This window comes from Aestuariimicrobium ganziense, assembly GCF_015352975.1.
Taxonomy (GTDB): Bacteria; Actinomycetota; Actinomycetes; order Propionibacteriales; family Propionibacteriaceae; genus Aestuariimicrobium; species Aestuariimicrobium ganziense.
Genome location: NZ_JACYIZ010000006.1, coordinates 171123 through 216751, shown reverse-complemented (window position 1 = coordinate 216751; position 45629 = coordinate 171123). Strand labels below are relative to the sequence as shown.

Annotated in this window: 37 protein-coding genes and 2 pseudogenes (1 of these 39 only partly in view); 26 read left to right on the top strand and 13 right to left on the bottom strand. The window is 69.9% G+C overall.

What is annotated here, in order from left to right:
* The 3 genes from IE660_RS12895 to IE660_RS12885 all read left to right on the top strand — a co-directional run.
* On the top strand, positions 1-1621 hold a 1621-nt coding region (locus tag IE660_RS12895), incomplete at its 5' end, for a condensation domain-containing protein (protein ID WP_203568776.1).
* Positions 1618-4557 (top strand): non-ribosomal peptide synthetase, encoded by a 2940-nt coding sequence (locus IE660_RS16450; protein WP_203568775.1) that lies wholly within the window; start codon positions 1618-1620, stop codon positions 4555-4557. The genes IE660_RS12895 and IE660_RS16450, both read left to right, overlap by 4 nt.
* Complete coding sequence (locus IE660_RS12885) at positions 4554-9971, top strand: non-ribosomal peptide synthetase/MFS transporter (protein ID WP_203568774.1); 5418 nt, start codon at positions 4554-4556, stop codon at positions 9969-9971. The genes IE660_RS16450 and IE660_RS12885 overlap by 4 nt, the downstream gene beginning before the upstream one ends.
* Here IE660_RS12885 and IE660_RS12880 read toward each other — a convergent pair.
* The 3 genes from IE660_RS12880 to IE660_RS12870 all read right to left on the bottom strand — a co-directional run bounded on the left by IE660_RS12880 (position 9893) and on the right by IE660_RS12870 (position 12074).
* The gene (locus tag IE660_RS12880; RefSeq protein ID WP_203568773.1) at positions 9893-10546 is read right to left on the bottom strand and encodes a 4'-phosphopantetheinyl transferase family protein; all 654 of its coding nucleotides are present in this window, start codon (positions 10544-10546) and stop codon (positions 9893-9895) included. The genes IE660_RS12885 and IE660_RS12880 overlap by 79 nt on opposite strands.
* Positions 10547-10632: 86 nt before the next feature.
* The gene (locus tag IE660_RS12875) at positions 10633-11220 is read right to left on the bottom strand and encodes a class I SAM-dependent methyltransferase (RefSeq protein ID WP_203568772.1); all 588 of its coding nucleotides are present in this window, start codon (positions 11218-11220) and stop codon (positions 10633-10635) included.
* Positions 11217-12074 carry an NAD(P)-dependent oxidoreductase gene (locus tag IE660_RS12870; protein ID WP_203568771.1) on the bottom strand — a complete coding sequence of 286 codons (858 nt, stop codon included), beginning with the start codon at positions 12072-12074 and terminating at the stop codon, positions 11217-11219. Before IE660_RS12870 ends, IE660_RS12875 begins: the two co-directional genes overlap by 4 nt.
* Positions 12075-12089: 15 nt before the next feature.
* On the opposite strand from IE660_RS12870, the gene IE660_RS12865 reads away from it, so the two are divergent.
* Positions 12090-13508 (top strand): lactate racemase domain-containing protein, encoded by a 1419-nt coding sequence (locus IE660_RS12865; protein ID WP_203568770.1) that lies wholly within the window; start codon positions 12090-12092, stop codon positions 13506-13508.
* Positions 13509-13520: 12 nt separating this feature from the next.
* Here IE660_RS12865 and IE660_RS12860 read toward each other — a convergent pair whose 3' ends face one another.
* Complete coding sequence (locus IE660_RS12860; RefSeq protein WP_235998063.1) at positions 13521-13724, bottom strand: hypothetical protein; 204 nt, start codon at positions 13722-13724, stop codon at positions 13521-13523.
* A gap of 45 nt (positions 13725-13769) precedes the next feature.
* Between IE660_RS12860 and IE660_RS12855 the strand changes: the two genes are divergently transcribed.
* From IE660_RS12855 to IE660_RS12835, 5 genes are all read left to right on the top strand, one after another.
* The gene (locus IE660_RS12855) at positions 13770-14339 is read left to right on the top strand and encodes a TetR/AcrR family transcriptional regulator (protein WP_203568769.1); all 570 of its coding nucleotides are present in this window, start codon (positions 13770-13772) and stop codon (positions 14337-14339) included.
* Positions 14340-14411: 72 nt separating this feature from the next.
* Positions 14412-15659: a phosphoribosylamine--glycine ligase gene (gene purD, locus IE660_RS12850; RefSeq protein WP_203568787.1), complete on the top strand. Its 1248-nt coding sequence runs from the start codon at positions 14412-14414 to the stop codon at positions 15657-15659.
* Complete coding sequence (gene purB / locus IE660_RS12845) at positions 15656-17089, top strand: adenylosuccinate lyase (RefSeq protein WP_203568768.1); 1434 nt, start codon at positions 15656-15658, stop codon at positions 17087-17089. Before purD ends, purB begins: the two co-directional genes overlap by 4 nt.
* Before the next feature lie 162 nt (positions 17090-17251).
* Positions 17252-18373, top strand: a complete 1122-nt coding sequence (locus tag IE660_RS12840; protein ID WP_203568767.1) for a S1C family serine protease — start codon at positions 17252-17254, stop codon at positions 18371-18373.
* Between the two features lie 10 nt (positions 18374-18383).
* A complete protein-coding gene (locus tag IE660_RS12835; protein ID WP_203568766.1) occupies positions 18384-18767 on the top strand; it encodes an MmcQ/YjbR family DNA-binding protein in 384 nt (127 codons plus the stop codon).
* A gap of 15 nt (positions 18768-18782) precedes the next feature.
* Here the strand turns inward: IE660_RS12835 and IE660_RS12830 are convergent, their stop codons facing one another.
* Both IE660_RS12830 and IE660_RS12825 read right to left on the bottom strand, forming a co-directional pair.
* Positions 18783-19793: an aldo/keto reductase family protein gene (locus IE660_RS12830; protein WP_203568765.1), complete on the bottom strand. Its 1011-nt coding sequence runs from the start codon at positions 19791-19793 to the stop codon at positions 18783-18785.
* 50 nt (positions 19794-19843) lie between these two features.
* Positions 19844-20383, bottom strand: a complete 540-nt coding sequence (locus tag IE660_RS12825; RefSeq protein WP_203568764.1) for a sulfatase-like hydrolase/transferase — start codon at positions 20381-20383, stop codon at positions 19844-19846.
* 139 nt (positions 20384-20522) lie between these two features.
* Between IE660_RS12825 and IE660_RS12820 the strand changes: the two genes are divergently transcribed.
* Together IE660_RS12820 and IE660_RS12815 are read left to right on the top strand one after the other, a co-directional pair.
* Complete coding sequence (locus IE660_RS12820; RefSeq protein ID WP_235998036.1) at positions 20523-21755, top strand: anaerobic sulfatase maturase; 1233 nt, start codon at positions 20523-20525, stop codon at positions 21753-21755.
* An 11-nt stretch (positions 21756-21766) separates the two neighbouring features.
* A complete protein-coding gene (locus IE660_RS12815) occupies positions 21767-22804 on the top strand; it encodes an alcohol dehydrogenase catalytic domain-containing protein (RefSeq protein ID WP_203568763.1) in 1038 nt (345 codons plus the stop codon).
* Here the strand turns inward: IE660_RS12815 and IE660_RS12810 are convergent.
* Positions 22795-23700, bottom strand: a complete 906-nt coding sequence (locus IE660_RS12810; protein ID WP_203568762.1) for a VanW family protein — start codon at positions 23698-23700, stop codon at positions 22795-22797. The two genes, IE660_RS12815 and IE660_RS12810, sit on opposite strands and share 10 nt — an antisense overlap.
* Positions 23701-23960: 260 nt before the next feature.
* Here IE660_RS12810 and IE660_RS12805 point away from each other — a divergent pair, with 260 nt between their 5' ends.
* Complete coding sequence (locus IE660_RS12805) at positions 23961-25103, top strand: VanZ family protein (protein ID WP_203568761.1); 1143 nt, start codon at positions 23961-23963, stop codon at positions 25101-25103.
* Positions 25104-25512: 409 nt separating this feature from the next.
* Here the strand turns inward: IE660_RS12805 and IE660_RS12800 are convergent, their stop codons facing one another.
* The 4 genes from IE660_RS12800 to IE660_RS12785 all read right to left on the bottom strand — a co-directional run bounded on the left by IE660_RS12800 (position 25513) and on the right by IE660_RS12785 (position 30136).
* A complete protein-coding gene (locus tag IE660_RS12800; protein ID WP_203568760.1) occupies positions 25513-27651 on the bottom strand; it encodes a RecQ family ATP-dependent DNA helicase in 2139 nt (712 codons plus the stop codon).
* A gap of 37 nt (positions 27652-27688) precedes the next feature.
* On the bottom strand, positions 27689-28501 hold the full coding sequence (locus IE660_RS12795; RefSeq protein WP_203568759.1) for a sugar phosphate isomerase/epimerase family protein: 813 nt from the start codon (positions 28499-28501) through the stop codon (positions 27689-27691).
* The gene (locus IE660_RS12790; protein ID WP_203568758.1) at positions 28501-29340 is read right to left on the bottom strand and encodes a phosphogluconate dehydrogenase C-terminal domain-containing protein; all 840 of its coding nucleotides are present in this window, start codon (positions 29338-29340) and stop codon (positions 28501-28503) included. The genes IE660_RS12795 and IE660_RS12790 overlap by 1 nt, the downstream gene beginning before the upstream one ends.
* Positions 29341-29425: 85 nt before the next feature.
* The gene (locus tag IE660_RS12785; RefSeq protein ID WP_203568757.1) at positions 29426-30136 is read right to left on the bottom strand and encodes an SDR family NAD(P)-dependent oxidoreductase; all 711 of its coding nucleotides are present in this window, start codon (positions 30134-30136) and stop codon (positions 29426-29428) included.
* A 62-nt stretch (positions 30137-30198) separates the two neighbouring features.
* Between IE660_RS12785 and IE660_RS12780 the strand changes: the two genes are divergently transcribed.
* From IE660_RS12780 to purQ, 14 genes and pseudogenes are all read left to right on the top strand, one after another.
* The gene (locus tag IE660_RS12780) at positions 30199-31476 is read left to right on the top strand and encodes an apiosidase-like domain-containing protein (RefSeq protein ID WP_203568756.1); all 1278 of its coding nucleotides are present in this window, start codon (positions 30199-30201) and stop codon (positions 31474-31476) included.
* Complete coding sequence (locus IE660_RS12775; protein ID WP_203568755.1) at positions 31473-31757, top strand: MDR/zinc-dependent alcohol dehydrogenase-like family protein; 285 nt, start codon at positions 31473-31475, stop codon at positions 31755-31757. Before IE660_RS12780 ends, IE660_RS12775 begins: the two co-directional genes overlap by 4 nt.
* A complete protein-coding gene (locus IE660_RS12770; RefSeq protein ID WP_203568754.1) occupies positions 31754-33178 on the top strand; it encodes a hypothetical protein in 1425 nt (474 codons plus the stop codon). Before IE660_RS12775 ends, IE660_RS12770 begins: the two co-directional genes overlap by 4 nt.
* Positions 33175-33885: a FadR/GntR family transcriptional regulator gene (locus IE660_RS12765; RefSeq protein ID WP_203568753.1), complete on the top strand. Its 711-nt coding sequence runs from the start codon at positions 33175-33177 to the stop codon at positions 33883-33885. Before IE660_RS12770 ends, IE660_RS12765 begins: the two co-directional genes overlap by 4 nt.
* 84 nt (positions 33886-33969) lie before the next feature.
* The gene (locus IE660_RS12760; protein WP_328701951.1) at positions 33970-36879 is read left to right on the top strand and encodes a Na+/H+ antiporter subunit A; all 2910 of its coding nucleotides are present in this window, start codon (positions 33970-33972) and stop codon (positions 36877-36879) included.
* The gene (locus tag IE660_RS12755) at positions 36876-37304 is read left to right on the top strand and encodes a Na(+)/H(+) antiporter subunit C (protein WP_203568752.1); all 429 of its coding nucleotides are present in this window, start codon (positions 36876-36878) and stop codon (positions 37302-37304) included. Before IE660_RS12760 ends, IE660_RS12755 begins: the two co-directional genes overlap by 4 nt.
* The gene (locus IE660_RS12750; RefSeq protein WP_203568751.1) at positions 37301-38836 is read left to right on the top strand and encodes a Na+/H+ antiporter subunit D; all 1536 of its coding nucleotides are present in this window, start codon (positions 37301-37303) and stop codon (positions 38834-38836) included. The genes IE660_RS12755 and IE660_RS12750 overlap by 4 nt, the downstream gene beginning before the upstream one ends.
* Positions 38833-39459: a Na+/H+ antiporter subunit E gene (locus IE660_RS12745; RefSeq protein ID WP_203568750.1), complete on the top strand. Its 627-nt coding sequence runs from the start codon at positions 38833-38835 to the stop codon at positions 39457-39459. Before IE660_RS12750 ends, IE660_RS12745 begins: the two co-directional genes overlap by 4 nt.
* The gene (locus tag IE660_RS12740; protein WP_203568749.1) at positions 39456-39827 is read left to right on the top strand and encodes a monovalent cation/H+ antiporter complex subunit F; all 372 of its coding nucleotides are present in this window, start codon (positions 39456-39458) and stop codon (positions 39825-39827) included. Before IE660_RS12745 ends, IE660_RS12740 begins: the two co-directional genes overlap by 4 nt.
* Complete coding sequence (mnhG, locus tag IE660_RS12735; protein WP_203568748.1) at positions 39824-40210, top strand: monovalent cation/H(+) antiporter subunit G; 387 nt, start codon at positions 39824-39826, stop codon at positions 40208-40210. The genes IE660_RS12740 and mnhG overlap by 4 nt, the downstream gene beginning before the upstream one ends.
* Before the next feature lie 35 nt (positions 40211-40245).
* A pseudogene (locus IE660_RS12730) lies at positions 40246-41124 on the top strand (phosphoribosylaminoimidazolesuccinocarboxamide synthase); the annotation flags it as partial.
* Between the two features lie 11 nt (positions 41125-41135).
* On the top strand, positions 41136-42044 hold the full coding sequence (locus IE660_RS12725) for an aminoglycoside phosphotransferase family protein (RefSeq protein ID WP_203568746.1): 909 nt from the start codon (positions 41136-41138) through the stop codon (positions 42042-42044).
* Between the two features lie 57 nt (positions 42045-42101).
* Positions 42102-42347, top strand: a pseudogene (gene purS / locus IE660_RS12720) (phosphoribosylformylglycinamidine synthase subunit PurS); the annotation flags it as partial.
* Positions 42347-43027 (top strand): phosphoribosylformylglycinamidine synthase subunit PurQ, encoded by a 681-nt coding sequence (purQ, locus tag IE660_RS12715; protein WP_203568744.1) that lies wholly within the window; start codon positions 42347-42349, stop codon positions 43025-43027. The pseudogene purS and the gene purQ, both read left to right, overlap by 1 nt.
* 258 nt (positions 43028-43285) lie before the next feature.
* On the opposite strand, the gene IE660_RS12710 is transcribed toward purQ, so the two are convergent.
* A complete protein-coding gene (locus IE660_RS12710; RefSeq protein ID WP_203568743.1) occupies positions 43286-44218 on the bottom strand; it encodes an N-acetylglucosamine kinase in 933 nt (310 codons plus the stop codon).
* Positions 44211-45629, bottom strand: partial view of a glycoside hydrolase family 2 protein gene (locus tag IE660_RS12705; RefSeq protein ID WP_203568742.1) — the 3' portion only. The gene runs 1083 nt beyond the window's last position; 1419 of the gene's 2502 nt are visible here — the last part of the coding sequence; its start codon lies off the right edge, out of view; the stop codon is at positions 44211-44213. The genes IE660_RS12710 and IE660_RS12705 overlap by 8 nt, the downstream gene beginning before the upstream one ends.

Here is a 45629-nt window from a genome sequence, read left to right as displayed (position 1 = left end):
GCGACTGTTGGCCTCGGAGTTCGCCCGGCGAACCCTGCTGACGGGGGCGCCCCCGACCTCTGCGCTCGAGCTGGCGCTGGCCACCATCTGGAGAGATGTACTGGGCACCGAACCCGAAGACACCTCAGCCCACTTCCAGGTGCTCGGCGGCGACTCCTTGGCCGCAGCTCACCTGGCCAGCGAGCTGCGCGCCTGTCTCGGGGTGAGTGTGCCTGCGGCCTTCGTCCTCGACCACCCGACGCTTGCCGCCCAGGCCCACCAGTTGCACCTGCTGGGCGCTGACCCCGAGATCGAGCGCGACGACGAGGGATCGTCCGGTCACCGGGAGCGCCCCAACCAGGCCCCTGCGTGGCCCTTGCAGGAGTACTTCCACGCCTGGTCGCAGGCGATCGACCCGGTACGGGTGGTGCTGCCGGTCACCGCCGCGCTGCGCGTGCGGGATTCCGTCGACGTGATGGCTCTGGCTGACGCCGTCGCGGCGGTGGTCGCCCGCCACGACGCACTGCGCACTGGGCTGCAGGTCGTCGATGGCCAACTGCAGCAGATGGTCGCTGGCCGTGCCCGGATGCCCGTCAACGTGGTCGAGGTGCCCGACGTCGGCGATCAGCAGGCCCGCGAGCAGTGGGTGCGTGACGACTTCAACCTGCTCACCCGCCGGCCGTTCGACATCGCTGCGCCCGTGTTGGGGCGGGTGGTGCTCTATCGGTTGGGGCCCAGCGACAGCGTGCTGCTGGTCACCATCAGCCACATGGTGATCGACGGGGCCAGCCTCGGCATCGTCCTGCGCGATCTGGGCATCGCCTATGCCGCGGCCCTGGCAGGACGACCGGTGCAGTGGCCCCTGCCGGCACCCTCGGCCGCACTTCTTGCCCATGACGAGGCCGCCGACCACGAGCGCACCGTGGCCTACTGGCGCCAGCAACTGGCCGACGTGCCCGCTCACCCGGGGGCACCAACCGGCCTCGCCCACAGCGCGGTGAGAGTGCCCGAGTTCCACGAGGACGAGATCCCGGTCGAGTTGGCGGCCCGGCTCGACGGGGCAGCCCGCAGGCTGGGCGCGACGCCGTTCATGCTGCTGCTGGCGGCCTGGACCAGCGTGCTGCCACCGCTGGCCGGTGTGGACGACGTGGTGGTCGCCTCACCGGTGGCCGCCCGCGGTGACCGGGTGCACGCCGACACTGTCGGTTGCCTGGCCCGCAACACCCTGCTGCGGGTGAGGCTGCACACTGCCCGCACCTTCGCCGACGTGGTGACCCAGGTGCGTGACGCCGTCTTCGGGGCGGTCGAGCACCAACGCCACCCGCTCGAGCAGTGCCGGCAGTGGGTGCCCCACGTGTCGAGGGTCAATGTCGAAGACATCGCTGCACCCCAGGTGCTGCCCGGCATCTCGTCCGAACGCTTCGACCAGGGCCACGGCGAACCGATGCTGTTCGTGCCCGACGACGGCATCGACCTGCGCGTCCCCGACCTGCTGGTGCGGGTGGCCGAGGGGCCATGGCAGGTGACCCTGATGCACGACCCCGACTGGGTCACCCATCCGGCTCAGATCTGCACCGACTTCATCGAGGCCCTCCGTGACGGCGTCGATGACCCCCACCGACCACGAAAGGGTCAGCAGTGAGCACCCCGTCGCCTCGTCCCCTCACCGCCATCCCGGCCGGCATCTGGCTGGCTGAGCAGTCCGGCAACGCCGGCACCAGCTACCTGATGCCGCTCGCGATCCGCCTGCGCGGCCCGCTGAACCTGCCGGCCCTCGAGGCCGCGTTGGCCGCAGTCGTGGCCAGGCACCCGGTGCTCGCGGCGCGGGTGGTCGAACACCAGGGCATCCCCGTGTTCGAGCCCGCCCCGGAGCCAGTGCGGCTGCAGCACCGGGCAGGGCTGGACGACGAGCAGGTGCGTCAGGAGTGCCGTCGACCGATCGAGGTGGCCACCGGCCCGATGCTGCGAGCCAGCCTGTGGCAGCAGGACCCTGAGCGGCACCTCCTGCTGCTGGTCGTCCATCACCTCGCCTTCGACGGTCACTCCAAGAACGTGCTCGTCGCCGACCTGGCGGCCTCTCTGGCCGGTGAGGTCCTTTCCGCGGCCGGGGAGTACCCCCTCGCGGCCGACCCGGACGAGGACGAGCTGATCGCAGCCCAGACCCACTGGCAGCAGGCTTGGCGTGAACCGCAGCCGCTTCAACTGCCGCACGCAGCGCCCCCCAACCAGGATGATCCGACCGTGGTGGTGGCGCTGGACTGGGCCGCGGTGGTGGCCGCCGCCGATCGGTTGGGTGCCTCGCGCTTCGAGGTGTTGACCGCTGGGTTCGTCGCCCTGCTGGGACGACTGGGCACTCCCGAACCCACTGTCGCGCTCGACCTCGGCACCCGCCACGGTCACCAGCAGCGCGAGGTGGGTGTCTTCGTCACCGAACTCCCGCTCACCCTCGCCGTGGACGAGACCCTGACCGGTGCCCAGTGGGTGGCACGGGTGCGCGCGGGCATCCGCGAACTCAACCCGCACCGCAGGGTGCCGCTGGCCCGCGCCCTGCCGGGCAGGGGGCAGCGACCGGCCCCCGCGTCAGTGTCGTACCGGCGCCGCGAGGCCACCCCGGCCTTCGGCGGGCTCGAGGCCGAGGTGACGTGGGCGATGCCAGTGGACGCCCCACGCACCGGGCTGCGGCTGCAGGTGGTCGAGGGTCCCGACGGGCACGAGGCGCTGCTCTCGGCACAACCCGAGGTGCTCAGCCAGCCCGACCTGGCAGCGCTGGCCGACCAGTTCGTAGTACTGATGGCCGGCCTCTGCGTGGCCTCCGATCAACCCTTGGCGCAGTTGCCGCTGCTCAGCGAGCACGACGTGCGCATTCAGGACGACATGGGTGACGGCGGCCCTGCGCCCCAGACAGAGCACGACACCCTGCCAGCGGCGGTGGCGGCCCAAGCTGCGCGCACTCCCGAGGCCGTCGCGGTCGAGGCTGATGGCGAGACGATCAGCTACGCCGACCTGCAGCAGCGGATCGCGCTGCTCGCCGACGAACTCACTGGTGCCGGCGTACGCCCGGGCGACGTGGTCGGGGTACGAATCCCGCGCGACGCCGAACTGATCACGACCCTGCTGGCCGTGCAGGCCACCGGAGCTGCCTACCTGCCGCTCGACCCCGACTGGCCCACCGAACGGCAGCGGATCCTGCTGCAGGAGGCTGGAGCCCGGGCCGTCGTCGTCGCCGGGGGCGCGACCACCGTGTTCGAGGCAGCCGATGCCTGCGTACCTGATCGCACCGCCTATGTGATGTTCACCTCCGGCTCGACCGGTCGCCCCAAGGGCGTCATGGTGCCGCACCGCGCGGTGCTCGAGTTCCTGGCCGGCATGCAAGAGGTGCTGCCGGGCACCGATCGTCCACAACGCTGGCTGGCCTCGACCGGACCCACCTTCGACATCTCGGTGCTCGAGCTGTTCGGTCCGCTGGTGGTCGGCGGCACGGTCGTGGTGCTGACCGCTTCGGCCAGCGTCGCCGCCCTCGTCGACCAGGTCACCCACGTGCAGGCCACCCCCTCAGGGTGGCGACACTGGCTTGATGGCGGGCTCCGGGCACCGCACGTGCATGCCCTGTGTGGCGGCGAGGCGCTGCCCGAGGAACTTGCCGAGCGGCTGCGCGGGCAGGTGACCAGCCTCACCAACGTCTACGGACCCACCGAGACCACGATCTGGTCGACCTGGGCGCCCGTGGACGGGCCGCCAGTGCACCTGGGCCGGGCCCTGCCCGGCGAGAGGGTGCGGTTGGTCGACAGCCAGAGTCGTCGCGTGCCACTCGGTCTGCCCGGTGAGCTGTGGATCGGCGGGGCCGGCCTTGCCTCGGGCTATCTGGCCAGTCCCGAGACCACCCGGGCGCGGTTCGTCCAGGCCGACGGGTCGCGTTGGTACCGCACCGGCGACCTGGTCGTCATGGACGAAGCTGGGCGACTGCACTGCCGGGGCCGGTTGGACGACCAGGTCAAGATCCGTGGCCACCGGGTCGAGCCCGGAGAGGTCGAGTCGGAACTCAAGGCCCTCGACGGGGTCGCTGCGTCGATGGCGGCTGCCCGCAACGACGCCGGCGGAGGGCGTCTGGTGGCCTGGGTGGTGGCTGAGCCGGGCGTCACCCTGGACCCGCGTGACCTGATCGACCGGCTCGGTGCCAAGGTGCCCGCGCACCTGGTGCCCTCACTGCTCGGCGTGGTCGACGCGCTGCCGCTGACCGCCAACGGCAAGCTCGACCGGCGGGCGCTGCCCGACCCGGCGCCGCTGCCAGCGGTGCAGCCAGAAGTCGAGAGCACGGGCACTGACGCCGCGGTCGGCACCCCCGACGCACCCGATGAAGCGCTGGGTGTGGTGCTCGAGGTCTGGAACGAGGTGTTCGGGGTCGACGGTGTGACCGCCGACTCCGACCTGTTCGACCTGGGCGGGCACTCCCTCACGATCACCGCGATCCTGGCCCGCATCCGGGAGCGCACCGGGGTCGACATCCCCCTCGACCTTGCCTACGACGAGCCCACCCCGGCCGCGATGGCCGCCGCCGTGGGCGGGGAGGGTAGCCGATGAGCACCCCGACCAGCATCGCCCTGTCATACGCGCAGGAGCGGCTGTGGTTCCTGGAGGAGTTCCAGCCCGGGACGGCTGCCTACACGATCCCGGCCGCGTTCCGGATCCGTGGCGAGCTCGACACCGACCGGCTGCAACGGGCCCTCGACACCGTCGTCGCCCGACACCTGCCGCTGCGCACTCGTTTCGGTGAGGACGGTGACGGGCGCCCCACCGCCGAGGTCGTCGACGACGTCGGTGTCGACCTGCGGGTGGTCGAGGCGAGCCTGGACGAGGCTGCCGAGATTGCCTCCCGCGAGGCTGAACGCGGCTTCGACCTGACCCAGGTGCCGCTGATCCGCTCCGTGCTCGCCCGGGTCGGTCCCGACGACGCGGTGCTGGTACTGACCGTGCACCACATCGCCGCCGATGGCTGGTCGATGGACCTGATCGCCCGCGAACTGGCAGCCGCCTACGACGGCGAACCTCTCGGTGATCTGCCCACTAGCTACGCCGACCACGCCGCCAGCCAACGTGCCGCCGAGGATTCCGCTGCCCTGGCCCACTGGACCCAACAGCTGGACGGGGTCGCTCCGCTGGAACTGCCGACCCGTCCTCGTCCCGCCGTGGCCACGAGCAACGGTGAGGCGGTGCAGGTCGAACTGGACCCTGAGCTGGTCAAGCGCCTCGGGACGTTCGCCGCGCGGCAACGTTCGACGCTCTACATGGTGGTGCTGGCCGCGCTCGAGGTGGTGCTGTCGAGGTTCAGCGGCCAGGACGACTTCGCCGTCGGCTCGCCCGTGGCCGGACGTGCCAGCAGCGACCTCGAACAGCTGGTCGGCATGTTCGCCAACACGGTGGTGCAGCGTGCCGACCTGAGTGGTGACCCGAGTTTCGCCGACCTGCTCAAGCGGGTGCGACGCACCGCCATCTCGTCCTACGCCCACCAGGACGTGCCCTTCGAACGCATCGTCTCCGAACTTGGTGTGCCTCGCGACCTGAGCCGCACCCCGGTGTTCACGGTCACCTTTGCGATGCAGAACTACCTGCAGACCGTCGCCGGCAACAACGGCCTGGCGATGGAACGCTTCCTGCACGACCTGCGGGTGACTCGCTACGACCTCGAGCTGTACCTGTTCGTGGACGAACACGGCGTCAACGGGCACCTGATGTACAACACCGACCTGTTCGAGCGAGGGCTGGCCGAACGGCTCCGCGATGCTCTGCTCTGCGTGCTCGAGGCCGTGCCCGACCAGCCCGACACCCTGGTGTCGAGGCTGCCGCTGCTGCCCGCGGCACAGCTCACCGACGTGCTGGCTGCCGGTGTGGGCCCGGCCGTCGAACCCACCGACGACACCCTGGTCGACCTGCTGGCCCGTCAGGCGGCTGCCACTCCCGATGCGGTGGCAGTGACCTGCGACGGGGCGAGCCTCACCCACGCTGAACTCGTCGAACGCTCCTTCCACGTGGCGCAGGCGCTGAACAGCCGCGGCGTCGGCCGCGACGATGTCGTCGGGCTGTGCGCCCAACGTTCGCTGGCCCAGGTGGTCGGGTTGGTCGGCATCCTGCGGGCTGGTGCCGCCTATCTGCCCCTGGATCCCGACCTGCCCCCGGCGCGTCGGGAGTTCCTGGTCACCGACGCCGGTGCCGTGGCCGTGTTGGCCTCGGCGCCGGGGCTGCAGGACGGCGCGCTGCTGGTCGACGATCTCGTCGCCCGGGCTGCGAGCACCTCGGCCAACGACTCAGCCGGGTCGGTGGCGGTCGGGCCACGTGATGCCGTCTACGTCATCTACACCTCCGGCTCCACCGGGCAGCCCAAGGGCGTGCTCACCGAGCATCGCGCCATCGTCAACCGGATCAACTGGATGCAGCGGCTCTATCGGCTGGGGGCAGGTGACGCGGTCCTGCACAAGACCCCGGTCGGCTTCGACGTGTCGGTCTGGGAGCTGCTGTGGCCCCTGGTCAGCGGAGCCCGACTGGTGCTCGCTGTGCCGGGTGGGCACCGCGACACCGCCTACCTGCGAGATGTCATCCGCGAGCAGCAGGTGACCACGGTGCACTTCGTCCCCTCGATGCTCAGCCTGTTCCTGTCAGAGGAGGGCGTCGACCAGCTCAGCTGCCTGCGCTGGCTGTTCAGTGGTGGTGAGCGCTTGGCGCCCGACCTGGCCCGACGGGCCGCCGAGGTCACCGGCGCACAGGTGCACAACTTCTACGGCCCGGCCGAGTGTGCCATCGAGGTCTGCGAATGGCCGGTGGCCAAGGTGGACCCCGACGCCACCACCGTGCCGCTCGGCCCACCGATGGGCGGGGTCGACGTCCGGATCCTCGATGCCGGGTTGGCCCCGGTGCCGTTCGGTGTGGTCGGCGAGCTCTGCATCGGTGGCATCGGACCGGCGCGCGGCTACCTGAATCGCCCGGAGCTGACCGCCGCGTCGTTCGTGGACGACCCGTTCACCCCCGGGGGCAGGCTGTACCGGTCCGGCGACCTCGGCCGGCAGCGCCCAGACGGAGTGATCGAGTTCGTCGGACGGCGTGACGCCCAGGTCAAGCTACGCGGACAGCGCCTCGAACTCGGCGAGATCGAGGCTGCTCTGCGCACCGTGCCCGGGGTGGTGGCGGCCGCCGCCGACGTGCGCGGTGACCTGCTGGTCGGCTACGCCGTGCCCGGCTCCGGGGCCGACCTCGAGGCCGACGAACTGCGCGCCGGAGTGGCGTTGCAGCTGCCCGAGACCATGGTGCCTGGCGCCTTCGTCGTGCTGGACGAGTTGCCACTCGGCCCGACCGGCAAGTTGGACCGGGCCCGCCTCCCCGAGCCTGAAGTCGTCCGGGTGCAGGCCGCCGAACGCATCCCACCGAGCACCCCGGTGGAGAAGGCCATCGCCTCGGCCTGGCAGCAGGTGCTCGAGGTGGACGAAGTGGTTCTCGACGACGACTTCTTCCACCTGGGTGGCCACTCGCTGGTGGCGATCCAAGTGGTGGCCAAGCTGCGCTCCACGTTGCCCGAAGGGGCGCGCGGGCTCAGCGTGATGGACCTGTTCAGGCTGCGCACCGTGCGCAGGATGGCCGAGTTCGCGGTCTCGGACGAGGTGGGCGAGCAGCACTTGCTGCACGAGCTCACTGCCGAGGTGGCGCGTCCGCTGTTGACGGTGGTGTGTGTGCCGCACGGTGGTGGTTCCGCGGTGATCTACCAGGGCATGGCCGACGAACTGCCCCGCGACGTGGCGTTGTACGCGCTGGCGATCCCCGGTCATGACGTCGGTGTCACTGAAGAGGCGCTGCCGTTCAAGGAACTGGCCGCCCGGGTCTGCGACGAGGTGGTCGAGCGGATCGAGGGCCCGGTGGTGCTCTACGGACACTGCGGTGTGGGCAGCGCAGTGATCGTCGAGTTGGCGCTGTTGCTGCAGCAGGCCGGACGAGCCGCCGACGCGGTCTACATCGGTGCCTCGTTCCCGTTCGCACGCCCCACTGGCTTGTTCGGACGACTGGTCGGCCTGGTCTCGTCCGAACGACTCACCGGCGACCGGTCGTACGAGAACTGGATGCGTGCCCTGGGGGCTGACCTGTCCGACCTGGACCCCGAGCAGGCCCGGTTCATCATCCACAATGTGCGCAAGGACAGCCAGACCGCCGAGCGCTACTTCACCGACCTGTTCGAGACTCAACTCGGTCGGCTGGAGGCACCCGTGGTCTCGGTGGTCGGTGAGCACGATCCGGCGACCGACTACGCCACCGAGCGATACCGCGAGTACCACCGACTGTCGCCGGTGACGGCGCTGGTCGAACTGCCGGCCGCCGGACACTACTTCGTCAAGTACCGCCCCGGTGACCTGGCCGAGATCGTCACCCAGGTGCACCCGGCCCTGGCCCGGGGAGGCAGCGACGTCGGTTCGTCCAGTTGGACGCTGTCGCAGGTCTCGCGCGAGGACGAGGCCCCCGTGCTCGCTGGGATCGAGGCCGCGGATGCCCGTCCGGGCCTCTCGGCCGGTCCTGTCAGGAAGGCGGCTGTCGGTGGGCAGCCGGGCGAGGGCCGGGGGACGGCGCGACCCAGCATGGGGCGGTTCGCGATCATCGCCGGCTCGCAGTTGGTGTCGAACCTCGGGTCGGCCCTGACCGACTTCGCGCTGCCACTGTGGGTGTTCCTGCAGACCCAGTCGGTGACCCAGTACGCCATCCTGTTCACCCTGGCCATGGTGCCCGGCCTGCTGGTGGCTCCCCTGGCCGGGGCCATCGTCGACCGGCACCGCCGCAAGGTGGTCATGCTGGTCTCGGACACGGTCGCCGGGGTGCTCGAGGCCGGGTTGGCCGTGCTCTACTTCACCGGCAACCTGTCGGTCTGGCACGTGTACCTGCTGGTGGCGTCGATGTCGATGGCGCTGACCTTCCACCGGTTGGCCTACCAGTCAGCGATCCCGCAACTGGTACCCAAGCGCTACCTGGGTCACGCCAACGGCCTGTCGCAGATGTTCGGGGGCATGGCCCAGTTGGCGGTGCCGCTGGTCGCAGCCGGCGTGATGGCCGCAGCCGGACTGGGAGGCATCATCACGATCGACATCTCGACCTTCCTGTTTGCCTTCGTGATCCTGGTGCTGGTCCGCTTCCCGATGACGATGCCGTTCAGCCGCAAGGAGACCCTGCTGCACGAGATGAAGCTCGGCTTCCAGCACGCCACTCGCACCAGCGGGTTCCGCGCGATGCTGGCGTGGTTCGCGCTGCTCAACATCTTCCTGTCGCCGATGGTGTTGCTGCTGTCACCGTTGGTGCTCGGCTTCAGCGACCTGCGTGGGGTCGGCATCGTGTCGGCCGCCGGCGGTGCCGGCGCCTTCGTCGGTGGCCTGGTCCTGGGCATCTGGGGCGGGCCGAGGGAGCGCAAGATGCGCGGGGTGCTGGTCAGCGCCGTGGCGATCGCCTGCTTCGCCTTCCTGGCCGGCACGACCCCGAGGGTGAGTGTCGTGGCGTTGGCGTTCGCCGGGCTCTACTTCAGCCTGTCGGTGATGAACGGCATCTACGCCACCATCGTTCAGACCAAGGTGGCGCCACGCTTCCATGGACGAGTGTTCGCCGTGCAGACCTTGGCCGCCTGGTCGACCTTGCCGCTGGCGTTCCTGGTGGTCGCCCCGGGTCTCGCTGCCTGGTTCGAGCCACTGATGTTGCCCGGTGGTGTGCTGGCCGACAGCGTGGGCCGAGTGATCGGTGTCGGGCCGGGCCGCGGAGTTGGGCTGCTCTACCTGGTGCTGAGCGTGGTCATCGCGGTGCTGTCACTGGTGTCGCTGGCCAATCCCCGGCTGGCCAACCTCGACGTGGAGATGCCTGACGCGGTGCCCGACGACGTGATCGGCCTTGCCGAACTCGAGGCGGCTCACGGTGGCCCGACCTCACCGGTCTCACCCGACGGCACCTCGACGGCGGCGGCAGCGAGGTCACGCGCCACCGTGTGACGCCCCCACCAGAGCTGCCCGTCCACCGTGGTGGCGGCGAACCGATCTGGCTCGAACCGCACCGACACGTCGGTGAACTCGAGCAAGGCGCCGGTGAGCGGGTTGGCCGCCTTGTGCACGGCCTCCTTGGCGCAGAACAGCAGCGTGGGCCAGTGAATGCCCGGGTGTCGGCGGGCCAGGTCGGCCAAGTGGTCGCGCTCCCCGGGGGTGGTGATGAACTCGTCCACCCCGTCGGGCAGTGGGCGATGCGGTTCGACGTCGAGCCCCACCGAGGCGACGAGCTCTCTGCGGGCCACCGCCACCCCTCGGTAGCCGCGGCAGTGGGTGATTGTCCCGACCGTGCCGGTCGGCCACTGCACGCGGCGGTCCGCCCCCGGCACCAGCGACGCTGCAGGCACCGACAGCCTGGCCAGTGCCCGGCGGGCGAGCGCGCGCGAGGTGGTGAACTCGGCGCGGCGCTCGGCGCCGGCCCCGGCCAGGTAGGCCAGTTCGTCCGCGAACAGCGCCATCTCGATCTCGGTGAACGACTCGGCGACCACGACAGCCGGACTGAACAGTGTCGTGGCGAGTCCCATGCCGACGATTGTCCCGCTCAGGTGGGGCTCGGCGTGGGGGTGTGGACGCGGCTGCCGGACTTCGGGGTCAAGCAGCCCCACCCCGCTCAGTCCCAGCGGATCGTCCCGGAGATGAATCGTGAGGTCGGACGCCTCGTCCACCTCGCTCCCGCGTCGGCGATGATCGCCTCGATGTCGCGGTCGACGTGGCACCCGCCCGCGAGGCGCCCCCAGACCGGCTGCACCGCCTTGGCCAGGCCCACGCCGAACGCGGTGTCGGGGATGGTGTGCTCGACCACCTGCATCGCCCCTCCCGGTCGGAGCACCCGCCGGGCCTGGTCGAGTGCCGCTGGCAGGTCACCGATCGTGCACAACGTCCACGTGCTGACCACCGTGTCAATCGAAGCGTCGTCCAGGTCGAGTGCGGCAGCATCGTCCCCGACCAAGGTGACCGGACGACCGAACTGCGCCCGCGCCTGGGACGAGCGCTGCCACGCGACGCGCGACGGCTCGACCGCGAGCACCTCACTGACCGCATCGGGGTAGTGGACGAGGTTGGCGCCAGCGCCGAACCCGAACTCGACGACGCGTCCGACAGCCTCTGCGCAGACCGGGCGACGCCACCTGGCGGTCACGCTGTCGCGCATCAACCACTCGGCGGCCACTGGCACCAGGTGCTCGCCCCAGACGGTCACTGGCTGCCCCCAGGGCTGCGCGACCACAAGGTCTTGACCACGGCGATCGAGTCCTCAGCACCCAGTCCGGCTGCGACGGCATCGTCATTGAGGGATTGGCTCGCCTCGACCACCCGCAGCGGAACCCCCACCTCGGCGGCCAGGTCGAGTGCGAGTTGGGCATCCTTGCGCATCAGCGCCGTGCCGAACACCGGGGCGAAGTCACCAGACACCGCCCGCGGTGCCACGTCACGGAACAGGCCCGAGACGCTGGCCGCCCCGGAGTCGATCACCACGTCGACGAAGGTCCCGGCGTCCAGTCCGGCTGCTTCGGCGAGGGCGAGTGCCTCGGCGGTGACCGCATTGATCGCCGACAGCATCAGGTTGTTGCACACCTTGACCGTCGCGCCTGACCCGGACGCACCCACCCGCACCACCCGTGCCGCCAGTGGGGCCAACACCTCGGCCACCAGGGGCTCGAGCGACTCGTCGCACCCGACCGGCATGGTCCAGCGGCCGACGGCGGCTGGTCGTCCCAACACCGGGGCATCGACGAACCGGCCTTGCGCGGCCAAGGTCCTCGACGTCAACGGGTCGGTGGTCGAGGTGTCGACCACCACCAGACCGGGGGAGTGGTGCCACAACTGCTCGGTCACCTCGACCACCACTGCCGGCGTGGGCAGCGACAGCAGCACCATCTCGGCGTGCTCGGCCACCTCGGCCAGCGACTCTGTCACCGCCACTCCGGCTTCCTCCGCCGTTGCCCGAAGGTCGGCCACCACGTCGGTGGCCAGCAGGTCGGCGCCAGCCGCCACCAGGGCTGCCGCCATCGGGCCACCCATCGTCCCCAACCCGACCAGCCCCACGCGTGTCATGTGCGAGAGTCAAGCATGCGGACACCCATCCAGTACGGCGATGGCGAGATCGAGGTCGAGCTGCCCGACAGTGCACTCGTCCTGACCGCCGACCTGGCCCACGAACCCACCCCGCTCGACGACCCGGCCGCGGCCACTCGCGAAGCGCTTGCCGCCCCGCAGGGCATGGCCCCGATCGGTGACCTGGTCGGCCCAGGCTCGACGGTGACGATCAGCTTCCCCGACCGGGTCAAGGGCGGCACCCAACCCACCTCGCACCGACGGACCACCATCGCGATCCTGCTGGACCAACTCGCCCGCGCCGGGGTCAGGGACTGCGACATCACCTTGGTCTGTGCCATCGGCCTGCACCGCAAGAACCGCCCTGACGAGATCGGGGAGCTGCTCGGACCCGAGGTCACCGCCCGGCTGGCCGGCATCCGCGTGGTCAACCACGACGCCGAGGACCCCGACGGGATGGTCGATCTGGGCACCAGCGCGCTCGGAGACCCAGTCGAGGTCAACCGGCACGCCATCCAGGCCGACCTGTCGATCCTGATCGGGCACGCGGCCGGCAACCCCTACGGTGGCTACTCCGGCGGCTGGAAGATGCCCGCCACCGGACTGACCTCGTGGCGCTCGATCGCCGCCCACCACGCCCCGCGGACGATGTTGCGGCCCGACTTCGTGCCTGCCACGCCCCACGGACGCTTTCGCGAGCAACTGCGTGCGATCGGCCAGCGGATGGAGCAGGCGATGGGTCGTGCGTTCCTGGCCGTCGACGCGGTGCTCGACTCGCAGTCACGCCAGTTGGCGGTCCGGGCCGGGGCGATCGACGAGGTGGAGAAGACCAGTTGGCCGCTGGCGGCGCAGCGCACCGACCTCGACCTCGAGGGCGAGCCGTACGACGTGCTGCTGCTCGGCATGCCACGCACCTTCCACTACGGCCCGGGCATGGGGTCGAACCCGATCCTGATGATGCAGGCCGCCGGCGCCGGCATCGTCCGGGCCAAGCAGGCCTTGGTGCGCAAACCGGTGGTGATCGCGGCGTCGATCTGCGACGGCTGGTTCAACGACGATGACTTCCCCAGCTACCGGCCGGCCTTCGGCCTGCTGCAGAGCGTCGACCACCCCCGCGACATGACGCGCTTCCACGACGACCTCTCGACCGATCCCGACCTGGTCGCCAAGTACCGCCACGACTTCGCCTACCACCCCTTCCACGCGTTCTCGATGATCTACATGGGTGGGGTGGCGCTCGACCAGAGCGCGGCCGTGATCGTGGCCGGTGCCCAGCAGCCCGGGCTGGCGCGGGCGATGGGGGCCCGCACCTCGCCCAGCGTCGAGGACGCCCTGCGGGTGGCGGCCGACCTGGTCGGACGAGAGCCGCGGGTGCTGGTCGTCCCGAAGCTCACCGCGCCAGCGTTCCACCCCCGGATGGCCAGCCGAGGGTGAGCGGGATCGGCGTCACGCGATCCTGCGTGCGACGTACTCCTCGACCACCACGCCCGAGCTGAACGGGCGGGCCTTGACCAGGTCGAACCGGCGCGGCTCGTAGGGTGCGCTGCCGAACATGGGGATGCCGGTGCCGAAGACGAACGGGTTGCGCTTCAGCACGAGTCGGTCGATCTCGGGCAGCAGCGCGCCCGCGAGCTCACCGCCTCCGCACAGCCAGATGTCCAGGCCTGGCTGCTGCTTGAGCTCCTGGATGGAGGCATGGCCCGTAACGAGGAACGCCGCTCAGTGCTTGCAGATGCAGGCATCCGGGTGCTGGCCGAAGAGGGCGCCCGTGGACTCACCCACCGTGCCGTCGACGCTGCGGCCGGCGTCCCGCGTGGTACGGCCTCGAACTACTTCCCGACCAGGGACGACCTGATCGCCGCACTGGTCGACCGCATCGGGGTGCGGCTGACGCCTGACCCCGACGCCATCGCCTCGGTCGAGTCGCGCTCGCCCGACCGGTCGCGGTTCGCCGACTACCTGCGCGATGTGGTGAGGCGGCTCAGTGCAGACCCGCACGTGTCGCTCGCGCTGTTCGAACTGCGGCTCGAGTCCGCTCGACGGCCTGCGGTCGCGAGGACGCTGGGAGCCTGGCGGCAACGAGCCTTCGACGACGACGTCGAGTTCAACGACCGCGCCGGGCTGCCCGGCGGACGCACAGAGATCGCCCTGTTGCACCACGCCATCGACGGACTCATGCTCGACCGGCTCACCGTTCCGCTCGACACCGGTCTGACGACCGATGACGCTGTCACCGCGCTGGTCGAGCGGATCCTGCCGCGGTGATCGGCTCGGGCGAGGGCTGGTCGCGGTGTCGACCGTCGCCCGAACCCGATTAGGCTTCGAGGCGTGACTGGGCTGACCGTGCTTGTCGTCGGTTCGGGGGGACGCGAACATGCGCTCGCCCGGGCCATCAACGCCGACCCCGCCGTGACGACCGTGCACGTCGCCCCGGGCAACCCGGGCACGGCCACTTTCGCCACCAACCACGCCATCGACCCGCTCGACGGTGATGCTGTCGCCGCGTTGGCGGTCGAACTCGGCGCCGACCTGGTGGTGGTCGGTCCCGAGGCCCCGCTGGTGGCCGGTGTCGCCGACGCCGTCCGTGCCGCGGGCATCGCCTGCTTCGGTCCCTCGCGTGAAGCCGCCCAGCTGGAGGGGTCGAAGGCCTTCGCCAAGCAGGTGATGGACGAGGCCGGGGTGCCGACCGCGGCCTCACGGGTCTGCCGCACTCCCGACGAGGCCGCTGCCGCTCTCGACGAGTTCGCCGCCCCGCACGTGGTCAAGGACGACGGTCTGGCCGCCGGCAAGGGGGTCGTGCTCACCCTCGAGCGCGAGGTCGCCCTGGCCCATGCCGCCGGCTGCGACCAGGTGGTGATCGAGGAGTTCCTCGACGGGCCCGAGGTGAGCCTGTTCGTCATCACCGACGGAACCACCGCCCTGGCGATGCAGCCGGCCCAGGACTTCAAGCGGGTCGGCGACGGCGACCTGGGCCCCAACACCGGCGGCATGGGCGCCTACTCACCCCTGCCGTGGGCACCCGACGACATCGCCGACCAGGTGCTGAACACCGTGGCCCTGCCCACCCTGCAGCGGATGGCCGAGCGCGGCACCCCGTTCGCCGGCCTGCTCTACTGCGGCCTGGCCCTCACCTCGAAGGGCCTGCGGGTGATCGAGTTCAACGCCCGGTTCGGTGACCCCGAGACCCAGGTGCTGCTGGCCCTGCTCGACAGCCCACTGGGCCAGGTGCTGCACGCGGCCGCCACCGGACGCCTGGCTGAGATCGGCGACCTGCGCTGGCGCGACGGCGCGGCCGTTGGCGTCGTGGTCGCTGCCGAGGGCTACCCCGACAAGCCGACCAACGGCGCATCGATCGTCCTGCCCGAGGACACCGACCGGGCCTGGACGATCCACGCCGGCACCGCAGTGGCCGACCAGACGCTGGTGGCCGCCGGTGGGCGGGTGCTCACCGTCGTCGGACGAGGCGACTCGCTCGCTGGTGCCCGGGCCGCGGCCTACGCCCACCTCGAGCGGATCGAGTTCCCCAGCGGCTTCCACCGCCGCGACATCGCCGCAGTCGCGGCCGAGCAGGAGAGCAACCGATGAGCGTCCCCAACGTGCTGGCCACCCGCTACGCCTCCGCGGCGATGCGCGACATCTGGAGTCCCGAGCACAAGGTGGTCGCAGAGCGGCAGCTGTGGCTCGCGGTCATCGAGGCCCAGCGTGACCTCGGCGTCGACTTCGGCGGGGACGACCCCGACCAAGTGCTCGCCGACTACCGCGCAGTGATCGACACCGTCGACCTCGACTCGATCAACGCCCGAGAACGGGTCACCAAGCACGACGTCAAGGCCCGCATCGAGGAGTTCAACGACCTCGCCGGCCACGAGCACGTGCACAAGGGCATGACCAGCCGCGACCTCACCGAGAACGTCGAGCAGTTGCAGGTTCTGCGCTCGCTGCAACTCGTCCGCTCGCGAATCGTCGCGGCCCTGGCGATGCTCACTGACCTGGCCGTCCGGTATGCCGGGCAGCCGATCGCCGGCCGCTCCCACAACGTCGCCGCCCAGGTCACCACCTTGGGCAAGCGGTTCGCCACCGCGGCCGACGAACTGCTGATCGCCCACGCCCGGATCGATGAGTTGATCGAGCGCTATCCGGCCCGCGGCATCAAGGGCCCGGTCGGCACCAGCCAGGACATGCTCGACCTGCTCGGTGGCGACGAGGCGCGTCTGGCCGACCTCGAGCAGCGGATCGCCACCCACCTCGGCTTCGCGCAGGTGCTCACCTCGACCGGTCAGGTCTACCCCCGCAGCCTCGACTACGACGTGGTCACCGCGCTCGCCCAGGTCGCAGCCGCCCCGAGCAATGTCGCCACCTCGATCCGATTGATGGCCGGCCACGAACTGGTCACCGAGGGCTTCAAACCCGGCCAGGTCGGCTCGTCCGCGATGCCGCACAAGATGAACACCCGTTCGTGCGAGCGGGTCAACGGGCTGGCGGTCATCGTCCGCGGCTACACCTCGATGGTCGGCGAACTGGCCGGCGACCAGTGGAACGAGGGCGACGTGTCGTGCTCGGTGGTGCGCCGGGTCGCGCTGCCCGACGCCTTCTACGCCCTCGACGGGCTGTTCGAGACCTTCCTCACCGTGCTCGGCGACTTCGGTGCCTTCCCCGCGGTGATCGAGGCCGAACTGGCCCGCTACCTGCCCTTCCTGACCACCACCAAGGTGCTGATGACGGCGGTGCGCAGCGGGGTCGGACGCGAGCAGGCCCATGAGGCGATCAAGGAGCACGCCGTCGCGGTGGCGTTGGGCATGCGCGAGACCGGTGCGCGTGAGAACGACCTGCTCGACCGGCTCGCCGCCGATGCCCGTCTGGGGCTGTCGCGCGGGGCGCTGGACGAGGCCCTCGCCGACCCGCTGTCGCTGACCGGCTCGGCCCGCAGCCAGGTCGCAGCGCTGGCCACCCGTGTGGGTGAGTTGGTCGACGCCGACCCCGAGGCGGCCGCCTACCGTCCCGGCTCCGTCCTCTGAGCTCGACCACCACCGTGGCACCATGGGTGGTGCGGCACGGGAGCGTGAGGAGGGACGATGAGCTTGTGGCCACCGCCTGGCGCTGACCAACGTCCTGCCCACGTGCCCACCCCACCCTCCCCGCAACGGGGCGGCCCCGGGAACGCCGGCTGGGCTGGAGCGATGCTGCTGGTCGTGATGGCTGTCCTGCTCAACGCCGGAATCGCCTGGCAGCAGCAACCGTCGGCACCGGTGGTGACCGGTCCTCCGATCAGCCCCACGGCCACGAGCCCTGCCCCGACCCCTCCCCGCACCGCCCCCTCCAGTCCGACCACCACGTCGTCCAGCCCCACCCCGGCCTCGCCGACCCCCAATGCGGCCACCACTCCTCGTCCCAGTGTCACTCCCACCCTCGAGACCCTGAGCCGCGGCATCGTCCTGATCAAGGGTGAGGTCGGCAACGGCATCTCCACCGGCACCGGGATGATCGTCGACGCCTCCGGGTTGGTCGTCACCAACTACCACGTGGTCGAGGGCACCCAGAAGGTCTTCGTCAAGGTCGCCACCACCAAGGACGAGTACGAGGCCAAGGTGCTCGGCTCCGACCCGACCCGCGACGTCGCCCTGCTGCAGTTGCAGGGCGCCGGCGGCCTCGACGTCGTCCAGTTCGACCCCGACCCGCTCGCCGTCGGCGACCCGCTGATCCAGGTCGGCAACTCCGGGGGCCAGGGCTACCTCGACATCGCCAAGGGCGTCGTCGTCGACCTCAACACCTCGGTCACCGTCAAGGACGAACTGTCGCCGACCGGCCGCTCGACCCTGTACGGGGTGGTCGAGAGCGACACCGCCGCGGTGCCCGGTGACTCGGGCGGACCGATGTACGACGCCGAGGGCCAGGTCGTCGGGATGACCACCGCCGGCAACCAGGACAACGCCACCACCAAGGGCGCGACCATCACCTACCACCTGCCCTGGCCGGTGGTGCTCACCATCGCCGACTCGGTCAGCGACGGCAACGGACGAGGCACGCTGCGGGTCGGCGGGCGTGCCTACCTCGGCGTCACCCTGTCGGGGACGAGCCTCAAGGTCGCCACGGTCGAGGACGGCGGGCCTGCCGACAAGGCTGGCCTGAGCGTCGGTGCCGTCATCTCCGCCATCAACGGCGACGCCGTCAAGACTCGCGCCGAGCTCTACACCGTGCTGTCGGAACTGCGCCCCGGCGCCAAGGTGACGGTGGTCTGGACCGATGCACAGGGTGGGCAGCGCACCAGCCAGGTCACCCTGGGCACCAGCCCCACCAACTGAGTCACCGCCGATGGCCCAGCGCATCCCGCTCACCCCGGACCTGATCGCCCGCGTCGCGGCGATCATGGCGCCGCTGCCCGAGACCTACGAGGAGGACGCCTGGGTGGGCGTGCGCTGGCGGGTCGGGCACGCGACGATCGTCCACCTGTTCGGTGGTGAGGACCAGCAGTACCGGATCATCTTTCGCGGTGAACCCGACGAGGTGCTCGCCTTCGAGCACATGGGCGATCCCTACTTCCGTACCGGTTGGGGCACCAACGTGATCGGGATGATCATCGACGACGACACCGACTGGGACGACGTTGCCGAACTGCTCGCCTCTTCCTACCTGATTCAAGCACCGAAACGGCTGGCCGCAAGGGTGGTCATCCCCCAGGGCCAGCCGCGACGGTGAACTGAACCGGCTCGATCAGGTCTCGCGCTGCGACGGCGAACGGGTCGCGGTGATCGAGGCGTCGCGCTCGACCACGTCACCGACCACCCCGTCGATGCGCGCCATCAGTTCCTCGGGGATCTCCACACCCGAGGCTGCGGCGTTGTCAGCCACCTGCTCGGGACGAGAGGCTCCGACGATGGCGCAGCCGATGTTGTCGTTCTGAAGCACCCAGGCCACCGCCAACTGCGCCATGCTCAGGCCCAACTCGTCCGCGATCGGCTTGAGGTTCTGCACCCGGGTGAGCACGTCGTCGGTCAGCCAGCGCTTGATCGCACCGGCGCCACCCTTCTCGTCCGTGGCGCGCGAACCCTCGGGCAGCGGCTGGCCGGGCAGGTACTTGCCGGTCAACGCACCCTGGGCGATCGGGCTCCAGACCACCTGCGAGACGCCCAGTTCCTTCGAGGCTGGGACGACCTCTTCCTCGATCACGCGGAACAGCATCGAGTACTCGGGCTGGTTCGAGATCAGCTGCACGCCCAGATCCTTGGCCAGTTCATGTCCCGCCCTGATCTGGTCAGCGGTCCACTCCGATACCCCGATGTAGAGCACCTTGCCCTGCCGCACGCAGTCGGCGAAGGCCTGCATGGTCTCTTCGAGCGGGGTGAAGTGGTCGTAGCGGTGGGCCTGGTAGAGGTCGACGTAGTCGGTGTGCAGCCGCTTCAGTGAACCGTTGATCGACTCCATGATGTGCTTGCGGCTGAGCCCGGCGTCGTTGGGGCCCTTGGGTCCGGTGGGGCCGAACACCTTGGTGAAGATCTCGAGCGACTCACGCCGCTGGCCCTTCAACGCCTCGCCGAGCACGGTCTCGGCCATGGTGTTGGCGTAGACGTCGGCGGTGTCGAAGCTGGTGATGCCGGCATCGAGCGCAGCCTTCACGCAGGCAGTGGCGGTGTCGTTCTCGACCTGGCTGCCGTGGGTGAGCCAGTTGCCGTAGCAGACCTCGGAGATCTTCAGGCCGGAGCGGCCCAGGAACCTGTGCTTCATCGGGGCACCTTTCGTGCAGGTGAATGGGGAGGGGGAACACCTCAATCCTTTCACCGCACCCACCGGTGGCGTGCCGACATCACAGAAGGCGGCACCGGCATGACAGGGCCGGACAGACCCGTGGTCTCCCCGGCCCTGTTCGAAGGGCTCGCCGCGATCCAGCTCAGCCGATGATGAACACCTGGGTGGTCGTTGTTGGTGGTGTAGTAGCCGGCCCACCGCAGGTACTCCGGGAAGCCCCGGAAGTCAGTGGGCATGTTGGCGATCGCGCGCATGTTGTGCGCCGGGCCGCAGGTCTCGGCCGGAACGCCGGTGAGGTAGCTGAAACGCGACGGGGCGCAGACCGGGGCGGGGGAGTAGGCAACCTCGTACAGAGCCCCCTGGGCCGCCAGGCGGTCGAGCACCGGGGTGTTGGCGACCTCGTCGCCATAGGCACCGATGCAGGGATTGTTGTCCTCGGTGAGCAACCAGACGATGTTGGGCCGGGTGAGCGGATCCGCGTGGCCGGGTGCGGCCGAGGTGCCCGCGACGGCGATGGCAGCACCTGAGGCCTGAATGAGGTTTCGACGTGACAGCCGTGGATGGGTCATGACTCTCCTTTGAGTCGGGCATACCGCTGAGGTCACGCTAAGTCGACTGCTGGGCTTAGTCAACGGCCCTCCACCTGCTCGGGTGACTGCATCTCGACCATGGTTGCCTCTGGCCCCATGGTCGGCGAGGATCGAGTCCATGCCCCGCATGCTGCCGTTCTCCGTGGTGTCCAAGCCCACGGGTGCGGCCTGCAACCTCGACTGCAGCTACTGCTTCTTCCTGTCCAAGGAGGCGCTGTGGGGGCGTGACCAGGCGATGGACGACGCCACGCTCGAGCGCTACGTGCAGAACTACCTCGACGCCCAACCTGACGGCCCCGTCAGCTTCGTCTGGCAGGGCGGTGAGCCCACCCTGCGGGGGGTCGACTTCTTCCGCCGGGCGATCGCGTTGGGTGAGCAGCTGCGTCGTCCCCGTCAGCAGGTCAGCCACGCCCTGCAGACCAATGGCACCCTGCTCGACGACGCGTGGGGCGAACTGCTCGCCGAGCACCAGGTGCTGGTCGGCCTCAGCGTCGATGGACCCGCCCACCTGCACGACCACCACCGGGTCAACAAGGCCGGCCGTGGCACCCACGAGCAGGTGATGCGTGGCTGGCAGGTGCTGCAACGCCACGGCGTCGAGACCAACGTGCTGTGCACGGTCAACTCCGCCAACGCGGCCCACCCGCTCGAGGTGTACCGGTTCTTCCGCGACCAGATGCAGGCCCGGTTCCTGCAGTTCATCCCGATCGTCGAGCGGGTCGCCCCCGGCGAGCAGGACGCCGCCGAGGCCGGTTGGCGCGACGCCGACGGCGACTGGGTGCTCTACCGCCAGGACGGCGACCAGGTCACCTCACGCTCGGTACCCCCGGCCGCATGGGGTGAATTCCTGTGCAGCGTCTTCGACGAATGGGTGGCCCGCGACGTCGGCACCGTGTTCGTCCAGCACTTCGACGTGATGCTGGCCGCCCGGTTCGGCCAGTACTCACTGTGCGTCCACGCCCCCGAGTGCGGCAACGCGCTCGCGCTGGAGCACAACGGTGACGTCTACGCCTGCGACCACTACGTCGAGCCCGGCTACAAGTTGGGCAATGTGCACACCGACGCCTTCGCCGACATGCTCGCCAGCCCCGATCAGGTCGAGTTCGGACGATCCAAGCGCACGGCCCTGCCCGGCCAGTGCCAGCGCTGCCCGGTCAGGTGGGTCTGCCATGGCGGCTGCCCCAAGGATCGCTTCGCGACCACCGCTGACGGCGAGCCCGGTCTCAACCACCTGTGTGAGGGCTACTACCGGTTCTTCACCCACGCCACGCCGGCGATCGTCACCATGGAGCAGCTGTATCGGCAGGGACGAGCCCCCGCCGAGATCATGACCCTGAACCGGGAGGCCTGATGCGTGCGGTGGTGACCACCGGCCCCCGCCGGATGGAACTGCGCGAGGTCGACGAGCCGGCGCCTCGTCCTGGCTGGGCGGTCGTCGAGGTCGAGGCGGTCGGGCTGTGCGGCTCGGACTTCCACATCGTCGACGGCACCCACTTCGCGTTGCACTACCCGCGCGTGCAGGGCCATGAGGCGATCGGACGCATCGCCGCGCTTCCCGACGACGCTCCGACCAGTCTGGCCGTCGGTGACAGGGTCGCCGTCGAGCCACTGCAGTCGTGCGGAGTCTGCTACGCCTGCCGGCGCGGCCGGACGAATGTCTGTGCCGACCTCGACGTGCTCGGCGTGCACTCCGACGGTGCCCTGCAGGAGCGCTACCTCGTCCCGGTCGGCAAGCTGCACCCGATCGGCGATCTGGCCTGGCCGGCGGCGGTGCTGGTCGAGCCGGTGACGATCGCGTTGAACGCACTGGGACGAGTCCGCGCCGGCATCGGTGCCGACGACCGGGTGCTGGTGCTGGGTGCGGGTCCGATCGGACTGGTGACCGCCATCGCCTGCCTCGAAGCTGGAGCCGAGGTCTTCGTGGTGGACCGCGAGCCGATGCGCCTGCAGTTGGCACGCGAGGTCGGGGTCGTCCGCGTCGCGGACTCGTCGGTGGTCGACGTCTCGGCCTGGGTGCGTGAGCTCACCGACGGTGAGGGGCCGGGGGTGGTGGTCGAGGCCACCGGCGTGGCCGACCTGCTGCGTGGCGCGATCGATCTGGTGGCGCCCTCGGGTACCGTGCTGGTGGTCGGGATGAGCGACCAGGAGCTGACCGTGCCGCTGACCTGGTTCTCGCGCAAGGAGGTCGACCTGCTCGGAGCCCGCACCAGCGTCGACATGTTCCCCAGCGCCGTGGCGCTCGCGCGTCGTCAGGCAGATCGGCTGGCGAGGTTGGTGACCCACACGTGGCCGCTGGAGCAGGCCGGCGAGGCCGTTCGGTACGCGATGGCGCACCCGGACGAGGTCTGCAAGGCCGTGGTGCGGGTCAGCGCCGAGGGCGCCGGGACGAGTCAGGCCTGAGCGTCGAGGTCGATGACCTCGACCCCGGTGGGCAGGTACTTCACCAGCGCGCAGTTGCGCTTGACAAGTTCGTCACCGACCCGCTGACCGGTGCGCCGGTCGACCAGGTCGCGCCAGATCTCGTTGCGCCGGAAGTACTCCCCGCCCTTGTGCAGGAACTGTTCGTCGCGGGCCGCGACCTTGTAGCTGAACTCCATCTCACGGTCGGCGCGCAGTTCGCCCTCGAGGTAGCGGCTGCCCACGCCGGTGAAGATCTGGAAGGTGGCGTCGGTGTCGTTGCGGACGACCAGGTCGACGTAGTTGTAGGCGATCGAACAGCCCACACCCCACGGCAGCACGCGTCCGTTGTCGGGGAACGGGTCGAACGAATGCTCTGAGCGTTCGACCACGGTCAGCGGCGAGTGCAGGAACATCCAGTGCAGCAGGTTGGCCAGCTGGCAGATGCCGCCACCGACACCGGGATGCGCGTCGCCATTGCTCAACCGCATGCCCTCGACGAAGCCCCGTGCCTTGGTGCAGTTGCCGACCACCTTGTTGAACGAGAACGACTCGCCGGGGCGGATCAGGATGCCGTCGACCTCGGCCGCGGCCAGTCGCAGGTTGGTCACCTTGTTGTGCTGCAACCACATCTCCGACTCACCCATCTGGCGGATCAGCAGCGACTTGTGCTGCTTCACCCGATGGGCCAACGGTTCAGCCTGGTGCTCGTGGGCCCAGCGCTCGCTCCCGAACTGCCAGTGCAGCCAGCGACGCACCTGGTGGGCCTTGACCGCGATCGGGTAGATCCACGGGTGGCGCTCCGACAGCGGCGCGCCGGCCTGCAGCCGGGTGGGGAGTTCGAAGGTGGTGCCAGTGGGCTGCGTCGCCTCGGCTGCCTGCGCGGTGCTCGTGCTCATGACCTCAGTACGCCACAACGGGTGTGCCGGTTCCGCGCTGGACTCGGTCATTTCAGCCGGATGTCAGCCACCTCACCTCGGCGGCTGATCGGGCCCTCCCGCCAACCCATTGCGCGCCTCTTCTACGACCCGGGACACCCTGGTGCACCTGGCACAGGTTTCATCGTGTGCTCGGTGAACCAAGCTGTGCCGGGTCGTGCGGCGTAGGCGAACCCTGCCGTCACTACGCTCTTCCGGCGGGGGCAACCGGTGAGGAGAAGATGTCCATCTGGATCGCACAGGGCCAGTCGGCCCTGGTCAACGCCCTGATCGTGTTCGTGGTCACCTTCCTGCCGGTGGTGGCGTGGCAGTACCGCCGCTACGGCAGCCCCAACCTTGCTCGGCTGCTGGGTGCCTTCGGGCTGTCGTCCTACACCACCGCGCTGCTGACCTACACCTGGCTGCCGCTGCCCGACCGCGACACCCTCGACTGCACCCGGGCCCGACGCGGGCAGTTTCGTCCCTTCGGCATGGTGGACGACCTGGGGCGTGCGTTCGAGCGCAGCGGATTCCCGGAAGGGTTGTGGTCGTTCACGGTGCTGCAGATCGTGTTCAACGTGCTGCTGTTCGTACCCTGGGGCTTGGTGGTGCGGCAGTTCCTGCACCGTGGGCTGCTCACGGCGACGCTCAGCGCGCTGGTGGCCTCGACTGTGATCGAGGTGGCGCAGCTCACCGGGCTGTACGGCATCTATCCCTGCGCCTACCGCACCTTCGACGTGGACGACCTGCTGACCAACACCCTGGGTGGGTTGGTCGGGGCGCTGGTGGCACCGCTGCTGCTCGGCTGGATGCCGCGGGCCCGTGAGCTGTCGACGCAGCGCACCAGGCCTCGTCCGGTGACCATGGTGCGACGGTGGCTGGGGATGGCTGCCGACGGGTTCGCCTTCATGGTGCTGTCGGCGGTGATGTCGGTGGTGACCTTGGTCGGGGCGTTGGTGCTGGGCTTCGACACCACTTCGGGCATCGTCGGACTGGGCTGGGCCGGGTTCGTGTTCACCGTCGTGGTGCCCTGGATCGTCTGCTTCGTCGTTCCGCCCTGGGGTGGCTACGCGGCCTCGGGTGCGCAGTTCGCGGTCTGGCTCACCCCGATGTGGCGTGACTCGTCCGGGGCGCTGACCCATGGGACCCTCGCTCAGAGGTTGGTGCGAGCCCATGTGGTGCCCGGCCCGATGCTGCTCACCTTGGTGCTGGACGAAGCCCTCAAGATGGGCCCGGCGGCGAGCGTTGCGTGGGTGCTGGTGGTGATCGCTGCCGTGGTTGCCGTGCCGTTCACCCGGACGCGGCGATCGCTCAGCGGCGTGTTCACCCGTGCCGAGATGGTCGACATCAGGGCGATCGAGGAGGCCGACGCCGAGCGGCGGTGAACGAGTGGCCCCCGGCGGCGGGGCCCAGGTCACACGGCATTGCGAGCTCGGGTTGTTGGAGATCGCTGCCTCCACCCAGCAGTTCCTCACCAACGGACTCGGGAGAGTTTCGGCAATTGCCGGGCTGTCGCGGCCATCGCCGAAAGCATGATGGGACGCAGGAGGGCGGTCTCGACACGTCCGCTCGTTCCTCGCGGACTACTCGACCAGCCAGAAGACGCGGCGCCTGGGCTCGACACGTCCGCTCGTTCCTCGCGGACTACGCGACCAGCCAGAAGACGCGGCGCCTGGTCTCGACACGGCCGCTCGTTCCTCGCGGACTACTCGACCAGCCAGCAGACGCGGCGCCTGGTCTCGACACGTCCGCTCGGTCCTCGCGGACTACTCGACCAGCCAGAAGACGCGGCGGTCACCCCACCGAGGCGAGTGCGAACGGCATCACCGAATCGGCACCGGCCAGTCGCAGCAGGCGTCCGGCCACGGTCATCGTCCAGCGGGAGTCGACCAGGTCGTCCACGAGCAGCACCGGCCCGTCGAGTCGGGCCAGCTCGTCGGCGAGGCCAGCAGGGACGACGAATCGTTCCCACAGGTCGCGCACCCGGAACGCCGAGTTGGTCGGCCCGGAGAGCTCCGGGGCGCCCGGGGAGAGCCCGAGCGACCCAAGGTCGCGGAGGCGCCCCGCAGCAGCGATCCCACCAGCCAGACTGTCGACCAACTCAGGCCGGGACAGGCTCGGCACCCGCACCACCGCGACGGGCCGCTCGTCCCACGCCCACTCCTTGAGCACCCGCAGGCACGTGGTCGCCAACTCGGGCGGCACGGGCTGGTCGACGGGTCGTCCATCACGGTCGGCGGCGAACAGCTCACGCAACCGGCCGCCCCAACCCAGGTCGGTGAGTCGGGCCACGACCCGACCCTCGGCGCACTGCTCCTCTGCGGAGATCTTGCCCTTCGGCCCCTGCGACAGCCCGGTTGGCCACAGCGCTCGGGGGTCGACAGGCACGCCCACGTGGTCGAGTTGCTGCCTGGCCTGCTGCCCGAGCGCCACGTCGACGTCGACCGGGTACCAAGGCTCGGCGCAGACATCGCACCGCCCGCAAGGAGCGGAGGTCGGGTCGTCCAGCGCACTGGTCAGGAACTCCATGCGACACTGCTCGCCGCGCTCGTAGGCCAGCATCGCCTGCTGCTCGGCCACGCGGGCCTCGGCGATGCGCTGGTAGCGCGGCTCGTCGTAGGTCCACGGCACACCGGTCGAGACCCAACCACCCTTGACCATCTCGACCGCACCATCGACCGCGAGCACCTTGAGCAGCAGTTCGAGCGGACCACGCCGGATCTCGACCCGGGTCTCGAGCGCTGCGACTGACAGCGGCCCGGTGGCCTCGGCCAGTGCGGTCAGCACCGCATCGGCGCGGGCCTGGGTGGGCATCGCGTTGGTGGCGAAGAAGTGCCAGATCTCGCGGTCCTCGGTGCCCGGCAGCAGCAGCACGTCGGCGCTGGCGGTGGCGCGCCCGGCTCGTCCGACCTGCTGGTAGTAGGCCACCGGCGAACTCGGGGCACCGAGGTGGACGACGAAGCCCAGGTCGGGCTTGTCGAACCCCATGCCCAGCGCCGAGGTGGCCACCAGCGCCTTCACCCGGTTGGCCTTGAGCGCCTCCTCGGCCTCGAGCCGCTCGGACGGGTCGGTGCGCCCGGTGTAGGGCAGCACCTCGTGGCCGGCCTGGTGCAGCGCGGCAGCGGTGTCATGGGCGGCAGCCACGGTCAGGGTGTAGATGATGCCCGAGCCCGGAAGCTCGGCCAGGTGCTGGGTGAGCCAGGCCAGCCGCCGCCACGGCGTTCCCAGCTCGAGCACGCCCAGCCGCAGCGAGTCACGAGCCAGTGCGCCGCGCAACGTGAACACCTCGTGGTCACCGATCGCCAACTGCTCGGTGACATCGTCGACCACCCGCTGGTTGGCAGTCGCGGTGGTGGCCAGCACCGGGACGTCGGGCGGCAGGTCGGCGATCAGGTCACGGATCCGCCGGTAGTCGGGGCGGAAGTCGTGGCCCCAGTCGCTGATGCAGTGGGCCTCGTCGATCACGAGCAGCCCGGTCGCGCTCACCAGCCTGGGCAACTGCTCGGCCCGGAACCGCGGGTTGACCAGGCGTTCGGGTGAGACGAACAGCACGTCGACCTGGTCGGCACCGAGCATCGCCTCGACCTCGTCCCACTCGGTGACGTTGGCCGAGTTGATCGCGACTGCCCGCACTCCGGCGCGGGTGGCGGCCTCGACCTGGTCGCGCATCAGGGCCAGCAGCGGCGACACGATCAGTGCCGGTCCGGCGCCGGCCTGACGGCGCAGCAGGGCAGCGATGAAGTAGACCGCCGACTTGCCCCAGCCGGTGCGTTGCACCACCAGCGCCCGCCGCCGGTGCGCCACCAACGCCTCGATCGCCTCCCACTGCCCGGCATGGAACTCGGCGTCGGCGCGTCCGGTCAGGTCGCGCAGGATCGCCAGCGCCCGCTCGTGCAGGTCGGGCTGGTCGGTGTCTGGTGCGGGTTGGCTCACCTGCCCGAGTCTGGCACGGGCCCCTGACAGGTTCGCGTCAGCGTTGCAGACCCGGCAGCGTGAGCAGGTGCTCGACGCTCGAGCGGGCCCAGTCCGCCTCCTGGCTGACCGTGGACGACAAGTCGTCGCCCAGCGGCGTCCACAACTCAAGGATCGCGGTGTGGCAGCGGCCGGTCGAGCCGACCGTCTCGACGATCGAGGCCAGGTCGAGCATGCCGGACCCGGCCGGGGTGCCCGTCACCGAGAAGCCCAGGTGGCTCGGGTGACGGCCGATGGTGACGTCCTTGATGTGCAGGTTCACCGTGAGCGGCGACAGCGCTTCGACCACGCGCGGCGGGTCCTCGAGTGCGCCGAGTGAGTTCACGGTGTCGAGGCAGACCGCACCCCACCCCTCGAGCCGCTCGACCAGCCAACACAGTTCGGCGACGGTGAAGTCGTCGTGATTCTCGATGGCCAGCACGATCCCGGCATCGCGGAACGCCTGGGCGTACGGGGCAAGTCGGTCCAGGGCCTCCTGCGGTCCGGGCCGGTCGTCACCCTGACTGACCACCACGCGGACGAAGCTGGCCCCGACGTCGACCGCCATGGCCAGGTGGGTGGCCAACTGCGCACCGATCCCTCGGGTTCCCACCTCGAGGGTGACCGCGCTCTGGCGGGCATGGTCGACCACCTCGTCCCACTGCGAGGACGACAACTCCTCCAGGTGCACGTTGTCGGCCAACTGCAGCAGGCCCAAGCCGGCAGCGGTGGTCGCCTCGATCAGGTCGTGGGCGTCCCAAGGCTGTTCGGGTTGGTGGCCGGGGATGCCGACGGCCCAGGGATAGGTGAAGCTCGACAGCCCCAGGCGCACTAGTCGCCGCCGGTGATCTGGCGCAGGCTGGCCTGCACCCGCTCGTGCTCGAAGATCGCGTGCCAGTCGTCGCGGAACAGCGCCTGGCGCGACTGCTCGAGGGCCATCTGGGCGCCTTCGGAGAGCTTCCAGTCGAGCTGGTCGAAGATCAGCGCGATGCCGATCTGGAAGTGACCCATCAGGAAGTCGGTCGCCGCCTCGCGGGGGACGCCGAGGTCGATGACCCGCTCGAGTCCCTCCTTGATGATGGCGACGCAGCCGTTGGTGAGCGTCTCGGTCAGGGCTGGCTCGAGCAGCGCCATCTGGTCGACGGTGATCCGGTGGCTGCGGCTGATCGGGGCGAACATGTCGACGCAGAGCGCCTCGACTCGTTCGGCGAGGGCCTCCTCGCCCCAGGCCAGCGAGAAGACCAGGGCCTGGTGGGCAAGGCCGCCACCCCAGTAGTCGCGCCGTGCCTCGGGCGACTCCTCGTCCATCAGCCCGTAGAGCGGGGGATGGGTGGGGTGCACGACGCAGCAGGTGATGTCTTCGCGGTGGGGGATGCGTCCGGCGGCCACGGCAGCGGGGTCGAGGAACAGGATCGCGGTGCGGGGCGCCAACTTCGGGACGATGTCGGCGGCCACCTGGCGCACGATGCGGTCGGGGACGGCGAAGACCACGACGTCGGTGCCGTCGAGCGCCTGCTCGAGGTCGATCGGGGTGCGGCACTCGGCCGCCATCTTCTCCTGGCCGATGGCGCCCGGCTCGACCAGGCGCAACTCGTGGTGGGGGAGCTGTTCGAGACTGCGTGAGACGCGTCGGCCCATGTTGCCGCCGGCTCCCAGGATCGTGACCTTCATCGGCGGCTCCTTTGGTGGTGGCTGGTCTGAGCCATCATATGGTCTGACCGAATGCCATGGCTTGTCAACACTCTCATCACCGCTTTCAGCGGGCCGTCAGGCCGCCGTCGACGGCGTACGAGGCGCCCGTGGCGAACCTCGACTCGGACGACAGCAGCCACGCCACCAGGCCGACCAGGTCGTCGGGCTCGCCGAGGCGACCGACCGGTGTGCCAGCCAACAGGTTGGCCCTGGTCGTCTCGTCGGCCAGCAGGGGCTCGATCAGGGGAGTGCGCATCGTGCCCGGCACCACGACATTGGCGCGAAGCCCCTCGGCGGCGTGGTCGGCGGCCATCACCCGGGCCAGTGCCATCATTCCGGCCTTCGACGCGGCATAGGCGGCATAGCCCGCCCCGCACATCGTCACTGCGGTCGGTGACCCGATCAGGACGACCGACGAGGTTTCGCGCGTGAGCAGGTGGGGGACCGCGGCCTTCAGGCAGAGCCACGCGCCGGTGAGGTTCACGTCGATGGTGCGCTGCCAGGTCTCGAGGCTGACCTCGGCGACCGGGCCGTCGTCGCCGTGCATCTGCACACCGGCCGAGACCACGATGCCGTCGAGCGGATCGCCGATCGTCTCGAACGCCGCCGCAACGGCATCGGGATCGGTGACGTCGACGACCTGCCGCTGGGCCGGGCCGGCATTGGTGCGGTCGAGTCCGACGACGTCGAGTCCGCGTGCCTCCAACCCCAGGGCGATCGCGGCGCCCAGCCCGCTGGCCGACCCGGTGACGACGATGCGAGGTGGACGATCCATGGTGACTCCTGACGTCTGGTATGCCATCCTACGAAAGGCATCGTGCCACACGAGGAGACACCATGAGCCGCTTCGCCGTCGACCCGACGGGCACGCACCTGACCCGTGACGGGGTCCCCTGGCCACTGGTGGCCGACACCGTGTGGGGGGCCTTCGCCGACGTTCAGCCCCAGGAGTGGCGCGACCACCTCGAACTGCGCCGCCACCAGGGCTTCACCGCGATCGCGGTCAGCGCACTGCCGATCCTGCACGACCGCTCGATCTGGGACGGCGCCCTGAACCCCTTCGCCGCGCGCGAGGCCGGCACCTGGGACCTGGATCGTCCCGAGCAGGCCTACTACGACCGGGTGCGCGAGTACGCCCAGGTGGCCACCGAGCTGGGGATGGCGCTGGTCGTGATCGCGCAGTGGTGCACCTACGGCACCGACACCTGGGCGTCGAAGATCGTCTCGTGGGGTGTGCTGGACGAGGGCCAGCGCCGCGCCCACGTCACCCGTCTGCTCGCCGCTGTCGAGGGCTGCGACGTGATCATGTCGGTCACCGGTGACGACCGCTACGACGGGCCGGCCCAGGCGGAGTGGCTCGACCTCGCCCGCCAACTGCGCGCCGAGGCCCCTGACCTGGTGCTCACCACCCACCTGACGCCTGAGGTCATGCCGGCCGAGGAGTTGCTCGAACAGCTGGACTTCTTCACCTACCAGTCCGGCCACGACCGTGCCCACCCCGAACTGGCCCACACCCTGGCCGAGCCCTTCCTGGCCAGGTCGAAGCCTGCCCCGGTGGTCAACCTCGAGCCCTGCTACGAGTTTCACGGATTCGGGCACGTGCGCACCGGCCGGTTCAGCGCCCACGACGTGCGCACCGCCGCCTGGGCCTCACTGCTCGGTGGGGCGGCCGCCGGCATCGGCTACGGCGCTCACGGTGTGTGGCAGTGGCACCGCCGCGAGGGGCGGTTCCTGAGCTCTGAGTGGTCGATGGAGCCGCTGCCCTGGTCGGTCGCCGCCCGGCTGCCCGGCGCCGACGGCATGGGTCTGCTGGGCAGGCTGTGGCTGGAGCACCGGATGTGGCGGCTGCTGCCAGCCCAGCACCTGGTCACCGACGACCACGGCAGCCTGCGGGTGGGTGCCTCCAACGACCAGTCACTGGTCGCGGTCCACCTTCCGGCGGCGCGTCCGGTCGAGATCGAGGCCGACCTCGCAGGGCACCGGGTCAGGGCCTGGGACTGCGCGACCGGCGCCGAGTTCACCCCCACCGTCGAGGTCGTCGACCAGCGCACCCTGATCAGCCAACCGGAAGTGTTCTCCGACTGCCTGGTGGTGTTCACCGCGGAGACGACGTGACGCACCGGGCGGCCACCACCGTCCGGCCCGGACAGGTTGGCTTGGTCGAGCGCGACGACCTGCATCCCGGCCCGGGCGAGGTGGTGCTGCAGGTCGAGGCGGCAGGACTCTGTGGCTCCGACCACGCCCTGCACGCCGGCACCCACCTCGACGGCGGGTTGGCCCAGCAGGTGCTCGTCCCCGCCAGTGCGCTGCACGCTCGGGACGACCTCGACGCCGAACTCGGCGCGCTGGTCGAGCCTCTCGCCGTCGCCTGGGGCAAGGCGGTGGTGCTGCCATGAACGCACCCTTCAGGAGCCCGCTCCCGGGCCACACCATCAGTCACGCCGGCTTCGTCGCCCGCACCGGCCCCGGCGCCAGCCTGCGCGAACTGCGACACCACGGGCTCCTGCTGCTCGACGGCATCGAACTGACCATCCGCGACGACCACTGGGGCACCATCGACCACGAAGCCACACCGGTCGAGCCGGCCGCCGGCGAACTCGTCCGCTGGCGGATCGGGGGAGGCAACGCCTCCGGTCACGTCGTGGTGCGTGGGTTGGACGGCGGACTGGCGGTCGAGGTCGACCTGGTGGCCGAGCGCCACCTCGTCACCTGCCGCGTCGGGCTGGTCGTCCTGCACCCCCTCGACCAGGTGGGGCAGCCGGTCCGGTGGTGGCAGGGACCCTCGTCCGACCTGGTCACCTGGCCGGCGCGGGTCAGCCCATGGCCAGTATTCAGCGAGATCGACGCCGTTGACGTCGGCCAGGGCGACAGCACCGTACGCCTGGCGTTCGGTGGCGAACGGTTCGAGACCGAGGACCACCGCAACTGGTGCGACGCCGGCTGGAAGTCCTATGCACCGCCTCTGGCTCGCTCCCAGCAGGCCCCCTGGCCGGCCGGCACGGCCCGTCGCGCCGAGGTCACCGTGCAACGCGTGGACGAGGTGCTCCAGCGCCACGAGCAGGCAGACATCAACCCGGGCACAGGGGTCCCGGCCACCTGGTGGGTGGTCGGGCCGGGCACCGCCGACGCCCTGGCATCGATCGGCGCTGGCGACCTGTTCGTCGAGGTGCTCGACACCGCCGCTGGTCGGCAGCGGTTCGAGCAGGCGGCCGACCTCGCCGAGGCGAGCGGACGCCGACTGTGGTGCACCTTGGCCCTGGATGCCCCCAGCCAGGCCTGGCGAGACCTGCTGTCTTCTCGTGCGAGCGTCCTGGCCGGGGTGTGCGTCGTCGACCGGCCCACCCATGGCACCACGCCCGTACTGCTGCAGTGGGCTCGTGACACCGCCCAGCAGCGCTGGCTCACCGGCTCGGGCACCCGCGGCTACCTGGCCGAGTTGGGTCGCTCGTCCATGCCCCACCGCGAGGCTGACTACGTGCAGCTCAGCGTGGCCGCGCAGGTGCACCACACCGACCCCGAACGTGTGCTCGACACCCTGCGGGCGCTGCCCCACGTGGTCGCCACTGCACGGAGCATCGCGGGCGGGCGTCCCGTGGTGCTGGCGCCGGTCAGCGTGCCCCAACGACTCAGCGTCCATGTCGAACCGGACGACCACTACGCATCGTGGTGCGAACCCGTCGCGCCCCACCCGGACCCTGCCCTCCAGCGCGCCTGGCTCACCGACGTGGTGGGCGCCAGCACCGGCGCCTGGGCGGTGGCACTCGACCCGACCTCACTCGATGCGGCGCCGCGAGGGGACAGAATGGAGCAACCATGACCGAGGCACTCAAGCTCTCCACCGTCGACCGGGCCCCCACCCTCGTCGAGACCGTGAGCGAGCGGCTCACCCAGGCGGTGACCGCGACCGGGCTCGAAGCGGGAGCCCGGCTCCCCTCCGAACGTGAACTCGCCGAGCAACTGGGGGTGTCGCGCACCGTCATCCGTGAGGCGATCCGGCACCTGGCCGCCAAGGGCGTGCTCGAGGTGCGGTCGGGGTCGGGCGTGCGGGTGGCTGCGGCGAATCCCGAGGCGGTCTCGCAGTCGATCGGGCTGTTCGTCAGCCGCAACCACGACCTGAGTCCGATGCACATCCACCAGGTGCGCAGCACCCTCGAACTCGCCACCGCCGAACTGGCCGCCCGCAACGCCACCCCCGAGGAACTGGACGCCATCGACGCCGAGATCCAGACCATGGCCGCCCTGACCGACGACCCCGAGGCCGCCTCGCAGTCCGACGTGGCGTTCCACCGGCTGATCGCCAGGGCCACCCACAACCCGCTGTTCCTGGTGCTGGTCGACTCGATGTCTGACGTGCTGCTCGAGATCCGACGCGCCACGTTGACCGAGCCGGGTCGCGTCACCGACACCATTGCCGCCCACCAGGCCATCGCTGACGCCATTCGCTCCGGCGAGTCCGAGGCAGCCACTGCGGCCATGGAGGCCCACCTGGTCGACTCGCTGGAGATCCTGTCGCGGCACTGGTGATCGCGGTGGTCGTCGCCACCAGCCCTGCCGCGGGCTTGGTAGGCTCAACCAACCCCACCCCCGGCTACCAGGAAGGGCCCCCGCGTGCTGCTGACGCTGATCATCGCCCTGTTCGTGGTGGCGACGATGGCGCAGGTCTGGACCCGGTGGTTGGGACGCAACTCCTTCGCGCTGGTGGCCCTCGCCCCCGCTGTCGCGTTCGGCTGGGCGCTGACGCTGGCGCCGAAGATCTCGCGCGGTGAGCACCACACAGAGACCTACCCATGGATCCCCACGCTGGGGGTCAAGTTGTCATTCCACATCGGTTTGGTGCAGTGGCTGCTGATGCTCGTCGTCACCGGCATCGGGGCGCTGATCCTGCTCTACTGCCGCTGGTACTTCGCCAACATCCAGACCCGCACGCTCGGGCTGCTGGTCGCCTTCGCCGGGGCCATGGTGGGCCTGGTGACCGCGGACGACCTGGTCGTCCTCTACGTCTTCTGGGAGTTGACCACGGTCTTCTCCTACCTGTTGATCGGCCACGACTCCTCGCGCCGGGCCAACCGCGCCGCTGCGATGACCGCCCTGATCGTCACCACCTTCGGCGGTCTGGCGATGCTGGTCGGCATCGTCACCCTCGGCCTTCACGCCGACACCTTCAGCCTGCAGACCATCCTCAGCCACCCGCCGACCGGTGCCGCGGTCACCGTCGGAGCACTGTTGATGCTGGTCGGCGCACTCAGCAAGTCGGCCCTGGTCCCGTTCCACTTCTGGCTGCCCGGCGCCATGGCTGCCCCCACCCCGGTCTCGGCCTACCTGCACGCCGCCACCATGGTCAAGGCCGGTGTCTTCCTGGTCGCCATGCTCGCCCCCACCTTCGCCGGTGTGCCCGGCTGGCGGGTCGCGGTCACCCTGCTCGGCGCCACCACGATGATCATGGGCGGCTGGCGAGCCCTGCGCCAGAACGACCTCAAGCTGCTGCTGGCCTACGGCACGGTCAGCCAACTCGGTTTCATCACCATGCTGGTCGGGCTCGGCACCAAGGCCGGTGCCCAGGCCGGCATCGCCATGCTGCTGGCCCACGCGCTGTTCAAGGGCACCCTGTTCCTGGCCCTCGGCGTGGTCGACCACTCCACCGGCACCCGTGACCTGACCAAACTGTCAGGGGTCGGACGACAACTGCCCGTGCTGGCGGTGCTCACCGGCTTGGCCGCGGCCTCGATGGCCGGCCTGCCACCGCTGTTCGGCTTCGTCGCCAAGGAAGGCGCGCTCGACGCGCTGGTCAAGCTCACCGGCGGCGACGGTACGGGTGCGCTGCCCGCCCCCACGGTGCTGCTGCTCGCCGCCGTGGTGCTCGGTTCGGCGCTGACCATGGCCTACTCGCTGCGCTTCTGGTGGGGTGCCTTCGCCCCCAAGCCCCAGGTGGCCACCACCCCGGTCACCCATCGTCCCGAAATCGGTTTCCAGATCGCCCCGTGGCTGCTCGGCCTGGCCTCGCTGGTCCTCGGCTTCCTCGGCGGCCCGCTGACCCGGCTGCTGTCGGGCTACGTCGACGCCGTGCCCACCGGTAAGCAGCCGCACTCGCTGGCCCTGTGGTACGGGTTCACGTGGCCGCTGATGCTCTCGCTGGTCGCGCTCGGTCTGGGCGTGCTGCTGTTCTGGTTCCGCAGCGAGGTCAGCCAGATCCAGAGCACCTTCCCCGAGGTCGCCGCTGCCGACGAGATCTACCGCCGGGTGATGCGGATGATCGACGGCATCGCCGTCGAGACCACCGCCCGCACCCAACGAGGGTCGCTGGCCAGCACCCTGTCGATCATCCTCAGCGTGTTCGTCCTCGGTGTGGCCGGAGCCCTGGTCACCCGCCGCAACTGGCCGGACGAACTGCTGGTCGCCGACTCCTGGGCGCAGGCCGCCGTGGCACTGCTCACCTGCGTCGCCGCGCTCAACCTGATGTGGGTGCGCGGACGCGTTCGGGCCGTGCTGACCGTCGGTGCCACCGGCTACGGCACCGCCCTGCTGTTCCTGCTGCACGGCGCCCCCGACCTGGCCCTGACCCAGGTGCTGGTCGAGACCGCCAGCGTGCTGATCTTCCTGCTGGTGATGCGCAGCCTGCCCAAGTACTTCACCGACCGGCCCTTGCACTCGTCGCGCTGGTGGCGGCTGCTGCTGGCGGTGGCCGTCGGCGCGACGGTGACCACCGCGATCATGGTCGCCGCGTCGTCGCGCACCCACGACCCGGTCTCGAAGGGGCTCGAGACCGTCGCCTACGAGTTCGGCTACGGCAAGAACATCGTCAACGTCATCCTGGTCGACACCCGAGCCTGGGACACTCTGGGTGAGCTCACCGTGCTGGTCGCCGCCGCCACCGGTGTTGCCGCGCTGATCTTCCTGCGCGCGCGGGTGACCGAACGCCGCCACGGCGGTCGCCGACGCGTCGGGCGTGACTCGACCGGTGGGTGGCTGCGCGGCACCGTCAGCCTCAACCCCGGCTCGCGGTCGCTGATCTTCGAGGTCACCACCCGGTTGCTGTTCGGCATCATGATGATCGCCTCGATCCACCTGTTGATCGCCGGCCACAACAGTCCCGGCGGCGGCTTCGCCGGCGGACTGGTGGCCGGGCTGGCCCTGGTGGTGCGCTACCTGGCCGCTGGGGCGGCAGAACTCGAGGAGGCCGCCCCTATCGACGCCGGCCGCCTGCTGGGTGCCGGGTTGCTCGTCGCCATCGCCACCGCGCTGGTGCCGGCCTTCTTCGGTGGCCGGATCTTCCAGAGCTACCACATCACCATCGGTTGGCCCGACGTGCCCAGGGTCGGCTCGCTGCACCTGGTCTCGTCCACCGCCTTCGACATCGGTGTCTACCTGATCGTCGTCGGCATGGTGCTCGACGTGGTCCGCAGCCTCGGCGCCGGCATCGACCAGCAGGCCTCTGACCAGAAGACGCCACTGCCACTGCCCGACTCGACCACCGCGGTGCCCGCCTCGGCGCGCGCAGACTCGACAGGAGGCTCACGATGACCAGCAGCCTCGCCCTCGCCGTCACCGCCGGAGTGCTGATCGCCGCCGGTGTCTACCTGCTCACCGAACGTTCCCTGACCCGCATCCTGATGGGGGTGCTGGTGATGAGCAACGGGGTGAACCTGCTCTTCCTGGTGGCGATGGGACGAGCCGGGAGGCCCGCGATCATCGGCTCGACCGATCCCGAGGCGATGAGCGATCCGTTGCCCCAGGCCATGGTGCTCACCGCGATCGTGATCACCATGGCGGTGTCGGCCTTCGTGGTGACCATGGCCTACCGAAGCTTCCAGCTCAACGGCAACGACGAGGTCTCCGACGACGTCGAGGACGCCCGCATCCGGGCGCTCGCCGAACGCGACGACGTGTCGGACTCCTACGAGGACATCAAGTTCTCCGACACCGGTGAGGACGTGGTGAGCGAGTGAACAACCTGCTGACCATCCCCGTGCTGCTGCCGATGCTGGGCGCTGCGCTCACCCTGATGCTGGGCCCTCGTCCCCGGGCGCAGCGCTTCGTGTCGGTGGCCGTGCTGGTGGGCGTCGTCGCTGCCGCAGCCACGCTGGCCGTCCAGGCCCACACCATCGGGGTCCAGACCCTGTGGGTGGGGGCCTGGCCACGGGGTTTCGGCATCTCGCTGGTCGCCGACCGCTTGGCCGGCATCATGCTCACCGTCGCCAGCCTGGTCACCTTGGCGGTGCTGGTCTACTCCACCGGCCAGGACGAGGCGGAGTTGCGCCAGGAGACCCCGGTCTCGATCTTCCACCCCACGTTCCTGGTCATGTGTGCCGGCGTCTCGGCAGCCTTCCTGGCCGGTGACCTGTTCAACATGTTCGTCGGCTTCGAGATCCTGTTGTTCGCCTCGTACGTGCTGCTGACGATGAGCGGCACGAGGCCCCGGATGCGAGCCGGGTCGACCTACGTGGTGGTCAACCTGCTCAGCGCCAGCCTGTTCCTGACCGCACTGGCCACGGTGTACGCAGCCACCGGCACGGTCAACCTGGCCCAGTTGGCGATGCGGCTGCCCGAGATCGACCCCGGCACGCAGGCGATGATCCAGTTCATGCTGCTGCTGGTGTTCGGCATCAAGGCCGCGGTGTTCCCGCTGTCGGCCTGGCTTCCCGACTCCTACCCGACCGCGCCGGCCCCGGTCACCGCAGTGTTCGCGGGCCTGCTCACCAAGGTCGGTGTGTACGCCATCCTGCGCACCCAGACCCTGCTGTTCCCGCACCGCCCACTCACCGACCTGCTGCTGTGGGTGGGTCTGGCGACCATGATCGTCGGAATCCTCGGCGCGGTCGCGCAGTCGGAGATGAAGCGACTGCTGTCGTTCACTCTGGTCAGCCACATCGGCTACATGGTGATGGGCATCGGTCTGGCCACCGACGCCGGGCTGGCGGCCGCGATCTACTACACCGCCCACCACATCACCATCCAGGCCACGTTGTTCCTGGTCGCGGGGCTGATGCAACGCGTCGGCGGCAGCACCTCGTGCGACCGCGTCAACGGTCTGGCCACGATCTCACCCTTGTTGGGGGCGCTGTTCATCGTCCCTGCGATGAACCTGTCCGGCATCCCACCGTTCTCGGGGTTCATCGGCAAACTCGGCCTGCTGAACGCCGGCATCGCTGTCGGCACACCACTGGCCTGGGCGGTCGTGGTGGCGGCGGTGTCGACCAGCCTGCTCACCCTGTACACCATGGCCAAGGCCTGGAACCGTGCCTTCTGGGGCAAGCCGATGACGGCCTCGCAGATGCCCGACACCCTCGAGGAGGACGACGACGTGCACGAGGGTCGTCCGATGCCCGGCGTGATGGTCGGCTCGACCCTGGCGCTGATCGCCTTCAGCCTGGTGCTGACCGTGGCTGCCGGGCCGCTGTACGACTACACCTACCAGGCCGCCATGACCCTGCGCGGCGGCGACTACGTCCGCGCCGTGCTGGCGGTGGTGGAGCCATGACCCCGCAGGTCGGACCCGCGGTCAAGCCCCCTTCACGCTGGCGCGTGCAGTGGCGGCAGGTGGTCGCGCTGGTCGCCGTCTGGCTGGTGCTGGTCGGCAACGTCACCGTGGTCACCGTGGTTGGTGGCTTCCTGCTGGCCTGGCTGGTGACCGTGATCTTCCCGCTGCCGCCGGTGCCCTACAAGGGACGACTGAACCCGTGGGGCGTGATCAAGCTGCTGGTGATCCTGGTCCGCGACCTGGCCGTGGCCTCGTTCTCGCTGGCGCTGTTCGCCTTCGGACGCAAGATGCCGCCCACCGCGATCGTCCGGGTGCAGCTGAGGTCGGACTCCGACGTCTACCAGGTGATGGTCGCCCAGCTGAACACGATCGTGCCCGGCACCATCGTCCTCGACGCCCGCCAACGCACCCGGATGCTCTACCTGCACGTCTTCGACGGCTCCGACCCGACCAGGCTCGAGGCCGAGGTGGCCGACGCCCTGGGCATCGAGCGCCGCGTGGTGAACGCGATGGGCTCGAAGCAGGAGCGCCTCGACCTGGCCGAGAAGTCCAGGCATCCCTCGGTGGAGGACCGCGTCACGCCCAGCGAACAGCGGGCAGCCCTGGCCGAGGAGGACATGTGACGCCCGCCCAGATCCTGCTCGTCATCTCCGGGGTGATGCTCGCGGTTGCGACCGGCTTGGCCCTCTACCGGCTGGCCAAGGGGCCCTCGAGCCTTGACCGCGGTGTCGCCTCAGACGTCGTCCTGGCCATCGTGGCTGTGGGAGTCGCCCAGTACGCGGCCTGGACCCACCAGCCGATGGTGCTGGTGATCAGCCTGGTGTTGTCGCTGCTGGGCTTCACCAGCGCAGTCGGCCTGGCCCGTCTGATCACCGGTGCCACCGAGCAGGAGCGACGGTTCCGTGAGGCCGAGGCCGCGGCCGCCTACGCCGAGTCGCCGGTCAAGCCGTCCGCACAGGCGTCGGCCGACGACAGCGAGGTGGCCTCGTGAGCACGGTGCTGGACGTGATCGGCGCGGCGATGGTGCTGATCGGTGCCTTCTTCTGCCTCGCGGCAGCGCTGGGCATCGTCCGCTTCCCCGACGTGCTGACCCGCATGCACGCTGCGACCAAGCCGCAGGTGTTCGGGCTGATGGTGGCCCTGGCCGGCGTGACCCTGTCGCTGCGCTCGTGGTGGGCGGCGGCGCTGTGCACCCTGCTCGTCGCGCTGCAGATCGTCACCTCGGCGACCTCGGCGCACATGGTCGCCCGTACCGCCTACCGCACCGACCAGTGGGACGACGACCACGCCACCGTCGACGAACTCGCCGAGGACCTCGAGGAGGCGGGCTTCCGGCAGCGCGTCGAGGACACCGGCCAGGTGCCGGGAGGCTGAACCCTCGCTGGTTGCCGGGCACTAGAGTCTGGCCCGTGAGCCGATACCCGGAACTGGGCCTGCCGCTGATCCACGCCGGCAAGGTGCGCGAACTGTACGACCTGCCCGCAGCCGACGGCGTCGAGCGGATGCTGATGGTGGCCACCGACCAGGTCAGCGCCTTCGACTTCGTCCTCAGCCCCGAGGTGCCCGACAAGGGCGCAGTACTGACCCAGATGTCGCAGTGGTGGTTCGCCCAGTTGACCGACCTGGTCGACAACCACGTGCTCTCCACCGACGTCCCCGCCGCCGTCGCCGGGCGTGCGGTGGTCTGCGAGAAGCTCGAGATGCTGCCGGTGGAATGTGTCGCCCGCGGCTACCTCACCGGCTCGGGCTTGACCGAGTACCAGCAGACCCAGAGCGTGTGCGGGGTGCCACTGCCAGCCGGACTGCACGACGGGGCACGGCTGCCCGAACCGATCTTCACACCCGCCACCAAGGCCCCGATGGGCGAGCACGACGAGAACGTCGACTTCGACACCATGGTCGCCCACCTCGACCAGCACGGCCTGGCGGGGCGAGAGCTGGGTCAGCGGCTGCGCGACCTCACCCTGAGCGTCTATGCCCGCGGTGAGCAGTTGGCTCGCCAGCGCGGCATCATCCTGGCCGACACCAAGTTCGAGTTCGGACGACGTGCCGACGGCACGATCGTGCTCGCCGACGAGGTGCTCACGCCCGACTCGTCCCGATTCTGGGACGCCGACGCGTGGGACGCGGGCCAGGTCGTCAGCTTCGACAAGCAGGACCTGCGCGACTGGCTGCAGCACGAATCCGGCTGGGACAAGGCCTCGAACACCCCACCACCGGCGCTGCCCGAGCACGTCGTGGCCGCCACCCGGGCCCGCTACCTCGAGGCGTACCGGCGTCTGGTCGGCGCCGACTTCGCGTGAACGACCTGATCCCGGACGGGTTCGGTGAGCACGTGCGCTGGCAGTACGTGGACGAGTCGTCCCGGACCTGGTTCGAGGACCTGCCGGAAACCATCGAGGCGGTGCTGGCCGACTGGGGACTGGTGGTCGACGGGTCGTCCCGGTTCGGCGCCGAGGGCATCGCGGTGCCGGTGCGCCGCGGTGACGAGGCGCTGGTGGTGAAGTTCCAGCAGGCGACGCCGGAGTTCGCGCAGCAGGCCCAGGCACTCGACGACTGGGATGGGCGCGGGATGGTGCGGCTGCACGAGGCCGACCTGGTGCGAGGAGCCCTGCTGTTGGAACGCCTCGACGCGAGCCTGCACCTGACCGACGAGCCGATCGAGGTGGCGTTGGCCGAGGCGGCGGCACTGTTGCGGCGCGAGGCGGTCGAGCCGGTGGCCGGGCACCGCTACCCGCTGACCCGCGACCTGGTCACCGACCTGAGCCGCGAGCTGGACGAGCGCAACGAGGCGGTCGCTCGTCCGATCGACGAGTCGACGGTGGCGGCGATCAGGCGGGCCTGCGACTGGTTGCTCGAAGGGGACGACCCCGGGTTGATGGTCAACGCCGACCTGCACCACGAGCAGGTGATGCCCAGGATGGACGGTGGCGAGTGGACGGCGGTCGATCCGCGTCCGATGGTCGGGGACCCCGCCCACCAGTGCCCGCAGCTGCTGTGGAGCCTGGAGGATCGGCTGCCGACCGACTCGTCCGAGATCAGGCAGAACTTGGCGCTGGTCGCCGCGCACGCCGGTTTCGAGCCCGAACGTGCCCGGAGCTGGACGTTGGTGCGCGGCGCGGACTACTGGCTGTGGGGTCTGGCCAACGGTCTCACCTGGGATCCGGAGCGCTGCCGGCGGATCATCGCCGCGGTGCTGGAGCGCTGAGTCCATCCAGTCTGGTGGATGCGGACGAGGCCGGGCCCGCGCGATAGTCTCGCACCCATGGCACGAATCGTGGTGGACGTGATGCCCAAGCCCGAGATCCTCGACCCCCAGGGCAAGGCCGTGACCGGTGCGCTGCAGCGGCTCGGGCACCAAGGGCTGACGGTGCGTCAGGGCAAGCGCTTCGAGATCGAGGTCGACGGCGAGGTCACCGACGAGCGGCTGGACGAGGTGCGCCAGGCCGCCGAGACGGTGCTGGCCAACACCGTGATCGAGCAGTTCGACGTGCGCGTCGAGGAGGCCTGATGGCGATCAAGATCGGGGTGGTCACCTTTCCCGGTTCGTTGGACGACCATGACGCCCTGCGTGCGGTGCGGCTGTCGGGTGCTGAGGCGGTGTCGCTGTGGCACGCCTCGGACTCCCTCGACGAGGTCGACGCGATCATCCTGCCGGGCGGGTTCTCCTACGGCGACTACCTACGCTGCGGGGCGATCGCCCGGTTCTCTCCGGTGATGTCGTCGGTGATCGACGCCGCCAATGCCGGGATGCCGGTGCTCGGGATCTGCAATGGCTTCCAGGTGCTGTGCGAGTCGCACCTGCTGCCCGGGGCGATGATCCGCAACGAGTCGCGACACTTCATCTGCCGCGACCAGCGCCTGCGGGTCGAGTCCAGTGACACCGCCTGGACCGGTGACTTCGCCGTCGGTGACGAGATCACCATCGTCCTCAAGAACGGGGAGGGCAACTACCAGGCCGACTCCGAGACGCTGAAGCGGATCGAGGACAACGGCCAGGTCGTGTTCCGCTACCTCGACAACCCCAACGGATCGATCAACGACATCGCCGGCATCACCAACGAGCGTGGCAACGTCGTCGGCCTGATGCCCCACCCCGAGCACAACGTCGAGGAGCTGACCAGCCCCTCGCTGGACGGGGTCAAGTTCTTCAGCTCGGTGCACAGGTTCCTCGCCGGCGTCGGCGTCTGAACCGCTGACGTTGGTCTAGGGGACGAGCGCCGTCTCGCGTCGGTCGAGCGTCTTGAGACCTTGACGCACACCATCCGTCGCCGACGGCCACCGTGATCACCGACGGGCATGGCATGCAGTGCCCGTCGACAACTCAACTGACCGTCGCCGCACGAAGGTGCCCGTCGAGGTGCGCGGGTGGCCTCGACATGCTGGCAGGGGCCGTCCACTCGGCCACCTGGAGCGCTCGCCACTCGATCGGCCGGTGCGAGCCAGTGTTCAGGCGCGGGCGATGCGTCCGTACAGCGCCGAATCGGGCCCGACCGTCGGCAGTTGGGACGCGCCGGCCAGGCCTGTGCCTCGGGGTGCCACCACTCGGGCGCCGGCGTGGGTCGCCAGCACCGTCCGGCGAAACGACTCCTCCACCAGCGGGTTGAGGAACACGTTGCCCACCTGCGAGACCAGCGGCTCGTCCACTTCGTGCTGGCCCACCAGGCGCAGCCCGGTCAGGGCCGACCAGGCCAACTCCTCACCGGCCCGGCGCGAGATCTCGATGCAGACCTCGTCACCAGCGCCGGCATGCTCCGAGACGACCTTGGCCCATCGGGCGATCCGGCTGACCTTGAGCCCGTCGGCCTGCAACTGCAGGTAGGCGTCGGCCAGGTCACCGAACTCGGCCTCGGCCAGAGGCGTCAACGAGGTGGCGGGGCCTCGTCCGTCGAAGGCCCGCATCACCGCGTCGAGCGCGGCACGTCCGATCCAGAACCCCGACCCGGCGTCACCGATCAGGTAACCCCAGCCGTCGACCCGGCAGACCTTCTCGACACCGACCGCCAGCGTCACCACCCCGGTGCCGGAGGCGGTCACCACCCCTGGCTCAGCGCCGATCGCGCCGACGTAGCTGGTCACCGAGTCGTGGGCCATGAACACCCGTTGCACCCCGTGCGGTCGCACCAGGGCCAGCAACGCCTCGGGGGTGTCATCGTCGGCCAGGCCCGAGATGCCACCGGCGAACGACTCCACCGATCGCCCGGCATCAGCCAACGCCACCGCGACCACGTCAGCCAACTGGGGCAACACCGGACGATCGGTCAGGATGCCGGGGTGCGCACTCTCGGCCACCACGGTTCCCGACTCGTCCACCAACAACGTACGGATGCCCGACTGGCCCCCGTCGAGGGCCAACACCGACCCGGCAGCGCCCTCACTCACCGACGGCCTCGGCGGCACCGTCACCTGTGGCAGCGGGGGCACGCGTGCCGGCGATCACGTCGTTGAGGCTGGCCAGCGCACGCTGGGCCCCGTCCTCGTCGATCTCGGCGCCGGAGACGTGGAAGGTGATGTGGTCACCGGGCAACAGGTTGATCATGCCCACGTCGACCCGGGCGTTCGGGTCTGCCTTGTCGACCAGCAGAGTCAGGTCACGCACCAGGTTGCGCGCCTTCACCTTGACCTTGTTGCCGTCGACCTTGACCTTGTAGTCGGCTGCCTCGAGCGCCGACTCGCGCGCGGTGGTGAAGAACCACCAGCCGCGGGCGCCACCCAGTTCGGCGAGCACCAGTTCTTCACCGGGCACCTCACCGGGCTCGGCCACCGCCGCACTCGCCCAGACGTGGACGATGCCCCGGGCGGCCACCATCACGTCATGGCTCTCGTAGGCCAGGATCTCGCCCATGTAGGAGCGGCGGGTGATCACCAGGTCGCCGGTCAGCGGCTCGTCGGTGTCGTTGAGCACCGCCACCCGCAGTCCACCCGCCTCGGGGACGACGGTCAGCAGCCGCGGCTCGTGCACCTGCTTGAGCGTGTGCAGCAGCGGCTTCGGACGACCCATCCCGTCGACGGCCGCCCAACTGATCACCGGCCAGCAGTCGTTGATCTGCCACATGATCGTGCCCATGCAGTGCGGATAGATCGAGCGGTACCACTCGATGCCGGTGCGCAGCGAGTGCGCCTGGTTCCACTGCATCGCCCAGTGCCACAGTTCGAAGTCCTGCGGCAGGGGTGCCTCGGGCAGCAGGCCCGCGGTCAGCTTGTCATTGCCCTGGGGGGCCTTCTGGTGGACGAAGATGCCCGGCGACTGCGGGGTGATCGGGTCGTCGTCCACCGCCTCGGTCAACGTCGTCCACGTCGGTGGGCCCTGCCAGCCGAACTCGGCCACGAACCGTGGCGAGTAGTCGCGGTAGTGCGAGGCCGGCAACCGGTTCCAGGTCTCCCACAGGTGCACCGAGCCGTGCAGTTCGTCGTTGGGGTGGGTGTTGGGGCGCTCCTGGTGACCCTCGCCGGAGGGCGACCACGGCGAGCCGGGGGTGTAGCAGACGCCCGGCGCCAGGTCGGCGACCGCAGCCGGGAAGGTCTCGTGGTAGTACTTCCAGCCCCAGGTGCGGTTGTCGAGCAGTTGGTCCCAGCCCCAGTCGACCCGGCCCCACAGGTTCTCGTTGTTGCCGTTGAGCACGACCAGGCTGGGGTGGTGACCGATCCGGGCCACGTTGTCGCGGGCCTCGGCCTCGATCTCGGAGTACAGCGGGTCCTCCTCGGCGTAGGCCGCGCAGGCCAGCAGGAAGTCCTGCCAGGTCATCAGCCCGAGTTCGTCGGCGAGTTCGAAGAAGTTGTCGTCCTCGTAGAT

Excerpts from the sequence above, each read along its gene's own strand:
- IE660_RS12885 (WP_203568774.1), top strand. The coding sequence starts at position 4,554 with ATGAGCACCCCGACCAGCATCGCCCTGTCATACGCGCAGGAGCGGCTG.
- IE660_RS12880 (WP_203568773.1), bottom strand. The coding sequence starts at position 10,546 with ATGGGACTCGCCACGACACTGTTCAGTCCGGCTGTCGTGGTCGCCGAG.
- IE660_RS12870 (WP_203568771.1), bottom strand. The coding sequence starts at position 12,074 with ATGACACGCGTGGGGCTGGTCGGGTTGGGGACGATGGGTGGCCCGATG.
- IE660_RS12865 (WP_203568770.1), top strand. The coding sequence starts at position 12,090 with ATGCGGACACCCATCCAGTACGGCGATGGCGAGATCGAGGTCGAGCTG.
- IE660_RS12855 (WP_203568769.1), top strand. The coding sequence starts at position 13,770 with ATGGCCCGTAACGAGGAACGCCGCTCAGTGCTTGCAGATGCAGGCATC.
- purB (WP_203568768.1), top strand. The coding sequence starts at position 15,656 with ATGAGCGTCCCCAACGTGCTGGCCACCCGCTACGCCTCCGCGGCGATG.
- IE660_RS12840 (WP_203568767.1), top strand. The coding sequence starts at position 17,252 with ATGCTGCTGGTCGTGATGGCTGTCCTGCTCAACGCCGGAATCGCCTGG.
- IE660_RS12835 (WP_203568766.1), top strand. The coding sequence starts at position 18,384 with ATGGCCCAGCGCATCCCGCTCACCCCGGACCTGATCGCCCGCGTCGCG.
- IE660_RS12830 (WP_203568765.1), bottom strand. The coding sequence starts at position 19,793 with ATGAAGCACAGGTTCCTGGGCCGCTCCGGCCTGAAGATCTCCGAGGTC.
- IE660_RS12825 (WP_203568764.1), bottom strand. The coding sequence starts at position 20,383 with ATGACCCATCCACGGCTGTCACGTCGAAACCTCATTCAGGCCTCAGGT.
- IE660_RS12820 (WP_235998036.1), top strand. The coding sequence starts at position 20,523 with ATGCCCCGCATGCTGCCGTTCTCCGTGGTGTCCAAGCCCACGGGTGCG.
- IE660_RS12810 (WP_203568762.1), bottom strand. The coding sequence starts at position 23,700 with ATGAGCACGAGCACCGCGCAGGCAGCCGAGGCGACGCAGCCCACTGGC.
- IE660_RS12805 (WP_203568761.1), top strand. The coding sequence starts at position 23,961 with ATGTCCATCTGGATCGCACAGGGCCAGTCGGCCCTGGTCAACGCCCTG.
- IE660_RS12790 (WP_203568758.1), bottom strand. The coding sequence starts at position 29,340 with ATGAAGGTCACGATCCTGGGAGCCGGCGGCAACATGGGCCGACGCGTC.
- IE660_RS12785 (WP_203568757.1), bottom strand. The coding sequence starts at position 30,136 with ATGGATCGTCCACCTCGCATCGTCGTCACCGGGTCGGCCAGCGGGCTG.
- IE660_RS12780 (WP_203568756.1), top strand. The coding sequence starts at position 30,199 with ATGAGCCGCTTCGCCGTCGACCCGACGGGCACGCACCTGACCCGTGAC.
- IE660_RS12770 (WP_203568754.1), top strand. The coding sequence starts at position 31,754 with ATGAACGCACCCTTCAGGAGCCCGCTCCCGGGCCACACCATCAGTCAC.
- IE660_RS12765 (WP_203568753.1), top strand. The coding sequence starts at position 33,175 with ATGACCGAGGCACTCAAGCTCTCCACCGTCGACCGGGCCCCCACCCTC.
- IE660_RS12755 (WP_203568752.1), top strand. The coding sequence starts at position 36,876 with ATGACCAGCAGCCTCGCCCTCGCCGTCACCGCCGGAGTGCTGATCGCC.
- IE660_RS12745 (WP_203568750.1), top strand. The coding sequence starts at position 38,833 with ATGACCCCGCAGGTCGGACCCGCGGTCAAGCCCCCTTCACGCTGGCGC.
- purQ (WP_203568744.1), top strand. The coding sequence starts at position 42,347 with ATGGCGATCAAGATCGGGGTGGTCACCTTTCCCGGTTCGTTGGACGAC.